General features: G+C 73.4%; 47 protein-coding genes and 1 pseudogene (2 of these 48 running past the window's edge). 16 read left to right on the top strand and 32 right to left on the bottom strand.

Annotated elements, in window-relative coordinates; genetic code table 11:
• Positions 1-220: the 3' portion of a 3-hydroxybutyryl-CoA dehydrogenase gene (locus ACGFZP_RS18155; RefSeq protein WP_392933746.1), read on the top strand. 650 nt of this gene lie to the left of the window's left edge; the window shows 220 of its 870 coding nt (coding positions 651-870); the start codon falls outside the window, past its left edge; the stop codon is at positions 218-220.
• A 112-nt stretch (positions 221-332) separates the two neighbouring features.
• On the opposite strand, the gene ACGFZP_RS18150 is transcribed toward ACGFZP_RS18155, so the two are convergent.
• From ACGFZP_RS18150 to infC, 8 genes are all read right to left on the bottom strand, one after another.
• Positions 333-1,172, bottom strand: a complete 840-nt coding sequence (locus ACGFZP_RS18150; RefSeq protein WP_392933744.1) for a chitosanase — start codon at positions 1,170-1,172, stop codon at positions 333-335.
• Between the two features lie 249 nt (positions 1,173-1,421).
• Positions 1,422-3,923: a phenylalanine--tRNA ligase subunit beta gene (pheT, locus tag ACGFZP_RS18145; protein ID WP_392933741.1), complete on the bottom strand. Its 2,502-nt coding sequence runs from the start codon at positions 3,921-3,923 to the stop codon at positions 1,422-1,424.
• Positions 3,923-5,044 (bottom strand): phenylalanine--tRNA ligase subunit alpha, encoded by a 1,122-nt coding sequence (gene pheS / locus ACGFZP_RS18140; protein WP_392933739.1) that lies wholly within the window; start codon positions 5,042-5,044, stop codon positions 3,923-3,925. Before pheS ends, pheT begins: the two co-directional genes overlap by 1 nt.
• Before the next feature lie 242 nt (positions 5,045-5,286).
• On the bottom strand, positions 5,287-6,390 hold the full coding sequence (locus ACGFZP_RS18135; RefSeq protein ID WP_392933737.1) for an ATP-binding protein: 1,104 nt from the start codon (positions 6,388-6,390) through the stop codon (positions 5,287-5,289).
• Positions 6,391-6,441: 51 nt separating this feature from the next.
• On the bottom strand, positions 6,442-7,317 hold the full coding sequence (locus ACGFZP_RS18130; protein ID WP_392933736.1) for a TrmH family RNA methyltransferase: 876 nt from the start codon (positions 7,315-7,317) through the stop codon (positions 6,442-6,444).
• Positions 7,318-7,514: 197 nt separating this feature from the next.
• Positions 7,515-7,910 carry a 50S ribosomal protein L20 gene (gene rplT / locus ACGFZP_RS18125; protein ID WP_030055649.1) on the bottom strand — a complete coding sequence of 132 codons (396 nt, stop codon included), beginning with the start codon at positions 7,908-7,910 and terminating at the stop codon, positions 7,515-7,517.
• A 109-nt stretch (positions 7,911-8,019) separates the two neighbouring features.
• Complete coding sequence (rpmI, locus tag ACGFZP_RS18120) at positions 8,020-8,214, bottom strand: 50S ribosomal protein L35 (RefSeq protein ID WP_329486877.1); 195 nt, start codon at positions 8,212-8,214, stop codon at positions 8,020-8,022.
• A gap of 140 nt (positions 8,215-8,354) precedes the next feature.
• Complete coding sequence (infC, locus tag ACGFZP_RS18115; RefSeq protein WP_392934659.1) at positions 8,355-9,104, bottom strand: translation initiation factor IF-3; 750 nt, start codon at positions 9,102-9,104, stop codon at positions 8,355-8,357.
• Between the two features lie 485 nt (positions 9,105-9,589).
• Here infC and ACGFZP_RS18110 point away from each other — a divergent pair, with 485 nt between their 5' ends.
• A complete protein-coding gene (locus tag ACGFZP_RS18110; RefSeq protein WP_387949410.1) occupies positions 9,590-9,967 on the top strand; it encodes a DUF1844 domain-containing protein in 378 nt (125 codons plus the stop codon).
• Between the two features lie 91 nt (positions 9,968-10,058).
• Here the strand turns inward: ACGFZP_RS18110 and ACGFZP_RS18105 are convergent, their stop codons facing one another.
• Entirely contained in the window at positions 10,059-10,802 is a 744-nt protein-coding gene (locus ACGFZP_RS18105; RefSeq protein ID WP_392933732.1) for an SseB family protein, read from the bottom strand.
• A gap of 116 nt (positions 10,803-10,918) precedes the next feature.
• Between ACGFZP_RS18105 and ACGFZP_RS18100 the strand changes: the two genes are divergently transcribed.
• Both ACGFZP_RS18100 and ACGFZP_RS18095 read left to right on the top strand, forming a co-directional pair.
• Positions 10,919-12,163 carry an amino acid deaminase/aldolase gene (locus ACGFZP_RS18100; RefSeq protein ID WP_392933731.1) on the top strand — a complete coding sequence of 415 codons (1,245 nt, stop codon included), beginning with the start codon at positions 10,919-10,921 and terminating at the stop codon, positions 12,161-12,163.
• Between the two features lie 270 nt (positions 12,164-12,433).
• Positions 12,434-13,354: a lytic polysaccharide monooxygenase gene (locus ACGFZP_RS18095; protein WP_392933728.1), complete on the top strand. Its 921-nt coding sequence runs from the start codon at positions 12,434-12,436 to the stop codon at positions 13,352-13,354.
• Between the two features lie 138 nt (positions 13,355-13,492).
• Here ACGFZP_RS18095 and ACGFZP_RS18090 read toward each other — a convergent pair whose 3' ends face one another.
• The 4 genes from ACGFZP_RS18090 to ACGFZP_RS18075 all read right to left on the bottom strand — a co-directional run bounded on the left by ACGFZP_RS18090 (position 13,493) and on the right by ACGFZP_RS18075 (position 18,288).
• Positions 13,493-14,593 carry a DUF2510 domain-containing protein gene (locus ACGFZP_RS18090; RefSeq protein WP_392933725.1) on the bottom strand — a complete coding sequence of 367 codons (1,101 nt, stop codon included), beginning with the start codon at positions 14,591-14,593 and terminating at the stop codon, positions 13,493-13,495.
• 98 nt (positions 14,594-14,691) lie between these two features.
• Positions 14,692-15,498 carry a 3-oxoacyl-ACP reductase gene (locus ACGFZP_RS18085; protein ID WP_392933723.1) on the bottom strand — a complete coding sequence of 269 codons (807 nt, stop codon included), beginning with the start codon at positions 15,496-15,498 and terminating at the stop codon, positions 14,692-14,694.
• 22 nt (positions 15,499-15,520) lie between these two features.
• Positions 15,521-16,894 carry an aldehyde dehydrogenase family protein gene (locus ACGFZP_RS18080; protein WP_392933721.1) on the bottom strand — a complete coding sequence of 458 codons (1,374 nt, stop codon included), beginning with the start codon at positions 16,892-16,894 and terminating at the stop codon, positions 15,521-15,523.
• Positions 16,895-16,899: 5 nt separating this feature from the next.
• Positions 16,900-18,288, bottom strand: coding sequence for a glutamine synthetase family protein (locus tag ACGFZP_RS18075; protein WP_392933718.1), 1,389 nt, complete (start codon positions 18,286-18,288; stop codon positions 16,900-16,902).
• A 155-nt stretch (positions 18,289-18,443) separates the two neighbouring features.
• Between ACGFZP_RS18075 and ACGFZP_RS18070 the strand changes: the two genes are divergently transcribed.
• From ACGFZP_RS18070 to ACGFZP_RS18060, 3 genes are all read left to right on the top strand, one after another.
• Positions 18,444-19,178, top strand: a complete 735-nt coding sequence (locus ACGFZP_RS18070) for a gamma-glutamyl-gamma-aminobutyrate hydrolase family protein (protein WP_392933717.1) — start codon at positions 18,444-18,446, stop codon at positions 19,176-19,178.
• A gap of 362 nt (positions 19,179-19,540) precedes the next feature.
• A complete protein-coding gene (locus ACGFZP_RS18065) occupies positions 19,541-20,599 on the top strand; it encodes a cation diffusion facilitator family transporter (protein ID WP_392933714.1) in 1,059 nt (352 codons plus the stop codon).
• A 71-nt stretch (positions 20,600-20,670) separates the two neighbouring features.
• The gene (locus ACGFZP_RS18060) at positions 20,671-21,612 is read left to right on the top strand and encodes a 5'-3' exonuclease H3TH domain-containing protein (protein ID WP_392933713.1); all 942 of its coding nucleotides are present in this window, start codon (positions 20,671-20,673) and stop codon (positions 21,610-21,612) included.
• Positions 21,613-21,673: 61 nt separating this feature from the next.
• On the opposite strand, the gene ACGFZP_RS18055 is transcribed toward ACGFZP_RS18060, so the two are convergent.
• Positions 21,674-24,529, bottom strand: a complete 2,856-nt coding sequence (locus tag ACGFZP_RS18055; RefSeq protein WP_392934658.1) for a DEAD/DEAH box helicase — start codon at positions 24,527-24,529, stop codon at positions 21,674-21,676.
• Between the two features lie 253 nt (positions 24,530-24,782).
• On the opposite strand from ACGFZP_RS18055, the gene ACGFZP_RS18050 reads away from it, so the two are divergent.
• Positions 24,783-25,160 (top strand): hypothetical protein, encoded by a 378-nt coding sequence (locus ACGFZP_RS18050; RefSeq protein ID WP_392933711.1) that lies wholly within the window; start codon positions 24,783-24,785, stop codon positions 25,158-25,160.
• Between the two features lie 28 nt (positions 25,161-25,188).
• A complete protein-coding gene (locus ACGFZP_RS18045) occupies positions 25,189-25,521 on the top strand; it encodes an ArsR/SmtB family transcription factor (protein ID WP_392933708.1) in 333 nt (110 codons plus the stop codon).
• A 22-nt stretch (positions 25,522-25,543) separates the two neighbouring features.
• On the opposite strand, the gene ACGFZP_RS18040 is transcribed toward ACGFZP_RS18045, so the two are convergent.
• Positions 25,544-26,716 carry an aminotransferase class V-fold PLP-dependent enzyme gene (locus ACGFZP_RS18040; protein ID WP_392933707.1) on the bottom strand — a complete coding sequence of 391 codons (1,173 nt, stop codon included), beginning with the start codon at positions 26,714-26,716 and terminating at the stop codon, positions 25,544-25,546.
• Positions 26,717-26,794: 78 nt separating this feature from the next.
• Here ACGFZP_RS18040 and ACGFZP_RS18035 point away from each other — a divergent pair, with 78 nt between their 5' ends.
• The 3 genes from ACGFZP_RS18035 to ACGFZP_RS18025 all read left to right on the top strand — a co-directional run bounded on the left by ACGFZP_RS18035 (position 26,795) and on the right by ACGFZP_RS18025 (position 31,896).
• Complete coding sequence (locus ACGFZP_RS18035; RefSeq protein WP_392933704.1) at positions 26,795-28,861, top strand: prolyl oligopeptidase family serine peptidase; 2,067 nt, start codon at positions 26,795-26,797, stop codon at positions 28,859-28,861.
• 84 nt (positions 28,862-28,945) lie between these two features.
• Complete coding sequence (locus ACGFZP_RS18030; RefSeq protein ID WP_392933701.1) at positions 28,946-29,323, top strand: DUF2568 domain-containing protein; 378 nt, start codon at positions 28,946-28,948, stop codon at positions 29,321-29,323.
• Between the two features lie 206 nt (positions 29,324-29,529).
• The gene (locus ACGFZP_RS18025) at positions 29,530-31,896 is read left to right on the top strand and encodes an immune inhibitor A domain-containing protein (RefSeq protein ID WP_392933698.1); all 2,367 of its coding nucleotides are present in this window, start codon (positions 29,530-29,532) and stop codon (positions 31,894-31,896) included.
• 127 nt (positions 31,897-32,023) lie between these two features.
• Here the strand turns inward: ACGFZP_RS18025 and ACGFZP_RS18020 are convergent, their stop codons facing one another.
• The 7 genes from ACGFZP_RS18020 to ACGFZP_RS17990 form a co-directional block, all read right to left on the bottom strand.
• Entirely contained in the window at positions 32,024-34,387 is a 2,364-nt protein-coding gene (locus ACGFZP_RS18020) for a collagenase (RefSeq protein WP_392933696.1), read from the bottom strand.
• 237 nt (positions 34,388-34,624) lie between these two features.
• A complete protein-coding gene (locus ACGFZP_RS18015) occupies positions 34,625-37,072 on the bottom strand; it encodes a collagenase (protein ID WP_392933693.1) in 2,448 nt (815 codons plus the stop codon).
• A gap of 172 nt (positions 37,073-37,244) precedes the next feature.
• Entirely contained in the window at positions 37,245-38,222 is a 978-nt protein-coding gene (locus ACGFZP_RS18010) for an ABC transporter ATP-binding protein (RefSeq protein ID WP_392933691.1), read from the bottom strand.
• Complete coding sequence (locus ACGFZP_RS18005; RefSeq protein ID WP_392933690.1) at positions 38,219-39,250, bottom strand: ABC transporter ATP-binding protein; 1,032 nt, start codon at positions 39,248-39,250, stop codon at positions 38,219-38,221. Before ACGFZP_RS18005 ends, ACGFZP_RS18010 begins: the two co-directional genes overlap by 4 nt.
• Positions 39,251-39,252: 2 nt before the next feature.
• Complete coding sequence (locus ACGFZP_RS18000; RefSeq protein WP_392933688.1) at positions 39,253-40,239, bottom strand: ABC transporter permease; 987 nt, start codon at positions 40,237-40,239, stop codon at positions 39,253-39,255.
• Positions 40,236-41,195, bottom strand: a complete 960-nt coding sequence (locus ACGFZP_RS17995) for an ABC transporter permease (RefSeq protein ID WP_392933686.1) — start codon at positions 41,193-41,195, stop codon at positions 40,236-40,238. The genes ACGFZP_RS18000 and ACGFZP_RS17995 overlap by 4 nt, the downstream gene beginning before the upstream one ends.
• 13 nt (positions 41,196-41,208) lie before the next feature.
• On the bottom strand, positions 41,209-42,960 hold the full coding sequence (locus tag ACGFZP_RS17990) for an ABC transporter substrate-binding protein (protein ID WP_392933684.1): 1,752 nt from the start codon (positions 42,958-42,960) through the stop codon (positions 41,209-41,211).
• Between the two features lie 286 nt (positions 42,961-43,246).
• Between ACGFZP_RS17990 and ACGFZP_RS17985 the strand changes: the two genes are divergently transcribed.
• Complete coding sequence (locus ACGFZP_RS17985; protein ID WP_392934656.1) at positions 43,247-44,647, top strand: aminopeptidase P family protein; 1,401 nt, start codon at positions 43,247-43,249, stop codon at positions 44,645-44,647.
• 98 nt (positions 44,648-44,745) lie between these two features.
• Here the strand turns inward: ACGFZP_RS17985 and ACGFZP_RS17980 are convergent, their stop codons facing one another.
• Positions 44,746-45,393, bottom strand: coding sequence for a response regulator (locus ACGFZP_RS17980; RefSeq protein WP_392933682.1), 648 nt, complete (start codon positions 45,391-45,393; stop codon positions 44,746-44,748).
• A complete protein-coding gene (locus ACGFZP_RS17975; RefSeq protein ID WP_392933679.1) occupies positions 45,390-46,616 on the bottom strand; it encodes a sensor histidine kinase in 1,227 nt (408 codons plus the stop codon). Before ACGFZP_RS17975 ends, ACGFZP_RS17980 begins: the two co-directional genes overlap by 4 nt.
• A 162-nt stretch (positions 46,617-46,778) precedes the next feature.
• Between ACGFZP_RS17975 and ACGFZP_RS17970 the strand changes: the two genes are divergently transcribed.
• Both ACGFZP_RS17970 and ACGFZP_RS17965 read left to right on the top strand, forming a co-directional pair.
• Positions 46,779-47,855: an ABC transporter permease gene (locus tag ACGFZP_RS17970; protein ID WP_392933677.1), complete on the top strand. Its 1,077-nt coding sequence runs from the start codon at positions 46,779-46,781 to the stop codon at positions 47,853-47,855.
• Entirely contained in the window at positions 47,852-48,532 is a 681-nt protein-coding gene (locus ACGFZP_RS17965) for an ABC transporter ATP-binding protein (RefSeq protein ID WP_392933674.1), read from the top strand. Before ACGFZP_RS17970 ends, ACGFZP_RS17965 begins: the two co-directional genes overlap by 4 nt.
• A gap of 193 nt (positions 48,533-48,725) precedes the next feature.
• Here ACGFZP_RS17965 and ACGFZP_RS17960 read toward each other — a convergent pair whose 3' ends face one another.
• Together ACGFZP_RS17960 and ACGFZP_RS17955 are read right to left on the bottom strand one after the other, a co-directional pair.
• Positions 48,726-49,439, bottom strand: a complete 714-nt coding sequence (locus ACGFZP_RS17960; protein WP_392934654.1) for a GntR family transcriptional regulator — start codon at positions 49,437-49,439, stop codon at positions 48,726-48,728.
• 177 nt (positions 49,440-49,616) lie between these two features.
• Positions 49,617-50,282 (bottom strand): annotated as a pseudogene (locus tag ACGFZP_RS17955) (NAD(P)-dependent oxidoreductase); the annotation flags it as partial.
• 111 nt (positions 50,283-50,393) lie between these two features.
• Between ACGFZP_RS17955 and ACGFZP_RS17950 the strand changes: the two are divergent.
• Positions 50,394-50,972: a TetR/AcrR family transcriptional regulator gene (locus ACGFZP_RS17950; protein ID WP_392933672.1), complete on the top strand. Its 579-nt coding sequence runs from the start codon at positions 50,394-50,396 to the stop codon at positions 50,970-50,972.
• Between the two features lie 125 nt (positions 50,973-51,097).
• On the opposite strand, the gene ACGFZP_RS17945 is transcribed toward ACGFZP_RS17950, so the two are convergent.
• The 6 genes from ACGFZP_RS17945 to ACGFZP_RS17920 all read right to left on the bottom strand — a co-directional run.
• Positions 51,098-52,066: an ornithine cyclodeaminase family protein gene (locus ACGFZP_RS17945; protein WP_392933669.1), complete on the bottom strand. Its 969-nt coding sequence runs from the start codon at positions 52,064-52,066 to the stop codon at positions 51,098-51,100.
• On the bottom strand, positions 52,063-53,091 hold the full coding sequence (locus ACGFZP_RS17940) for a proline racemase family protein (RefSeq protein WP_392933666.1): 1,029 nt from the start codon (positions 53,089-53,091) through the stop codon (positions 52,063-52,065). Before ACGFZP_RS17940 ends, ACGFZP_RS17945 begins: the two co-directional genes overlap by 4 nt.
• A complete protein-coding gene (locus tag ACGFZP_RS17935; RefSeq protein ID WP_392934651.1) occupies positions 53,088-54,464 on the bottom strand; it encodes an aldehyde dehydrogenase family protein in 1,377 nt (458 codons plus the stop codon). Before ACGFZP_RS17935 ends, ACGFZP_RS17940 begins: the two co-directional genes overlap by 4 nt.
• A 22-nt stretch (positions 54,465-54,486) precedes the next feature.
• Entirely contained in the window at positions 54,487-55,491 is a 1,005-nt protein-coding gene (locus ACGFZP_RS17930) for a proline racemase family protein (protein WP_392933663.1), read from the bottom strand.
• Between the two features lie 94 nt (positions 55,492-55,585).
• Positions 55,586-56,449, bottom strand: coding sequence for a dihydrodipicolinate synthase family protein (locus ACGFZP_RS17925; RefSeq protein ID WP_392934648.1), 864 nt, complete (start codon positions 56,447-56,449; stop codon positions 55,586-55,588).
• 169 nt (positions 56,450-56,618) lie between these two features.
• Positions 56,619-57,539: the 3' portion of an NAD(P)/FAD-dependent oxidoreductase gene (locus ACGFZP_RS17920; RefSeq protein ID WP_392933662.1), read on the bottom strand. 495 nt of this gene lie beyond the right edge of the window; only the last 921 of its 1,416 coding nucleotides appear in the window; its start codon lies beyond the right edge, outside the window; its stop codon occupies positions 56,619-56,621.

The following is a 57,539-nucleotide window of genomic DNA, read 5'->3' as shown; positions in this document are numbered from 1 at the left end:
CGACAAGGGCATGGAGGCCGGCTGCGCCCACCCGATGGGCCCGCTGCGGCTGTGCGACCTGATCGGCCTGGACACCATCGTGTCGATCGCCGAGTCGATGTACGACGAGTACAAGGAGCCGCTGTACGCCGCTCCCCCGCTGCTGTCCCGGATGGTCGACGCCGGGCTGCTGGGCCGCAAGTCCGGCCGCGGCTTCTACGACTACACCGCGAGCGCCTGACCGGAGCACGCGCAGGGGTCCGTCCTCCAACACCGCACCGCAGGCGGGAGTTCGACGACGGACCCGAGGGGCGGGGAGGCCGCGGCCTCCCCGCCCCTCGTCGTGCCCGCGCTCAGCTGTTGATGGCGTAGCTGTCGCCGTAGACCTTCCACTTGAGCGGGGGGTTGAGGTCGAAGTTCTTCGCGTTCAGGAAGACCAGCTGCTCGGTGTCGACGCGGCTGGTGTCGGAGTGCGCCTCCTCCAGCCTCATGGCGGCCTTGCGGGCGTCCAGGAAGGCCTTGAGGTAGGTGGCCTCGTCGCCGCCCTGCGCGGGGGACTTGGCCTTCTTCAGGGCGTTCTTGCGGATGGTGCCGAAGCCCGCGGCGTCGAAGCCGCCGCCGTGCATGACGATGGCGTCGTAGTAGGCGAACTGGCCGAGCGCGCGCAGGCCGTCGGCCTTGGCCTGGTTGACGGCGGGGTTGAAGTAGACGCGGTCGCGCTCGTCGTTCTGGGCCTGCAGGAAGACGGAGTCCTTGGCGGCGGTGGCCCAGTCCTTCACGAAGGCACTGCCGAGGCCGCTGTGCGACTCGGTGCCGTTGACCTTCCGCAGAGCGGGCAGGTACTTGGCGAGGATGTTGCCGGGCTTGAGGTCGGTGTAGTGCTCGACCAGGTCGAGCATGTCGCCGGTGCCGGAACAGAAGCCGATGATGCCGGCGGTGTAGCCGCGGCCGTCCTTGATGTCCTCGATGTACTTGTACTGCGCCTTCCAGTCCAGCGAGGAGTTCTCGGCGCTGGACACCAGCTGCATCGCGATGTCCTTCTTGTGCGGGTCGTCCAGGCCGACGGCCTTCACCTGGACGACGGCCGCGGCCGGTGCGGCGTGGGCGGCGCCGGCCGCCGCCACGGTGGCGGGCGCGGCCACCAGGAGGGCGGCGAGGGCTATGCGTACGGTGCGGTGCTGCGGACGGTGCATCTGACGCTCCGTTTCCTTGGCCCGGGCAGGGGGTACCCGGGCTCCGTGGGAGTTAGGAAACTTTCCTAACTAAGAGATAGCGCCCACCGCGGCGCGCCCGCAAGGGTTTTGACCCAAACTCCTCAAGTCGTAATCGCTTCACGTCGCAATCGCTTCAAGCCGCACGGCCGAAGCGCGCACCGCCCGGCACGCCGAAGGGCCCCCGGAGACCGGGTGGTCTCCAGGGGCCCTTCGGTTGCGGCCTGCGGATCAGGCGCCGCGCAGCACCGCGCCGGTGCGGGCGAGGGCCTCGGCCACGGCCGCCTCGCGGGCGGCGCTCGCCTCGTCGGCGGTCAGCGTGCGGTCCGCGGCACGGAAGCGCAGCGCGTACGCCAGCGACTTGCGGCCGGTGCCGACCTGCTCACCGGTGAAGACGTCGAACAGCCGGATGTCCTCCAGCAGTTCGCCCGCGCCGGAGCGCAGCGCCGCCTCCACCTCGGCGGCCGGGACGGCGGCGTCGACGATCAGCGCCACGTCCTGGGTGGCCACCGGGAAGCCGGAGACCGCCGGACCGGAGACCCGCTCGACGCCGTCGGCGGTGAGCAGGTCGAGGTCCATCTGCATCGCGCTGCTGCGCTCCGGAAGGCCCATCGCCTTCACCACGCGCGGGTGCAGCTCGCCGGCGTGGCCGACCACCCGGTCGGTGCCGGCGACCAGCAGCTCGGCGCAGCGGCCCGGGTGCCAGGGCATCAGCTGGCCCTGGCGCACGGTCAGTTCGACACCGGCCGCGCGGGCCACCGTGCGGGCCGCCTCGACGGCGTCCGCCCAGGAGGCCCCGGCGCCCTTGCCCCACCAGCCGGAGGGCAGCCGCTCGCCGGCCAGGGCGACGGCGACCCGGCGCGGCTGGTGCGGCAGGGCGGCGTCGAGGGCGGCGAGCTCCTCGTCGCTGGGACGGTGGTCGACGGCCGGGCGCGGCGCGACGGACAGCTCGTCCTTGGGCAGGAAGACGGTACCCGTCTCGAAGATCGCCAGGTCGGTGTTGCCGCGCCCGACGTTGCGGCGCAGCGCCCCGAGCAGGCCCGGCAGCAGCGTGGTGCGCAGCGCCGGCTCCTCGTCGTTGAGCGGGTTCACCAGCTTGACCGTGCGGCGGCGGCGGTCGTCCTTCTCCAGGCCGAGCGCGTCGAAGGCGGCCTCGCCGACGAACGGGTAGTTGTTGACCTCGACGTAGCCGGCGCCGGCCAGCGCCACGCCGACCCGGCGGTGCATCCGCTGGGCCTCGGTCAGGCCCTTGCCCGGCGGCACGGTGGGCATCCGGGCGGGCACGTTGTCGTAGCCCTCCAGGCGGATGACCTCCTCCGCGAGGTCGTACGGGTCGGTGAGGTCGGGCCGCCAGGTCGGCGGGGTGACCTCCAGGACGTCGGCGCCCGCGACGGAGCAGCCGATCTCCTGCAGGCGGCGGGTGACGGTCTCGCGGCCGTACTCGGCGCCGGCCACCCGGTCGGGCAGGTCCGCGGCGATGGTGATGGTGCGCACCGGGTGCGGGGCGGCGATGTCGGTGACCCCGGCCTCGGCGGTACCGCCGGCGATCAGGACCAGCAGGTCGACGGCGCGCTGCGCGGCGGCGCGGGCGGCCTCCGGGTCGACGCCGCGCTCGAAGCGCTTGGACGCCTCGGAGGGCAGCTTGTGCCGCTTGGCACCGCGGGCGATGGCGACCGGGTCGAAGTGCGCCGCCTCGATGATCACCTCGGTGGTGCCCGGGCCTGCGGCCGGGTCGAGGATCTCGGTGGAGGCGCCGCCCATGACGCCGGCCAGGCCGATCGGTCCGCTGTTGTCGCAGATCAGCAGGTCCTCGGCGGAGAGCTTGCGCTGGACGCCGTCGAGGGTGGTGAGGCGCTCGCCGTTCTCGGCCCGGCGCACGGTGATCGGGCCGTCCACGCGCTGCTTGTCGTAGGCGTGCAGCGGCTGGCCGACCTCCAGCATCACGTAGTTGGTGATGTCGACGGTCAGCGAGATCGGGCGGATGCCGGACTTCTGGAGCCGGCGCTCCAGCCAGATCGGCGACTTGGCGGTGGGGTCGAGGCCGATCACCGTGCGGGCGACGAAGCGGTCGCAGCCGGCCGGGTCGGCGACCTTGACCAGGTAGCCGAAGGAGTTGGCCGGGGGCACGTCCAGCAGCGCCGGGTCGGCCAGCGGCAGCCCGTACGCGGCGGCGGCCTCACGGGCCACGCCGCGCATCGACAGGCAGTAGCCGCGGTCCGGGGTGACGGCGATGTCCAGCACCTCGTCGACGAGCTGGAGCAGCTCGATCGCGTCGGTGCCGGGCTCGTGGTGCTGCTCCAGGACGATGATGCCGTTGTGGTCGTCGCCCATGCCCAGCTCGCGGGCGGAGCAGATCATGCCGGCCGAGGTGTGGCCGTAGGTCTGCCGCGCGGCGATCGGGAACGGGCCGGGCAGCACGGCGCCCGGGAGGACCACGACGACCTTGTCGCCGACGGCGAAGTTGGTCGCGCCGCAGACGATCTCCTGCGGTGCGCCGGTGCCGTTGGCGTCGCCGACGTTGACGAAGCAGTGCCGGATCGGCTTCTTGAAGCCGGACAGCTCCTCGATGGAGAGCACCTGGCCGACGACCAGCGGGCCCTTGAGGTCGGCGCCGATCTGCTCGACGGTCTCGACCTCGAGGCCGGCGCGGACCAGGCGCTCCGCGACGTCGCGGCCGGTCTCGCCGGCCGGCAGGTCGACGTACTCGCGCAGCCAGGAAAGCGGGACGCGCATCAGATCTCCATCCCGAACGGGAGGGTGAAGCGGACGTCACCCTCGACCATGTCGCGCATGTCGGCGACGTTGTGACGGTTCATCAGGATCCGCTCCAGGCCCAGGCCGAAGGCGAACCCGCTGTAGCGGTTCGGGTCGACACCGCAGGCGACCAGCACCCGCGGGTTGACGACGCCGCAGCCGCCGAGCTCGATCCAGCCCTCGGAGGAGCAGGTGCGGCAGGGCTTGTCCGGGTTGCCGACGCTCTCGCCGCGGCAGACGAAGCACTGCAGGTCGATCTCGGCGCTCGGCTCCGTGAACGGGAAGTACGAGGGGCGCCAGCGCAGCTCCAGGCCGTCGCCGATCAGCTTGGACACCAGCTGCTCGATGGTGCCCTTGAGGTCGGCGAAGGTGATGCCCTCGTCCACGGCCAGGCCCTCGACCTGCCGGAAGACCGGGGTGTGGGTGGCGTCCAGCTCGTCCGTGCGGTAGACCCGGCCGGGGCAGACCACGTAGACGGGCGGCTCGCGGTCGAGCATCGTGCGGGCCTGGACCGGGGAGGTCTGGGTGCGCAGCACCACGCCGGAGTCGGCGGAGCCGTCCGGGGCCTGGACGAAGAAGGTGTCCTGCATCGATCGGGCCGGGTGGTCCGGGCCGAGGTTGAGGGCGTCGAAGTTCAGCCACTCGGCCTCGACCTCGGGGCCCTCGGCGACCTCGTAGCCCATGGCCACGAAGGTGTCCTCGATGCGCTCGGCCATCGTGGTCAGCGGGTGGCGGGCGCCGCGCGGGGTGCGGTCGTACGGCAGCGTGACGTCCACCGCCTCCTCGACCAGTACGCGGGCGTCGCGCTCCGCCTCCAGCTCGGCCTGCCGCCGGGCGAGGGCCTGGTTGACGGCGCCCCTGGCCTGGCCGATCAGCTTGCCGGCGGCGGCCTTGGCGTGCGGGGGCAGGGCGCCGATCTCGCGGTTGGCGAGGGAGAGCGCGGAGCGGTCGCCGGTGTGGGCGACCTTGGCCTGCTTCAGCTCGTCCAGGGTGGTGGCGGCGGCGAAGGCTGCGAGGGCCTCGTCGCGGGCCTGCTCCACCACCTCGGGCTTGAGTGCCTCGACCTCGACCGGGTCGTACGACTTGTTGGGTGCCGACATCTCTATCTTCCCGTGCTCCTGCTCGTCCGTGCTCAGGTAAGGGGCTCGCCTCTGCGTCACGCCCGGCGTGGCCGGGGCACGGGCAACCGCTCTCCGTACCGAAGAGGGGGATGTCCGCGGCGCAGCCGCGCAGGGCGTTGCACAACGCCAAAGGTCGAGTGTAGTCGCAGTGCGTAGCGCGACTGTCGTGAAGCCCGTCCGGGAGCGCCCGTGAGCCTGCTCGGCTCCTTGCCCGCGCTCGGTCAGAGCATGAAGTCGGGCACCCCGGCGGGCAGGATAAATCGGAACCGGGCGCCGCCGCCGGGCGCGCGGTCGACGCGGACCGAGCCGCCGTGGGCCTCCACGATGCCCTTGACGATGTAGAGGCCCAGGCCCGTGCCGCCGCGCTTGGAGCCGCGCCAGAAGCGGGTGAAGACGCGCGGCATCGACTCCTCGGGGATGCCTCCGCCTTCGTCGCTCACGGTGATCGCTGTGCCTTCCACAATGCGGGGCGGGGTGCCGGGGCGCTCCCAGACGGGTGCCTCGACGACCTCCTTGGCCGGTGCCACCTCGATCGTGACAGTTCCCTCGCCGTGCCGCACCGCATTTTCCAGCAGGTTGGCGAGCACCTGGTCGACCTTGTCGGGGTCGGCCCACAGCACGGTGAGCGGCTCGCCGATCCGGATGTCGAAGCGGTCCTCGGGGGTGCCGGCGGCGACCTTGCCGTCCACGTGCCGGCGCACGGCGGCGGCCAGGTCGACCACCTGCTTGCGCAGCTCCAGCCGGCCGGCGTCGATCCGGGAGATGTCCAGCAGTTCGGCGATCAGCCGGGTGACCCGGTCGGCGTCGGCGTCGACGGTCTCCAGCATCAGCCGCTTCTGCCCGTCGGTGAACCGCTCCCACTTGGCCAGCAGGGTCGCGGTGAAGCCCTTGACGCTCGTCAGCGGCGAGCGCAGCTCGTGGGCGACGGTCGCGATCAGCTCGGCGTGGCTGCGCTCGGTGCGGCGGCGGGCCTCGGTGCCGCGCAGGGCGATCACCAGCCGCTCCAGCGGGCCCTGCGGGCGGGCCCGGACGTACCGGGCGGAGACCAGCACCTCACGGCCGCCGGGCAGCAGCAGGTTGCGCTCGGGCTGGCTGGTGCGGATCGCCAGGCCGCCGTACGGGTCGGTCAGCTGCCACCAGCGGCGGCCGTCCAGGTCCTCCAGCGGCAGCGCGTCCGCCAGCGGGCTGCCGAGCGCGTCCTGCGGTGCGATGCCGGTCAGCCGGGCGGCCGCGCGGTTGAAGCAGACCACCCGGCCCAGGGCGTCGGCGACCACCAGGCCGTCCGGCAGGTCGTCCGGGTCCAGCTCTGCCCCGCTGACGGCCATGGGTGTCCTCCCCGATTACCCACCGTGTCTTTCCCCCCACCGAGGCAGACCCTAGCGCTCCTGGCCCTGTGCGCGACACCCTCCGGGCGAGCGCTGAGCACGTGCGGAGGCGTAGAGGCAGACGGCGGCGGCCGTGGCGAGGTTGAGGCTCTCGGCGTGTCCGTGGATCGGTACGCGCACCACCTCGTCGGCGAGTGCGCGGGTCTCCTCCGGAAGACCCCACGCCTCGTTGCCGAACACCCATGCGCCGGGCGCGCCCAGGGTGCCCTCGTCCAGCTCCTGGTCGAGGTCGCGCTCCCCCGCGCCGTCCGCGGCCAGGACCCGTACGCCCGCCTCGCGCAGCCGGGCGACGGCCTCCTCGACCGGCACGCCGACGGCGACCGGGAGGTGGAACAGGCTGCCGACCGAGGCCCTGACGGCCTTGGGGTTGTACAGGTCGACCGAGGCGTCGGTCAGCACCACGGCGTCCGCTCCGGCCGCGTCGGCGGTGCGCAGCACGGTGCCGGCGTTCCCGGGGTCGCGGACGTGCGCGAGCACCGCCACCAGCCGGGGGCGGGCCCTGAGCACCTCCTCGAAGGGGGTGTCGATGAAGCGGCAGAGCGCCACGATGCCCTGCGGGGTCACGGTGTCGCAGATCTCGGCGACGACCTCGTCGGTGGCGGTGAGCACCGGCAGCCCCTCGGCGAGGGCGGCGGCGACGATGCCGGCGTGCCGTTCGGCGGCCTCGGGGGTGGCGTACACCTCGACCACGGCGTGCTCGGACGAGCCCGGCAGCTTCCCGAAGGCGACGGCCTCGCGGACGGCCTGCGGGCCCTCGACGAGGAAGCGGCGCTCCTTGGTGCGCTGGTTCCGCTTGGCGAGCCGGCGGGCGGCGATCACCCGGGGCGAGCGCAGGGAGGTCAGCAGGGGGGTGTCGGTGCTCGGCATGTTCTCGTCTCTGGGGCGGGGAGCCGGTGGCGGGGGGCCGGTACAGCGGGCCCGTGCGGCGGGCCGGTCCGGAGGGGCCCGTGCGGTCGGGCCGTGCGGTCGGGCCGGGGGCGCGCGAACGCGGAACGCGCGGAACGCAAAACCGGACCCGCAGGATGGAGCCTGCGGGTCCGGTCAGCTCAGCTGATCCAGGAGGATCAGGCGGCGTCGGCGGCAGCCTTCGGGGCGTTGACGTCGGCCGGCAGCGCCTTCTGGGCGACCTCGACGAGCGACGCGAACGCGCCCGGGTCGTTGACCGCGAGGTCCGCAAGCATCTTGCGGTCGATCTCGACGCTCGCGGCCTTCAGGCCCTGCACGAAGCGGTTGTAGGTGATGCCGTTGGCGCGGGCCGCAGCGTTGATGCGCTGGATCCACAGCTGACGGAAGTCGCCCTTGCGCTTCTTGCGGTCGTTGAAGTTGTAGACCAGAGAGTGGGTGACCTGCTCCTTGGCCTTGCGGTACAGGCGCGAGCGCTGGCCCCGGTAGCCGCTGGCGCGCTCCAGGATGACCCGGCGCTTCTTGTGGGCGTTGACTGCCCGCTTGACGCGTGCCACTTGATTACTCCTTGAGTTGGACCACGGACTACTTCACGTGGTCCGTCATTCGAATGGGTCGGGAAGGATCAGCTGCCCCGTCGACGGCTCGCACCGGACGGGAGGGCGATCACTTGCCGAGAAGCTTCTTGATCTTCTTGGCGTCAGCCGGGGCCACCACGACGGTGCCGGCCAGCTTGCGGGTCAGCGTCGAGGGCTTGTGCTCCAGGAGGTGGCGACGGCCCGCGCGCTCGCGCAGCACCTTGCCAGAGCCACTGATCTTGAAGCGCTTGCTGGCGCCACTGTGCGTCTTCTGCTTCGGCATTTCGCCGTATCTCCTCGTCGGTCCGTCCACGCCCGCACGGCTTGCGCCGCGCGGGCGTGAAGGATGGATCTGTGATGACCGGGCGGGACGCCCCGTCACCCTGGTGGCCGGTCCCCCGGGCCGCCCTGGCCGGTGAAGGCTCAGGCGTCCTGGGAGGCCTCGGCCGGCTGCTCGACCTCGGCGGCGGCCTCGGTGTCCTCGGCGGCCTCGACATCCTCGATGTCGTCGGCCTCGTCGGCCTCCGCCTCGGCCGCGGCGTTCTCGGCCTCGAGCGCCGCGTCCTCGTCCAGCTCGGCGGCGTCGGAGCCGGGGGTCCGGCCCTGTCGCTCGGCCTTGCGGGCGTCGGCGAGCGCGCGGGCCTCGGCCATCGCCTCGGTCTTCTTCTTGTGCGGGCCAAGAACCATGATCATGTTTCGGCCGTCCTGCTTGGCCGAGGACTCCACGAAGCCCAGGTCCTGGACGTCGTTCGCCAGCCGCTGCAGCAGTCGGAAGCCCAGCTCGGGGCGGGACTGCTCACGACCGCGGAACATGATCGTGATCTTGACCTTGTCGCCCTGCTTGAGGAACCGGACGACGTGACCCTTCTTGGTGTCATAGTCGTGCGGGTCGATCTTCGGCCGGAGCTTCATCTCCTTGATGACCGTGTGCGCCTGGTTCTTGCGCGCCTCACGGGCCTTCATGGCCGACTCGTACTTGAACTTGCCGTAGTCCATGAGCTTGCACACCGGCGGCCGGGCGGTCGCCGCGACCTCGACGAGGTCAAGGTCGTACTCCTGCGCAAGCTCCAGCGCCTTGGCAAGCGGCACAATGCCGACCTGCTCGCCGCTGGGACCGACGAGTCGCACCTCGGGGACGCGAATCCGGTCGTTGATGCGGGGCTCGGTGCTGATGGGGCCTCCTCGGTTGCACCTTCTGCGATGCGGCCGTCGGGCGGCGGTCGCACGTAGTGGACTCGACCACTGGGCGGGGCTTCATTCGTGCTGCGCTGCCTGACTTGCTGCTAGGCACTGCATGCACCGCGACACGAAAAAAGCCCCGCTCGGTGCAAGCGGGGCTCCACATATCCGGGGGCGGTACCCGTGAGGGGTACTGCGGCGACTCGGCGCCCTGCGGCGCTTGTCGCGGACCGGGACCCGTCGACGGTGAGGCCGATCAGGTGGGAGACTTTCGCGGTTGCCCTCTCGGGCCTCCTGTGTGAGTGGAGCCTCCACTTGCTGGCCAGGCGCCCTGGGGGCTCCCGGCCGGTCAGTCTCGAAGCATACAGCGTTTCGACTCCCGGCGGTATTCCGCCCCTCGCTCCCCGTGGCCCGGGCCGTCCCCCCGCTCCCTTGTACGCTCCTGGTGTACGTACACCGGCACGACGGAGTGAGTCCCCTTGAGCACCGAGCCCACCCAGAACCCCGCCTCCGACGACGAGGCGCTCGGCTTCGACGACCTCACCCGGGACATCGCCGAGGTCCCGGCCGTCGAGGTGATCACCACCGTCGCGGTGCACCTGATGAGCGCGGCCGCCGTCAAGTGCGGGCTGGCCGAGGGCGGCGAGGCGGACAAGGACCTCGACGAGGCCCGCAAGCTGATCACCGCGCTGGCCGGGCTGGTCACCGCCGGCGCCCCCGAGATCAGCAACTTCCACGCCGCGCCGCTGCGGGACGGCCTGAAGTCGCTCCAGCTGGCCTTCCGCGAGGCCTCCCTCGTCCCGGACGCCCCGGGCGCGGGCCCCGGCGAGAAGTTCACCGGTCCGGTCTACGCCTGAGCCCCGGCTGCCCGGCGAAACCGCCGGACACCGCTGAAGGCGCCCCCTCGTCGGACGAGGGGGCGCCTTCAGCGGTGTCCGGGGCCTGCCGCTACCGCTGGTACAGCGGCTCGCCGGGCAGCCGGGCGCCGGCCGGCAGCACCGCCAGGCTCAGGCCGCGGTCGAGCCGGACCCGCAGCACCGGATCGGCCGCGACGGCCTGCCCGACCCGCTGCGCGGCCGCCTGGACGGCCTGCTGGTCCAGGCCCGGCTCGAACACCACCGCGAGCAGGCCGTCCCCGTCCTCGTAGGGCGCCAGCAGACCGGTCACCACCTGCGGCTCGGCCGCCAGCAGCGCCCGCACCGCCTCGCGCACCTCGGGGTCGCGCACCGGCGGCAGGTACGGACGGTTCTCCGCCAGCGCGCGCAGCCGGGCGCCGGACAGCTGGTAGGCCACCGGGCCGGCCGGGTCGATCAGCAGGGTGTCGGCGCGCTCGGAGAAGGCGACCATCGCGGCCTGCGGCGCGGCCACCGGAGCCGGGCGGGCGTCGGCCCGCCAGCGGGCCATCGCCTCCAGGGAGGTGAAGGCGGGCAGCGCCCGGCGGCCGTCGGGGGCCTCGACCACCGGGACGGCCATGTCGCTGCTCTTGTCGTGCTTGTGGCCGTGCTCGTCGATCTCCACCTCGCCGAGGATCGCGACGATCGGCACCATCAGCCGGGTCGGCGTCAGCGCCGCGAGCACCTCCGGTTCGGCCGTGCGGTCCTCGGACCAGCGCGTGAGCGCCGCGGCGAGCGCCGGGTCGGCGGTGCCGTCGTCCTCGGCGAATCCTGGGTTCGGAATGTTCTTGCGATCCACCCGGCCGACCCTATGCCACCTCACGCCCCCGGCCCGGTCCGGCCGCCCGGGCCCGGCCTGGGCCGGTCGTGTCGCGCCCCTACCCACCGGTAGTGGCTGTGTGGCAGTCTGCGCGCATGGCCACGCCCGAACTCGCCGCCCGCACCGCCGCGTCCGCCCCCGCCGAGGCCTCGCCCGGTGCCGACCGGGCGCGGTACGACCGGGCCACCGCTGGGCTGGACGGCCCGGTGGCCGTGGTCGACCTGGCGGCCTTCGACGCCAACGCCGCGGACCTGGTGCGGCGGGCCGCGGGCAAGCCGGTGCGGGTGGCCAGCAAGTCGGTGCGGTGCCGGGCGCTGCTGGAGCGGGTGCTGGCGATGGACGGCTTCGCCGGGGTGATGAGCTTCACCCTCGCCGAGTCGCTCTGGCTGGCCCGCCACGGGTTCACCGACATCCTGCTCGCGTACCCCTCCGCCGACCGGGCCGCCTTCGCCGAGCTCACCGCCGATCCGGCGCTGGCCGGCGCCGTCACCGTACTGCTGGACGACCCGGCCCAGCTGGACCTGATCGACCGGGCCAGGACCGGCACCGCCGAGATCCGGGTCTGCCTGGAACTGGACACCGCACTGCGGCTGTTCAACGGGCGGGTCCGGGTCGGCGCCCGGCGCTCGCCGCTGCACGCGCCCGAGGACCTGGGCGCCTTCGCCGAACTGGTGCAGCGCCGCCCGGGCTTCCGGGTGGTCGGGCTGATGGCGTACGAGGGGCACATCGCCGGGGTCGGCGACATCGTGCCCGGGCGGCCGGTGCGCTCGCGGATGATCCGGCTGATGCAGGCCAGGGCGCGCGCCGAACTGGCCGGGCGCCGCGCGGCCGCGGTGCGGCGGCTGCGGCAGGTCGCCGACCTGGAGTTCGTCAACGGCGGCGGCACCGGCAGCGTCGAGTCGACCGCGGCCGAGCACGCGGTGACCGAGGTCGCGGCCGGCTCCGGGCTGTACCTCCCGCGGCTGTTCGACCACTACCGCTCGTTCCGGGGCCGCCCGGCCGCGCTGTTCGGCCAGCCGGTGGTGCGCCGGCCCGGCCTCGGCGTGGTGACGGTGCTCGGCGGCGGCTACCCGGCCTCGGGCGCGGCCGGACCGGACCGCTCGCCGGTGCCGTACCTGCCGCAGGGGCTGCGCTACGACCCGGTGGAGGGCGCCGGAGAGGTGCAGACGCCGCTGCTCGGCGCGGCCGCCGACGACCTGCTGATCGGCGACCGGGTCTGGTTCCGGCACGCCAAGGCGGGCGAGCTGTGCGAGCGCTTCCCCGAGCTGCACCTGATCGAGGGCGACCGGGTGGTGCGCAGCGTCCCGACCTACCGGGGCGAGGGGCTGACCTTCCTCTGAGGGCGGCCCGCCGGGGGCGCGTCGGCCGCGGCTTAGCCAGACCTTAAAAGGGCCCGATGGGACACCTAACTCCGGTGTCCCATCGGGCCTTTGTGCTGCGCGTACGGCTACAGTCCGTCAAAAAGTACGCCACCACAGGCTATTGCCAGTTGGTCTAGTCCAATCATACGCTCAGCCGGGGGTCAGAGTGCCGGGCCGGCGGCCCCTCGGGCAGACGTGTCCACTCCCCCACACTCTCGGCCCGGAAGACGGTCAAGGAGTCCCCACCCCATGTCCTTCAAGCGAAGTGCCCTCTCCGTCGGCGTCCTTGGCGCCGCCTTCCTCGCCGTGGCGGCCTCCACCGCCGGTACGGCCAGCGCCCACGGCACCATGACCAACCCGGTGAGCCGGGTCGCGGCCTGCTACGCCGAGGGCCCGGAGACCCCCAAGTCCCAGGTGTGCAAGGACCTCGTCGCGATGAGCGGCACCCAGCCGCTGTACGACTGGAACGAGGTCAACATCGCCAACGCGGACGGCCACCACCAGGCGCTGATCCCGGACGGCAAGCTCTGCTCGGCGAACCGGGACAAGTACAAGGCCCTCGACCTGCCGCGTACCGACTGGCCTGCCACCCCGGTGAGTTCGGGCTCCTTCAACTTCAAGTTCCGCGTCACCGCGCCGCACCAGGGCAACCAGACCGTCTACATCACCAAGCAGAGCTGGGACCCGACCAAGCCGCTGAAGTGGTCCGACCTGGAGGCCACCCCGGTCGCGGTGATCCCGACCAGCCGGACCGCCGCGGACGGCTACTACAGCTACACCGGCACGCTGCCGCAGCGCACCGGCCGCCAGCTGCTCTACATGGTGTGGCAGCGCACCGACAGCCCCGAGGCCTTCTACAGCTGCTCCGACGTCGACTTCGGCAGCGCGGCCGCCGCCGGGCAGCCGGTCCCGGCCCTCGCCGCCGACGCGCCCGTCGCGCCGAGCGAGCAGCAGATCGCCGCGGGCCAGTCCAAGTCCACCGTGTCCCACAACGGGCACGGCGGCAACGCCCTCGAGCCGGCCGGCGCGGTCGTTCCGACCGCCAACGCCGCCGTCGGCACCTCGGCCACCGGCCCGCTGCTGCTGAGCGGCGCCGCCGCGATCAGCGTCGGCTGGGCCGGCATGGTTCTCCGGCGTCGTCGTATCGAGGCTGTTCGACGCGGCGCCTGACCGCCGGAGGCCGGGGCCGGACCGTTCACCGACCCCCGTGCGGTCCGGACCCGGCCGATGCCCCCGCATCGGGTGAAACCATGACGGCGGCCCACCCGGATTCCGGGTGGGCCGCCGTGCGTGAGCAGCGCGGGCCGGTCAGGTGTTGGCGCCGCCGTCGGCGCCGCCCGGGCCGCCACCGCCGGGGAAGGCGGGGAGCTTGCCGGTGTAGTCGGCGATGCCCTTGACGATCGTGTCCATCACGGCGACGTCGGGCGCCTTGTCCGCGATGTCGAAGCCGAGGTGGACGGCGACCAGGTTCTTGCCGTCGGCGGACGGGAAGACCACGGTCTCGACGTAGCCGTCGTTGCCCTTCGCCGCGTCGACCTTCCAGCGGACCAGGTAGCCGTCGCGGCCGTCGACCTTGACCGCCTCGGACTTCAGCTCCTCGTGGGAGTTGATCTCGTTGTAGGACTCCTTGGCGGCCTTCTCGATGTCGGCCTTGGCCGCCGCCTGGACGTCGCTGCCGCCCCCCGCGATCCGGTTGGTGTTGGCGCCGCCGAGCGAGCACTGGTTGGCGCCCTCGGCCGCGCCCTCGCACTTGTACGAGCCGATGCTGAGCGCGGCGTAGCCGTCGCTGGTGGTGCCGCCCTCCCAGCCGGCGGGGACGGGCAGGGTGATCCGGTTGACCAGGTCGGCCGCGGTGCCGCCGCCGGCCTGCTTGCCGTCCCCGGAGCCGCCGTTGCCGCCGCCCTTGCCGTTCCCGTTGCCGCCGCCGTTCCCGTTGCCGCCGTCGCCGAAGTCGGGCAGGCCGCCCCAGGGGCCGTTCTCACCGCGCGGGGCGGACTGCGGCGTGGCCCGGCGCGAGCCCCGGTCCGAGTCGTGGTCCATCGCCAGGTAGGTGACGCCGGAGCCGACGCCCAGCCCGAGCACGGCCGCCACGGCGGCCGCCACGACCGCCGCGGAGGGCTTGCGCCGGGGCTTGGGCGGCTGTGGCACGGCCGTGCCGTAGGCGGCGCCGAAGGGGGGCGGCTCGGGGTAGCGGACCGACGGCCCGCTCCCCAGCACCTCCCCCTCCAGCACCGTCGTCTCGGCGGCCGTCTCCGGCCCCGGAGCCGCCGCCCTGGTCGGCGGGGCGTCCGAGGGTGCGGGCCGGGTGTCGGCCGTCCAGCCCTTGCCGTCCCACCAGCGCTGCGGCCTCGGGTCGCCGCCGGTGTCCTTGGGGTCCGGGTACCACCCGGCGGGGATCTGCTCACTCACGAAAGAGAATCTAAAGGGCGCCGGATAAACGCGATATCAGCGCGGGCCCGAATTCCCGGTGTTTTCCATGAGATTCCGGTGAGAACCCCGGATACGGCCTACAACGGGGTGACGTAGGCCCCCGCGATGCCGCCGTCGACCAGGAACTCGCTCGCCGTGATGAAGGACGAGTCGTCGCTCGCCAGAAAGGCGACGGCGGCCGCGATCTCCTCCGGCCGGGCGAAGCGGCCCAGCGGGATGTGCACCAGCCGGCGCGCCGCCCGCTCCGGGTCCTTGGCGAACAGCTCCCGCAGCAGCGGGGTGTCCACCGGCCCGGGCGACAGGGCGTTGACCCGGATGCCCTCCCGGGCGAACTGCACGCCAAGCTCCCGGGACATCGCCAGCACCCCGCCCTTGGAGGCGGTGTAGGAGATCTGCGAGGTGGCCGCGCCCATCCTGGCCACGAAGCTGGCGGTGTTGATGACCGAGCCGCGTCCGTGCCGCCGCATGTACGGCAGCGCCGCCTTGCAGCACAGGTAGACGGAGGTCAGGTTGACCTCCTGGACCCTGCGCCAGGCCTCGAGGTCGGTGGTCAGGATGGAGTCGTCCTCCGGCGGCGAGATCCCGGCGTTGTTGAACGCCACGTCCACGCTGCCGAAGGTCTCGTAGGCCTCGTCGAACAGCGCCTCGACCATGTACGGGTCGGTGACGTCGGTGTGCACGAAGAGGCCGCCGACCTCGGCGGCGGCCGCCTTGCCGGTCTTCTCGTCGAGGTCGGCGCAGACCACCCGGGCCCCCTCGGAGGCGAGCCGGCGGGCGGCGGCCAGGCCGATGCCGCTGCCCGCGCCGGTGATCACGGCCGTGCGGCCGACCAGCCGCCGGCAGACCGGGGCGTCCTTCGCGGTCCCGGCTGGCTTCTCGGTCATGGGGGCTCCTACTCCTCGGACCCTAGGGCTCGGTGTGGATGAAGACGTTCTTGGTCTCGGTGAAGTGGCGCAGCGCGTCCGGCCCCAGCTCGCGGCCGATGCCGGACTCCCCGAAGCCGCCGAAGGGCGTCCAGTACCGCACCGAGGAGTGCGAGTTGACGGAGAGGTTGCCCGCGGCCACGCCCCGGGCCAGCCGCAGCGCCCGGCCCAGGTCGCGGGTCCAGATCGAGCCGGAGAGCCCGTAGCGGGTGGCGTTGGCGAGCCGCAGGGCGTCCGCCTCGTCCTCGAAGGGCAGCACCACGGCGACCGGGCCGAAGATCTCCTCGGTGACGGCCGGTACGCCCGGGTCGGCGGGTGCGAGGACGGTCGGCGGGTACCAGAAGCCGGGGCCCTCGGGCACCGCGCCGCGGGCGAGCACGGGCAGGTCGGGGGTGACGTAGGAGGCGACCCGGCGGACCTGGGCGGCGGAGATCAGCGGCCCGAGCCGCGTGTCCGGGTCGGCCGGGTCCCCGGTGCGGACGGCCTCGACGGCGGGCAGCAGCAGGGCGAGGAAGTCGTCCACGGCCTCGCGCTGCACCAGGATCCGGCTGCGCGCGCAGCAGTCCTGGCCGCTGTTGTCGAGGAAGGACATCGGGTCGGCCGCGCGGGCGAGGTCGGCGTCGGCGAAGACGATGCTGGGGCTCTTGCCGCCGAGTTCGAGGGTGACCCGCTTGGCGCGGGCGGCGCAGCGGGCGGCGACCTCCTTGCCAGCCACGGTCGACCCGGTGAAGACGACCTTGCGGACGGCCGGGTGGTCGACCAGGGCCCGCCCGGTGGTGGTGCCGGCGCCGGGGACGACCTGGAACAGGCCCTCGGGCAGCCCGGCGGCGAGGGCGAGTTCGGCCAGTCGCAGGGCGGTGAGCGGGGTCGCCTCGGCGGGTTTGAGCAGGACCGCGTTGCCCGCCGCGAGGGCCGGGGCGAAGCCCCAGGCGGCGATCGGCATCGGGAGGTTCCAGGGGGCGATGACGCCGACCACGCCGATCGGCTCGTGGAAGGTGACGTCCAGGCCGCCGGCCACCGGGATCTGCCGGCCGGTCAGCCGCTCCACTCCCCCGGCGGCGTACTCCAGCAGGTCGCGGACGTTGCCGGCCTCCCAGCGGGCGTTGCCGAGGGTGTGGCCGGCCTCGCCAACCTCCAGCGCGGCGAGTTCGGGGATGTGCACCTCGACCTGGTCGGCGAAGCGGCGCAGCAGCCGGGCCCGGTCGCCGGGGGCGAGGGCGGCCCAGCCCTGCTGGGCCTTGAGCGCGCGCTGGACGGCGGCGTCGAGCCGCTCGGGGGTGGTGTCGGGGACGGTGGCGAGGACGGCCCCGGTGGTGGGGTCGAGGACGTCGGTGGTGCCGGCGGCGGGCTCGGGCATGGTGCTCACATCCGCTCGAAGGACCGGTAGCGCTCCCAGTCGGTGATGGCGCCGTCGTAGGCGGCCTGTTCGACCCGCGCCATATTGAGGTAGTGCTCGACCACGTCGGTGCCGAAGGCGGCGCGGGCGAGGTCGCTCCGCTCCCAGAGGTCGGCGGCCTCGCGCAGGGTGGCGGGCACCCGGGCGTACTCGTCGACGGCGTAGGCGTTGCCGAGGCAGGGGGCGGGCAGGTCGAGCTTCTGCTGGAGACCGTGCAGCCCGGCGGCGATCATGCCGGACACGGCGAGGTACGGGTTGACGTCGCCGCCGGGCACGCGGTTCTCCATCCGCAGGCCGGGGCCGTGGCCGACCACGCGGTAGGCGCAGGTGCGGTTGTCGCGGCCCCAGGCGACGGCGGTCGGGGCGAAGGAGCCGGGCCGGTAGCGCTTGTAGGAGTTGATGTTCGGCGCGTAGAGCAGGCTGAACTCGCGCAGCGCGACGAGCTGTCCGGCGAGGAAGTGGCGCATGGTGTCGGTCATTCGCCCGTCGCGGCCGGCGAAGGCGGGGGCGCCCACGGCGTCGCGCAGCGACAGGTGGATGTGGCAGCTGTTGCCCTCGCGCTCGTCGTACTTGGCCATGAAGGTGAGCGCGCAGCCCTGTTGGGCGGCGATCTCCTTGGCGCCGGTCTTGTAGACGCTGTGCTGGTCGCAGGTGGTGAGGGCGTCGGCGTAGCGGAACGCGATCTCGTGCTGGCCGAGGTTGCACTCGCCCTTGGCGGACTCCACGACGAGTCCGGCGCCGGCCATCTCGTTGCGGATCCGGGCGAGCAGCGGCTCGACCCGGGCGGTGCCGAGCAGGGAGTAGTCGACGTTGTACTGGTTCGCCGGGGTGAGGCCGCGGTAGCCGCCGAGCCAGGCCTGTTCGTAGGTGTCGCGGAAGACCAGGAACTCCAGCTCGGTGCCGATGTCGGCGGTGAGGCCGTACTCCGCGAGGCGTTCGATCTGGCGGCGCAGCAGCTGCCGGGGGGCGGCGGCGACGGGGCGCCCGCCGTGCCGGGCGAGGTCGGCGGTGACCTGGGCGGTGCCGGGCTGCCAGGGGGTGAGCCGCAGGGTGGCGAGGTCGGGGCGCATGGCGAAGTCGCCGTACCCGGTCTCCCAGGAGGAGAGGGCGTAGCCGTCGACGGTGTTGAGGTCGATGTCGACGGCGAGCAGGTAGTCGCAGGCCTCGGCGCCGTTCTCGGCGACCTCGTCGAGGAAGAACCGGGCGGCGAAGCGCTTGCCCTGGAGCCGGCCCTGCATGTCGGTGAAGGCGAGGGCGACGGTGTGGATCTCGCCGGTGTCGACCAGGGTGCGCAGCTGGTCCAGGGTGAGCGGCGGGCGCGGCGGCGCGGTGGCACCGGGGGTGTGGTCGGGCATGGCGGAACCCTCCTACTCGATCACTCAGCGAGATCAACCGGTCACAGCGAACCGTACGGCCTGGCCCGGACGGCGCGGAAGAGGGCGGGCGGGTGTGGCGCGCCGATATGCGTGATTGACGAGGGAACGGGCGGTGCGGGAGGAGAATGCCCGCCATGGATCGCAGGCCTTTCATCGGCGTCAGCACCTACGTGGTGGACGCGAGTTGGAGCGACTGGCGGGACCGCCGGGTGGCGCTGGTGCCCGAGCGGTACACCGCATACGTACGGGATGCGGGCGGGATCGCGGTGCTGCTGCCGCCGGACGCCGCGGAACGCGCACCGGAGGTGCTCGCCCGGCTGGACGCCCTGGTCATCGCGGGCGGGCCGGACATCGACCCGGCGTACTACGGGCAGCCGCCGCACCCCCGCACCGAGGTGGACTCACCGGAGCGGGACCACTGGGAGTCGGCGCTGATCCGGGCGGCGCTGGCGGCGGGGATCCCGCTGCTGGGCATCTGCCGGGGCATGCAGGTGCTGAACGTGGTCTGCGGCGGCTCGCTGGTGCAGCACCTGCCGGACGTGGTGAGCCCGGACGTGCACGGCGGCTCGCCCGGCAGGTACGGGGAGCACACCGTGCGGCCGGTGCCCGGGACGCTGCTCGGCGGGCTGCTGCCGGAGACCGAGCTGACCGTGCCGACCTTCCACCACCAGGCGGTGGACCGGCTGGGCGCCGGCCTGCGGGTGGGCGCGTACGCGCCGGACGGCACCGTCGAGTCGGTGGAGGGGCCGGGCTTCACGCTGGGCGTGCAGTGGCACCCGGAGCAGGGCGAGGACCTGCGGGTGATGCAGGCGCTGGTGCGGGCGGCGACGGCGGCCCGGTCGGTGCCGCTGGAGGCGGTGGCCGGCTAGGACCGGACGGGGCCGGACGGGGCCCAGGACGCGCCGGACAACTCCCTTCGGGTGGAGCAGGGTTGTCCGGCGCGGCGCCTGCCGGGCCCGGAGTGGACGAGCGGAGGTCCGACAGGCGGACGGGTCGGGCCCAGGGGCTCGGGGGTGACCTGACCGGGGGCGGCGGCGTTGAGGAGGTGGCGCCCGACGGGGGGCGTCCCGCCTGCTCACCACGGGCGTGCTCCGGTCGGGCGAGGCGGGCCAGGCGGCAACGACAACGGTCACCAGTACAGCCTTTGGATCTTTGTCCGATCTGCGGTTCACTTCGGGTGCAGGGCGGTTGCGCCCCTTACTCCACCCCGTGCGTCCAGGAGAGGACTTCGATGGCCGGGCACGAGCACTCCCACGATGATCATGCGCATGACCACTGGCATGCCCACGGCGGCCGCGGTCACGGCGGGCACGGTCACGGCGGGCACTCGCACGGGGTGGCCGCCGACGCCGACCGCCGCTGGCTGCTGAGCGCGCTCGCGCTGATCGTGGTGTTCATGGCCGGCGAGGTCGTGGTGGGCTTCGCCGCCGAATCGCTGGCACTGATCTCGGACGCCGCGCACATGCTCACCGACGCCGCCTCGATCGTGCTGGCACTGGTCGCGATGCGGCTGGCCGCCCGGCCGGCGAGGGGCGGCTACACCTACGGGCTCAAGCGGGCCGAGATCCTCTCCGCCCAGGCCAACGGCGTGACGCTGCTGGTGCTCTCCGCCTGGCTCGGCTACGAGGCGGTCGCCCGGCTGATCGACCCGCCGGACGTGGCCGGCTCGCTGGTCCTGGTCACCGCGCTGGTCGGGATCGTGGTCAACCTGGCCGCCGCCTGGTGCATGTCCAAGGCGAACCGCAGCTCGCTGAACGTCGAGGGCGCCTTCCAGCACGTGCTGACCGACCTGTACGCGTTCATCGCCACCGCCGTCGCCGGTGCGGTGATGCTGGTCACCGGCTTCTCCCGGGCCGACGCGATCGCCTCGCTGATCGTGGTCGCGCTGATGCTGAAGGCCGGCATCGGCCTGGTCCGGGACTCCGGGCGGATCTTCCTGGAGGCCGCGCCGGCCGGGATCGACCCGGACTCGGTGGCGGACCGGATGGTCGCCCAGCCGCTGGTGGAGGAGATCCACGACCTGCACATCTGGGAGATCACCTCCAACCAGCCCGCCCTGTCCGCGCACATCCTGGTCACCCCGGGCGGCGACTGCCACGCGGTGCGCCGCGGACTCCAGCGCCGACTGGCCGACGAGTACGGGATCACCCACAGCACCCTCCAGGTGGACCACGTCGGCGAGGACGAGGCGGGCGGGCTGCTGCAGATCACCGCGCCGACGGACACCGGCCCCGAGCACTGCGCCGACTCGCACGGCCCGGTCCACCGCGCCGGCCCGCACAAGCACTGACCCGCCGCGGACGGCGACCGGGCCCGGGCCCGGCACGGGCGGGGAGCGGCGCGGCGTCGGTCCGGTACGGCATGATCGGGGGCGTGACCGCACCCGTGACCGCACCGCGACTGATGCTGCTCGACTCCGCCAGCCTCTACTTCCGGGCCTACTACGGTGTGCCGGACACCCTGCGCTCGCCGCAGGGTGAACCGGTCAACGCCGTCCGGGGCCTGCTGGACTTCATCACCCGGCTGGTCCAGGACCACCGCCCGGACCAGCTGGTCGCCTGTATGGACGCCGACTGGCGCCCGCAGTGGCGGGTCGACCTGGTGCCCTCCTACAAGACGCACCGGGTCGCCGAGGCGGCCGAGGACGGCGAGGAGGAGGTGCCTGACACGCTCGCCCCGCAGGTCCCGGTGATCGAGCAGGTGCTGGACGCGCTCGGCATCGCCCGGGTCGGCTCCCCCGGCTACGAGGCCGACGACGTGATCGGCACCCTGACCGCCCGCGCCACCGGGCCGGTGCAGATCGTCACCGGCGACCGCGACCTGTTCCAGCTGGTCGACGACGCCCGCGGGATCACCGTCCTCTACCCGGTCAAGGGCATGGGGAACCTCCAGGTCACCGATGACGCCGTGCTGCTGGAGAAGTACGGCGTGCCCGGCTCCCGGTACGCCGACATGGCGGCGCTGCGCGGGGACCCGAGCGACGGCCTGCCGGGCGTCAAGGGCATCGGTGAGAAGACGGCCGCCCAGCTGATCAACGAGTACGGCGACCTGGCCGCGATCCGGGCCGCCGCCCTGGACATCGGCTCCAAGCTGACGCCGGCCCGGCGCCGCAACATCGTCGAGGGCGGCGCCTACCTGGACGTCGCGCCGACGGTGGTGCGGGTCGCCGAGGACGCACCGCTGCCGGACTTCGACCCGGCGCTGCCGCACGAGCCGCTGGACCCGATGTCGCTGGAGGAGCTCTCCGCCCGCTGGGGCCTCGGCACCTCCCTGGAGCGGGTCCTGGCCGTCCTGGCGCGCTGAGCCTCGGCGCGCGAAAGGGGCCCGTCGAGCTGACGGGCCCCTTTCCTGTCGCGCGCCTGCGTCAGCCCACCGAGGAGTAGGCGATGATGCCGCGGCGCAGGCCGTCCACCGCCTTGCGGGCGGTCCGGCGCAGCTCGGCGTCCTCGCCGGCGGCGTCCTGGATCTGGCCGAGGACGTCGATCAGCTGCTTCGTCCAGCGGACGAAGTCGCCGGCCGGCATGTCGGCGTCGCGCAGCACCTGGTCCAGGCTGTGGCCCAGCGCCCAGCGGTAGGCCGGCCAGGCGAAGCCGAGGTCCGGCTCGCGCTGGCCGACGCCCTCGGCGGTGTTGATCCGGTGCTGCTCCTCCAGGGCGTCCAGGTGGCCCCAGATCCGGACCATCTTGCCGAGCGCCTCCTTGGCGCCGCCCTCCGGGACGCGGGGGGCGGCGGCGTCGTCGGACTGCCGGGCCTCGTAGACCAGCGCCGAGGCGCAGGCCGCCAGCTCGGCGGCGCCCAGCCCGCTCCAGACGCCCTCGCGGATGCACTCGGAGGCGAGCAGGTCCAGCTCGCCGTAGAGCCGGCCCAACCGCTTGCCGTCGTCGGTGACGGTGTCGCCCTGGAGGTAGCCGAGGTCGGTGAGCAGCCCGCAGACCCGGTCGAAGGTGCGGGCGATGGTGTGCGTGCGGGAGCGCATCCGGCGCTCCAGCAGCTCGGTGTCGCGGTGCAGCCGGTGGTAGCGCTCGGCCCAGCGGGCGTGGTCCTCGCGCTCGTCGCAGCCGTGGCACGGGTGCTGGCGCAGCTCGGCCCGCAGCCGGCTGATCTCCGGGTCGTCGGCGGCGGCCGCGCGGCCCTTGCGGAACCGCTCGGGCTCCAGGTGGCCGGCCTTGGTCCGCAGCGCGGAGGCGAGGTCGCGCCGGGACTGCGGGCTGCGCGGGTTGAAGGACTTGGGGATGCGCACCCGCTCGACGGCGGCGACCGGATGCGGGAAGTCGATCATGGCGAGCCGCTTCACCTGCCGCTCGGAGGTGAGCACCACCGGGCGCGGGCCGTCGGCGAAGTCCGGGTGGCGCGGGTTGCCGCGCGGGGAGCGGCTGACCGGCGGCAGGCCCGGGTCGAGGACGAGGGCGAGGCCGGCGAACTTGCCGGTGGGGACGTGGATGACGTCGCCCGGCTTGAGCTGCTCGATGGACTCGACGGCCTCGGCCCGGCGCTGGCTGCTGCCCTCGCGGGCGAGGTCGTTCTCCCGGTCCTTGAGGCGGCGGCGCAGGTCCATGTACGCGTCGAAGTCCCCGAGGTGGCAGGTCATGGACTCGCGGTAGCCGTCCAGTCCCTCCTCGTTGCGCTGGACCTGGCGGGCGATCCCGACCACCGAGCGGTCCGCCTGGAACTGCGCGAAGGACGTCTCCAGGAGCTCGCGGGAGCGGTGCCGGCCGAACTGGGAGACCAGGTTGACGGCCATGTTGTAGGACGGCCGGAACGAGGACTTCAGCGGGTAGGTGCGGGTGCCGGCCAGGCCGGCCAGGGCCTCCGGGTCGAGGCCGCGCTGCCACAGCACGACGGCGTGGCCCTCGACGTCGATGCCGCGCCGCCCGGCCCGGCCGGTGAGCTGGGTGTACTCGCCGGGGGTGATGTCGGCGTGGGTCTCGCCGTTCCACTTGACCAGCTTCTCCATGACCACCGAGCGGGCGGGCATGTTGATGCCCAGCGCCAGGGTCTCGGTCGCGAAGACGGCCTTGACCAGGCCCTTCACGAAGAGCTCCTCGACCACCTCCTTGAACCGCGGCAGCATGCCGGCGTGGTGGGCGGCGATGCCGCGCTCCAGCCCGTCCAGCCACTCGAAGTAGCCGAGGACGTGCAGGTCCTCGTCGGGGATGTCGGCGCAGCGCTCCTCGACGATGGCGCGGACCCGGCCCCGGTCGCCGTCCTTGTTGAGCCGCAGGCCCGAGCTGAGGCACTGCTGCACGGCGGCCTCGCAGCCGGCCCGGCTGAAGATGAAGGTGATGGCGGGAAGCAGGCCCTCGGAGTCCAGGCGGTCAATGACGTCGACCCGGCCCGGGGTCCAGACCTTGCCGGGCCGCCCGTTGGGCATGCTCCGTCCGCGGCCGCGGCCGAACTTGTCGCGGGGGTTGCGGTCGAGCTCGGAGCGGGCGAGGCGGACCAGCTCGGGGTTGACCGCCTTGGCCGGGTTGCGCGGGGCGTCCTTGGGCCGGCCGTCGCGGTCCGGGTTGGCGAACAGGTCGTACATCCGGTTGCCGGCCATCACGTGCTGCCACAGCGGCACCGGGCGGACCTCGGAGACGATCACCTTGGTGCCGCCGCGCACGGTGTCCAGCCAGTCGCCGAACTCCTCGGCGTTGGAGACGGTGGCGGAGAGCGAGACCAGGGTGACGGACTCGGGGAGGTGGATGATGACCTCCTCCCAGACGGCGCCGCGGAAGCGGTCGGCGAGGTAGTGCACCTCGTCCATGACCACGTAGCCGAGGCCGTTGAGGGTGCTGGAGCCCGCGTAGAGCATGTTGCGCAGCACCTCGGTGGTCATCACCACCACGGGGGCGTCGCCGTTGACGCTGTTGTCACCGGTGAGCAGGCCGACCTTGTCGGCGCCGTAGCGCTTGACCAGGTCTCCGTACTTCTGGTTGGAGAGGGCCTTGATCGGCGTCGTGTAGAAGCACTTGCGCCCGCCCTGGAGCGCGAGGTGGACCGCGAACTCGCCCACGATGGTCTTGCCGGAGCCGGTGGGGGCGGCGACCAGGACGCCCGAGCCGCCTTCCAGGGCCTGGCAGGCCTCCAGCTGGAAGTCGTCCAGCGGGAAGTCGTACAGCTGCTGGAAGCCGTACAGGGCGGTGGCCTGCTCCTTGGCCCTGCGGCGGAAGGCCGCGTACGCCTCGGCGGGGCTCAGCTCCTGGTCTTCGGACTGCTCGGGCTGAGGGGTGTTCATCGCCGTCCGGGTGTGGTTGGTGTGATCTCGCATCTCAGCGAGAGGTTACCCGGGAGGACCGACATCGATAGCACCGTTTTTCGTGCGAAGAGATGCGACGAGATCAGTTCTCTCTCAGATCCATAGTTGCAAACATCTTCAAGTGATCACGATGGCACCGGCTTCGAACTTCTCCGGTCATCCCCGGTGGACCGCCCGCGACCCTCCCTACATTCGGAGCCCAACAGCCACCACGCACGGGAGGAGCAAGACGATGGCGAACCTGGAGACGTCCCTCAAGGAGGCCATGGGCATCGACGGCGCGATCGGCGTCGCCCTGGTCGACTACGGCAGCGGCATGGCGCTCGGCACCCTCGGCGGGGACACCGGCGAGCTGGACCTCAACGTCGCCGCCGCCGGCAACACCGACCTGGTCCGGGCCAAGATGCGGACCATGGAGATGCTCAGCCTCCACGACAACGAGATCGAGGACATCCTGGTCAGCCTGACCAGCCAGTACCACCTGGTCCGCCCGCTCACCACGCAGAACGGCCGCGGCCTGTTCCTCTTCCTGGCGCTCAACCGCGGCCGCTCCAACCTCGCCATGGCCCGCCACCAGCTCAAGCGGATCGAACTCGCACTGGAGATCTGACCGGCCTGCCACCAGGGAGGGGAGAGTCGTGGCGGTAGCGCTGTACCAGGCGAAGGCCGAGTTCTTCCGGATGCTCGGCCACCCCGTCCGGATCCGGGTGCTGGAGCTGCTGCAGGCCGGGCCGACGCCCGTGCGCGACCTGCTGGGGGAGCTGGAGGTCGAACCGTCCAGCCTCTCCCAGCAGCTCGCGGTGCTGCGCCGGTCCGGGATCGTCACCGCCACCCGCGAAGGCGGCACGGTGGTGTACGCCCTGGCCGGCGGGGACGTCGCCGACCTGCTGCGGGCGGCCCGGCGGATCCTGACCGTGCTCCTCGCCGACCAGCACCTGCTGCTCGCCGAGCTGCGGGCGGCCGCCGACTGACCGGCCCCGCCGGGCCCGTCCGTCAGCCGCGCAGCATCTCCCCCAGGGCCGCCGCCAGCCGCTCGTACTCCTCGGGCCGGTTGTACAGCTGCGCGCTGACCCGCAGCACGCCGCCGCCCGCCCAGGGGCGCACCGCGATCCGCACCGCCGCCCGCTCCCACAGCCAGGCCATCACCGCGCGGGCGTCCGCATCGACCTCGCCCCGCCCCGGCGGCAGCCGCAGCGCGCGCATCGGCACGCCCGCCTGGCCCGGCAGCGGCCGGAGCCCGGCGCGTTCGGCCAGCACCCGCTGCCCGTGTTCGGCGAGCCGGTCGTTGTGCGCGCGCACCCGCTCGGCGCCGAGCCCGTGCAGCACCTCGAAGCCGGCCGGGGCGGCCAGCCACGCCGTGTAGTCGACCGTGCCGCGCCACTCGACGGCGGCCGGGAAGCCCCCGGCGTGCTCCCAGGACACGGCGAGCGGGCGGACCCTGCCGGCCCACTCGGGGCGGACCGCGAGCAGGCCGGTGGCCCGCGGGGCGAAGGCCCACTTGTGCAGGTTGCCGACCCAGAAGTCGGCCGCCTCGTCGATCGGGTCGGTGAAGGTGCCGGGGGCGTGGGCGCCGTCCACCACGGTGGTCACCCCGCGCCCGCGCAGGGCGGCGAGCAGCTCGGGGGCGGCGATCCGGCGGGCGCCGACCGAGGTGATCTGGTCCAGGACGGCCAGCACGGTGCGGTCGTCCACCCCGGCCAGGACGGCCTCGCGGACGGCGTCCTCGTCCGGGGCGTCCAGCGGCAGCCGGACGACGTGCACCTCGGCCCCGGCCTCCGCCGCACGCCGGCGCACCGCCAGCTCGACCGCGCCGTACCCGTGGTCGGTGAGCAGGATCCGGTCCCCGGCCGCCAGCGGGACGGAGTCCAGCACGATGGCGATGCCCTCGGTGACGTTGCCGACCAGCACCGACCGGTCCGGATCCGCGCCGAGCTCGGCGGCGAGCCTGACCCGGGCCGCCGCCACCCGGGCGGGCAGGTCGGCGAAGAAGCCGTCCGGGTCGCGCTCCATCTCCCTGCGCAGTCGCTCCTGGACCCGCTGCACCGGAACGGGGACGGCACCGAAGGAGCCGTGGTTGAGGTGCGCCGTCTCCCCGTCCAGCGTGAACAGACCGTCCGTGTCCGGCAGGGGGGCCGGGGGCTCGACAGTCCGCAGGGCCTCGGTCACGATTCCTCCGTCATGATGTGTGACATTTCACATGACATAATACTGGTGAGCCGACCGCCTCGCGGAGACCATCGGGCGGTGACCATCACCGACCCCTTTCTCTCCCTCAGCGCCCGCACCGGCCGCTTCACCTACGGCGCCCCGCGCGCGTTCGTCCTCGCCGGGGACGGCAGCCGGCTGCTCCTGCTGCGCTCGACCGGCTCCGAGGACCCGGTCGACCGGCTCCGGCTGCTCGACCTGGCCACCCGCCAGGAGCGCCTGGTCGCCGACCCCGCCGCGCTCGCCCCGGAGCGCACCGGCGACCGGGACGACCTGCCGGCCGTCGAGCGCCGCCTGCGCGAGCGTATCCGGCTCACCGCGGCCGGCATAGGCTCGTTCGCCGCCACCGCCGACTGCGCGACCGCCGTCTTCGCCCTGGACGGCCGGCTGTTCCGCACCGACACCGCCACCGGTGCCACCACCGAACTCCCCACCGCCGGAGCGGCCTTCGACCCGCGCCCGGCCCCGGACGGCCGGCGGGTCGCCTACGTCGCCGGAGACGCGCTGTACGTCCACCCCGACCCCCGCCCGCTCAGCCCCGCCGACGGCGCCCGCTGGGGCGTCGCCGAGTTCGCCGCCGCCGAGGAGCTGGGCCGCTCCCGGGGCCACTGGTGGCGCCCCGACGGCGGTGCGCTGCTGGCCGCCCGGGTGGACGAGTCCGCCCTCCCCCGGCGCTACTTCGCCGACCCGGCCCGGCCGGCCGAGCGGTCCGAGGACTTCGCCTACCCGCAGGCCGGCGGGCCCAACGCCGAGGTGCGGCTCTGGATCCTCGGCCTCGACGGCACCCGGGTCCAACTGCACTGGGACACCGAGGCGTTCCCCTACCTCTGCGCCGCCGAATGGGCCTCCGACGAGGAGATCCTGCTCACCGTCGCCGACCGCCTGCAGCAGAACGTGCTGCTGCTCGGCGCCGACCCGGCCACCGGCGTGTGCACCGAACTCTCCCGCACCACCGACGAGTTCTGGGTGGACGACCTGCCCGGCACCCCGGCCCGGCTGGACGGCGGCCGGCTCCTCACCGTCCTCGACACCCCCGAGGCCCGCGGCCTGGCGGTGGACGGCAAGCCGCTCGACACCACCGGGCTGCAGATCCGCCGGGTGGTCGGCCGGCTGCGCGGGCGGCTGCTCTGCGAGACCGGCGAGGGCGACCCGGCCGACCAGCACGTCCACCTGATCGACCCGGACGGCGGCGCGCCCGAGCGGCTCAGCACCGGCCCCGGCGTCCACTCGGCCCTCGCCGCCGGCGAGACCCTGCTGCTCACCTCCGCCGGCCCGGACGGGGTCCGCCGCCGGGTGCTGTTCCAGGGCGAGGAGATCGAGCTCGCCGACCACGCCGCCGCGCTGCCCTACAAGGTCACCCCGCAGCTCGCCCGGGTCACCGAACTCGCCCTGCCCACCGCCGTCGTGTACCCGCGCGAGCACCGGGTTGGCGAGCGGCTGCCCGTCCTGCTGGACGTCTACGGCGGGCCCGGCTTCCAGGCCGTGGCCAACGAGCCGCGCCGCTGGCAGCTCCGCCAGTGGTGGGCCGACCAGGGCTTCGCCGTGGTCACCACCGACAACCGGGGCACCCCCTTCGTCTCCCCCGACTTCACCCGGGCGATCTTCCGCCGGTTCTCCCAGGTGGCGCTGGACGACCAGGTGGCCGCCCTGCACGCGCTCGCCGCCACCCACCCCGACCTCGACCTCACCCGGGTCGCCGTGCGCGGCTGGTCCTACGGCGGCTACTTCGCGGCGCTCGCCGTCCTGCGCCGCCCGGACGTCTTCCACGCCGCCTGCGCGGGCGCGGCACCGACCGACTTCCGCCAGTACGACACCGCGTACACCGAGCGCTACCTCGGCCTGCCGCAGGACAACCCCGAGGGCTACGCGGCCGACTGTCTGGTCGACGACGCGCCCGGCCTCTCCCGGCCGCTGCTGCTGATCCACGGCCTGGCCGACGACAACGTCCACCCCTCGCACACCCTGCTGCTCTCCCAGGCGCTCACCCGGGCCGGCCGGGCGCACCGCGTGCTGCCGCTGCCGGGCATCACCCACATGACCCCGAACGGGGTGAACGAACAGCTCACGGCCGCCGAACTCGCCTTCCTGCGCGAGACCCTGGGGTGATCCGTTGAGTTCACCGGTACCGCCTGCCACACTCCGGGTGCGGTGCCCGCACGGGCGCCGCACCCGACGGGGGAGGCAGGACGGATGAGGATCGCCAGACCGGGACCGGTCTCCGCACGGAAGTGGACCCCGCTGACCGTCGCCAACGGCGCGCTGGCCTTCGCCCTGGAGCTGGGGCTGCTCGCGGCGCTCGCCCTCTGGGGCTTCGGGACGGGCTCGGGGCCGGTGGCCAGGACGCTGCTGGGCGTCGGCGCACCGGCGCTGGCGGTCCTGGTCTGGGGGCTGTTCCTGGCGGCGGGCGGACCGAGGGTGCGGCTGCCGGTGGCCGCCGAGATCGCGCTCAAGCTGCTGGTGCTGGCCCTCGGCGCGCTGGCCCTGGACGCCGCCGGGCACCCGGCGGCCGGCCTGGTGTTCGGCGGCCTCGCGCTGCTCAGCGTCGCCGTGGAGTACACCGCGAGGTGACGGACCGGCCTCCGGAAGGGGCGTCGTGCGGACCCACCGCACGGCGCCCCTTCCGCATGCGCCCACCGGGCGGCCATCGGTTTGCCCACCGGTGTACCCACTGCCGTGCCCACTGATGCGCCAACACTCTTCCATGTGACCCATGACATGTGAAATATTACCTGCGCCCATCCGGTCACCCCCATCTCCCCGAAAGGACCGGTCAGTTGCGCAGACTGTCCGCGGTACTCGCGGCAGCGCTCACCACGAGCGCGATAGCGGCCACCCTCCTCGGCACCCCCGCCCAGGCCGCACCCCCCTCCCCCGCCGCCACCATCGCGGCCCAGAGCGCGGAGGAGGGCGGCGCCGAAGCCCCGCCCGGCCCGCTCGCCCCCCAGGAGCGCGAGCGCCAGTCGCTGCGCACCAAGGCCCTGGAGCAGCTCAACAAGGGCGCGGTCGCCAAGACCTCCGACAAGCGGGCGCCCGCCAAGGTGAAGGTCGGCAACGACTACGTCCAGCTCGCGCAGCAGCGCAAGGACAAGGTCTTCGTCATCCTCGCCCAGTTCGGCGACGAGGTGGACAACTCCACCCTCTACAACGGCCAGCCCCGCTACGGCGGCACTCCCGGCCCGCGCGCCAACACCATCCCCAAGCCCGACAAGAGCGACAACCACACGCTCTGGAGCAAGGACTTCAGCCGGGACTACTACCAGCAGCTGTTCTTCGACGACCGGCCCGGCGCCGTGTCGATGCGCAACTACTACCGCACCCAGTCCTCCGGCCGGTACGACGTCGAGGGCACCGTCAGCAACTGGGTGACCCTGCCGTACAACGAGGCCCGGTACGGCAGCAACAAGGGCCCGCAGGGCTCCGGCGCCTGGACCCAGGGGCAGGAGTTCATCCGGGACGCGGTCAAGGCCTGGTACGACGGCGAGGTCGCCAAGGGCCGCTCCGCCGCGGACGTCAAGGCCGAGCTGGCCCAGTACGACGTCTACGACCGCTACGACCACGACAAGGACGGCGAGTTCAACCAGCCGGACGGCTACCTGGACAACGTCGTCGTCGTGCACGCCGGTATCGACGAGACGTGGGGCGGTGGCGCCCAGGGCGCCGACGCCCTGTGGGCGCACCGCAGCTGGGCCTTCCCGGACGCGTCCGGGCAGACCGGTCCGGCCGGCAACAAGATCGGCGGCGCGCCGGTCGGCGACACCGGCCTGTACGTCTACGACTACGTCCAGGGCGGCGAGAACAGCGGCGTCGGCCTGTTCGCCCACGAGTTCGGCCACAACCTCGGCCTGCCCGACCTGTACAGCACCAGCGGCGGCGACAACAGCGTCAACTTCTGGTCGCTGATGTCCTCCGGCTCGTACCTGGGCAAGGAGAAGAACACCACCGGCGCCTACCCGGGCGACCTCGACGCCTGGAGCAAGCTGCAGTTCGGCTGGCTCAACTACGACGAGGCGCAGGCCGCGACCCGCTCCAGCCACGCGCTCGGGGTCAGCAGCTACAACACCGACCAGGCCCAGGCTGTCCTGGTCCACCTGCCGGACAGCACCACCACGACCGACCTCGCCGACCCGTTCCAGGGCGGCCGGCAGTGGTGGAGCGACACCGGCGACAACCTGGACAACGCGCTGGCCCGCACCGTCGACCTGCGGTCGGTGAGCGGCCCGGCCGCGCTCGACGCCGCCGCCTGGTACGACATCGAGCAGGACTACGACTTCCTGACCGTCGAGGCCTCCACCGACGAGGGCAAGACCTGGAAGGCCCTCGGCGGCACCGTCGACGGCGCCCCGATCGGCACCACCGCCGCCAACACGCCCGGCTTCAGCGGCACTTCGGGCACGTACCGGAAGGTGCACATCCCGCTGGACGGCTACGCCGGCCAGCAGGTGCGGCTGCGGTTCCACGTCACCTCCGACAACAACACCCACGGCCGGGGCGTGCTCGTCGACGCCGTCCGGATCACCGCCGGCGACACCGAGCTGTTCGCCGACGGCGCCGAGAACGGCGCGGGCGACTGGACGGCCACCGGCTTCTCGGTCATCACCGGCCGCGCCGCCGTCAAGCAGCACCCGCGGGCCTACATCGTCGAGAACCGCCGCTACACCGGCTACGGCGCCTTCCTCAAGACCGGCCCGTACAACTTCGGGTACTCGGGCGTCGAGGGCAAGCAGAACATCGTCGACAACTACCCGTACCAGGAGGGCGTGCTCATCTGGCTCTGGGACACCGCGTACGGCGACAACAACACCAAGGACCACCTGGGCGGCGGCCTGATCCTGCCGATCGACGCCCACCCGGCGCCGATCCGCTTCAAGGACGGCACCCTGGTCAACGGCCGCGCGCAGACCTTCGACGCGACCTTCTCGCTCAAGCCCACCACGGCGTTCACCCTGCACAAGGCGGGCGTCGCGGTGAAGGTCCCGTCCGAGCCCGCCGTCCCGGCCTTCAACGACCGCACCGGCGTGTACAGCGACCCGGCCACCCCGCAGCTCGGGGTGAAGGTGCCCGACACCAACACCAAGATCGAGGTGGTCCGCGAGACCCGCGGCGGCCAGCTCACCACCGTCAGGGTCGGCCCGGCCTCCTGACCCCGGCAGCAGCAGAAGGCCTCGGTCCCCGCTCAGGAGCGGGGGCCGAGGCCTTCTGCCTTGGTCCCGGTCGGGCGCGGCCCTCGTGAGGTTCCCCGCCGCGCCCGACCGGGGGTCGGTGGGAGGACTACCGCCGCAGCGGGCCCTCACAGGTGTAGTCGGCGGTGCCGGCCTGGCCGGAGGGCCAGACGTCGACCTTGCCGAACCAGCAGTTCATGTCGGCCAGGTTGTTGGCCGCCGCGCCGCCGCGACCGAGCAGGAAGTAGTCGACGGTGCCGGCCATGTCCCCCCGGACCCGGCCCGCATCGGCCGCGTTGGTGAGGTTGGCCGTGATGCGGCCCGTGCAGGTGAAGCGCATCTTGTTGTTCCAGTCGCCGTTGTCCTTGCAGGTCGGCGAGTTGGACGTGGCCGCGGCCAGCGCGGCCTGCACCTCGGAGGCGTAGGCGTACTGGAGCGAGCCGTTCGGGGCGTAGCGGGTCACCGGGACGAGCAGCTTCTCCGCCAGCGGGATCTCCGCGTCCAGGAAGGCCGAGTACTCGCGCTGCAGCGCCGCGTCCCGGCCCAGGCGGTCGCGCCAGGCGTCGTAGCCGGCACGGTCGTCGGCCCGCATGAGGCGGTACATCTCGGCCAGCTGGTCGGGGTGCTTCTCGCCCAGCAGGTTGAAGAAGGTCGCCGCGTACGGGTAGACCGTGAAGCCCCGCGAGGCCCAGGTGGCCTGGAGGATCTGGGCGATGGTCAGACGGGCGGCGCCGTACCCCTCCACCGAGGCGATCTGGTTGACCATCATCTTGCGTGCCTTGACGCCCCCGTCACGGGTGGAGCCGGCGAAGTACTCGGCGGTTCCCTCGTTCATGGCGAAGGTGGAGTCGTCGGTCCAGCGGGCGGAGTTGGCGGGGCCGGGGATGGCCCAGCGGGCGTTGAGGTAGTGGGTGTACTCGTGCCGGAACAGCTCCTCCAGGCTGAAGTACGACTCCTCGCTGGTGCGCTGGTAGGTGTAGAAGGTGGAACGGCCCTCCACGAACATGCCGCCGTTGTTGACGTCACCGATCCCGAAGAGCAGGTTCTGCAGGTTGATGTAGCTGGACTTGGTGCCGTACAGCTGGATTTCCAGGGTGGGGTTGGGGTCGTCGGCCACCGGCCGGTCGGTCCCGATCACCCGGAAGAACTGGGCCTTGACCTGCTTGGTCGCGTAGTACAGCTGGTCGGCGGTGGCCCGGTCGAGCGGGGTGTGGATGATCAGGCCGCCGTTGTCGTAGCTGTACGTGTTCGGCAGGATCTCCTTCTGGACGTCGGCCCGGCAGACGTTGTACTGGCCGCAGGTCCCCATCTCGTTGAGCCACACGCCGAGGCTGGCCCAGGGCTTGCTGAGCCGGCCGAAGACATCGGTGACCTGCGTGAAGGTCTGGCCCGCCTGGTCGCGCAGCCCGGACTTGAGCGCGTCGATGGTGCTGAACCGGCCGTACTCCAGCATCGCGTCGCCGGCCGCCCACTCGCTGCCGGTGCCCTTGAGGTGCCGGTAGCCCGCGTACGCCCGGAAGGCCTCGCGGTAGCCGGTGTCGGCGGCCACGGCGGCCCGGAACAGCCCCTGCGGGTCGTCCCCCTCGTTGTAGACGCCCTGGAAGTTGAGCTGCAGGGCGCTCTGGACGGCCCAGTTCCAGCCGTAGTCGCCGACCGCGGCGCTGCCGGGGGCGAACATCCCGAGGACCCGCTTGACCAGGGGGATGCGGCCGAGCCGGAGGGTCGGCATGGTGCCGGTCTGCAGCAGCTCGCCCATCGCGCTGCCCGCGGCGGTGGTCGGCTCGAACACCCTGGGGTTGGCGGTGTAGCGGGCGATCGCCCGGTCGAGGGCCGCCGTGGTCACGGCGTCGCGGATGTCGATCACGTCGTGGTGGTAGAAGTCGAACAGCACCGCGACGTGCAGGAAGTACCAGAGTTCCCTCTGGTTCAGGTTGTCGGCGCTGTCGAAGGACGGCGCCAGATCGCTGATCCGGTCGGCCACCGCCCGGACGTGGGCGCCGGTCATCACCTTGGCGAACCGCGCGTCCCAGCTGGTCAGCAGCGGCAGCAGGCACTCCTGGTACGGGTGCCGGCGGTCGGCGAGGAAGTCGGCCAGCTCACCCGGGGTGAGTGCGCTGAACCGCTCGACGGTGCAGGGTGCGGCCTGGTCCGCGGCGGCGGCGACCGGCGCCGTGCCGGCCGGCGCCGCGGCCTGCGGCGCGGCGGTGGTCGGCTGGAGGGCCGCGGCGCCGGGCCAGCCGCCGGGACCGGCCGAGAAGGCGCCGGCCGGCGCGGCGGCCTGGTGGGCCACCTCGCCGTCGGGGCCGTACGCGGCCTGGCCGAAGGCCCCGCCCGGGGTGGCGGCGGAGGCGGCGCCGGCGGCAGCGGCGGCGGGGTTGCCGGCCGCCTGCGCGCTCTGGACGAGCGGCGCGGCCAGGGTTGCGGCGAGTGCGATCGAGAGCATGGTGGTGCGCATGCGTCGCGTGGAAGACACCAATGACTCCTGCGAGTGTGGGGTGATGGGCAGTTGGTGTCGTGCAGGAACCCCGTACCGACCCGTGGGGATTGTGGAGGCGGGCGGGCACGAGGGACCGGGCCCGGGCGCGGCGGGGAGAGGTGCGCGCCCGGGCGGGGCCGGCCGGGTGGAAGGAACGGCCGGATCAGGCCCGTACGGGCCCACCGCGGAAGCGGTTGAACGGCAGGCCCGTACGGGGGTCTTGGGGAGCGGGGTCTACCGCCGCAGCGGGCCCTCGCAGGTGTAGTCGGCGGTGCCCGCCGTGCCCGAGGGCCAGACGTCGACCTTGCCGAAGGTGCAGTTCATGTCGTTGAAGTTGTTGGCGACGTCCTTGGTCCTGGTGAGGATGAAGTAGTCGACCGTGCCGGACATGTCCTTGAAGACCTTGTCCTGGCTGCCCGCGTCGGACAGGTTGGCGGTGATCCGGCCGGTGCAGACGAAGCGCATCGGCTTGTTGTCCCAGTCGCCGTTGTCCTTGCAGTTCGGCGTGTTGGAGGTGGCCAGCGCGAAGGCGGACTGCACCTCGGAGGCGTACGCGTACTTCAGCGAGCCGTTCGGCGTGAAGGCCGTCTGCGGCACGTACAGGCTGTTCACCGCGGCGATCTGGGCGTCCAGGAAGGCGCTGTACTGCGCCTGGAGCGCGGCGTCCGCGCCGACCCGGTTGCGCCAGGCGTCGAAGCCGGCCGGGTCGTCGGCCCGCTGGTAGCCGTACATCTCGCGGATCAGCGAGGGGTGCTGCTGCCACAGGAACTCGAAGAACGTGCCGGCGTAGTTGTAGAAGTGGAACGCCGGGGTGTCCGTGTACGTGGCGTGGATCAGCTCGTTGACGGTCATCCGCGGCAGGCCCTTGGCCTCGTCGGCGGCGAGCTTGGCGACCAGCGACCTCCGCACCAGGATGCCCTGGTCGCGGGTGGCGCCGTCGAAGAACTCGGCCGTGCCCTCGTCCATCGCGGTGGTCTTGTCGCCCGCGTACCAGCGCGGCTCGCTGAAGTAACCGGGCGTCGCCCAGCGGCCGTTGAGGTAGTGCACGTACTCGTGCCGGAACAGCTCCTCCAGCGTGAGCTGGGAGTCCTGCGGCACCCTGCGCTGGTAGGTGTAGAAGGTGGCGCCGCGCTCGATGTACATGCCGCCGTTGGCGGTGGAGTAGCCGGTGAGCACCGGCTGGTACACCTCGTAGTCGGCGCGCGAGGCGTAGAGGTGGATGTGCAGCGTGGAGTTGACGTCCCCGGCCAGCGGCACATCGGTGCCCAGCACCCGGAAGTACTGGCTCTTCACCTGCTTGCTGGCGTAGTACATCTGGTCGACGGTGGCCTTGTCGAGGGCCGTGCGGACCTCGATCGCGCCGTTGTCGTAGCGGTAGGTGTTGGGGAAGATCCGCGCCTCGAGCTGGTCGGTGCAGACGCCGTACTGCGCGCAGACGTTGTAGTAGGCGGCCCAGCCGATGAGCTTCACCCACGGGTCGGAGAACTCGCCGAAGGCCGTCTTCGCCGCGTCGAGCAGCGGGCCGAGCTCGACGGTGACGCCGTCCCGGAGCTGGGCTATCTGGCCGAAGCGGCCGGCCTCGGCCATCGCGTCGCGGGCCACCCAGGCGTTCTTGGTACCCTTGAGGTGGCCGTAGGAGGCGAAGGCCCGGAAGGACGTGCGGTAGCCGCCGTCCGCAGCCACGGCCGCCGTGAACGCCGGGTCCTGGTCGCGGATGCCCAGGTAGTTCAGGTTGAGCGCGGCGAGCGCGGCCTTGCCCCACAGGACGTTGTCGGCGACGGTGGTGCCCGGGGCGAGGACGGCCAGGATCCGGCTCGCCACCTGGAGGTTGTGCTGGCGCAGGCCGAAGCTGCCGGCCGTGATGGCCAGCTCCCGGATCGTCGCCGCGGCGCGGTCGGTGACGTCGAAGGCGTGGGCGCTGCCGGTGTACGCCTCGATCGCCCGCTGGATCGCCGCCAGGGTGGGCGCGTCGGTGACGTCGATCTCGCCGCGGCTGTAGTCGTGGTAGACGGTGGCGTGCAGGAAGGTCCACAGCTCGTACAGGTGCGAGGCGCCGGTGCCGTCGTCCGCGGCCGCGAGCCGGGTGATCCGGTCGGCGACCGCAGCCACGTGGGCGTCGTCCATGGTGGTGGCGAAGCGGGCGTCCCAGGTCCACAGGAGGGAGGTCAGACAGCCGTCGGCGCTCACCGCCGGGTCGGTCAGGAAGTCGGCCAGCTGCGCCGGCCCGAGGCCGGTCATGCCGTCGAGCGTGCAGGGCACCCCGGCGGCCGTGGTGGCCGGCGCGGCGGCGGTGGCGGTGGCCGGGCCGTCCGCCGTCGGGGCGGGCGCCCCGACGTGGTCGGGCAGCAGGCCGGGGACGAGCGCGTCGCCGAGCGAACCGCCGCCGGGCGCGGGGGCGGCGGTGCCGGCCCTGGCGACGGCGTCGCCCAGGCGGTCCACCTCGTCGTAGCCGGTCCGGGCGCCGTCGAAGGTCCCGGCGGCGGACGGCGAGCCGGTGGACGGCGTACCCGTGGACGGCGCGCCGGCGGACTGGGCGCCGACGGACTGGGTGCCGAGGGACTGGGTGCCGACGGCCGGCTGCGCGGCACCGAACGCCTGCGCGCTCTGGACGAGCGGCAGCGTGAGGGTGGCGGCCATCGCGGCCGCGAGCAGAACTCTTCGGCCGGTACGGGAAGTTGACACCAGTGCTCCTGGGATGTGGAGGTGTGGGGGGTGGAGCGGTGTACCTGTGCACACGCGAAAGGGCGCGGTGTGGGGTGCGACCTCTGGCGGGTGTTGCGCCCGTCGGGCACACCTGGGGCTGTACCGCCGGGCGTGGGGTGCCGGCGGTACAGCGGCAGGCGGGCCCGAAGGACTAGGCCTCCGGGAAGTGGCAGGCCGCCTCCCGGGTGCCCGGCCCGGCGATCTGCAGCAGCGGCCGCTCGGTGCGGCAGACGTCCTGCACCTTCGGGCAGCGCGGGTGGAAGCTGCACCCGCTCGGCGGGTTCGCCGGACTCGGCGGGTCGCCGAGCAGCACGATCCGCTCCCTGGCCCGCTCCGCCGCCGGGTCGGGCAGCGGCACGGCGGAGAGCAGCGCCCGGGTGTAGGGGTGGGCCGGGTTGCCGTAGACCTCCGCCTTGTCGCCGATCTCGACGATCCGGCCGAGGTACATCACCGCGACCCGGTCGCAGACCCGCTTGACCACCGAGAGGTCGTGGGCGATGAAGATGTACGCCAGGCCGAGCTCCTTCTGCAGGCGCTCCATCAGGTTGACCACCTGGGCCTGGATGGAGACGTCCAGCGCGGAGACCGGCTCGTCGGCGACCACCAGCCGCGGGGAGGTGGCCAGCGAGCGGGCGATGCCGATCCGCTGCGCCTGGCCGCCGGAGAACTCGTGCGGGTAGCGGTCCAGGTGCTCGGGGATCAGCCCGACCAGCTCCATCAGCTCCGCCGCCCGCTTGCGCGCGTCGGCCGCGCCGGTGCCCTGGACCAGCAGCGGCTCGGAGATGATCCGGGCCACCGTCTGCCGGGGGTTGAGCGAGGAGTACGGGTCCTGGAACACCATCTGCAGGTCCCGGCGGTGCGGGCGCAGCTGGGCCTGGGTCAGGCCGCCGATCTCGGTGCCGTCGAAGTCGACGGTGCCGGAGGTCGGGTCGATCAGCCGGACGACCATGCGCCCGGTGGTGGACTTGCCGCAGCCGGACTCGCCGACCAGGCCGAGGGTCTCGCCGGCGCCGACGTCGAAGCTGACGCCGTCGACGGCCCGGACGGGCGCGCCGGGCCGGCCGGTGCGGGACCGCCGTCCGGGGAAGGTCTTGACCAGGTCCCGGACGGACAGCAGGGGCTCGGTCATCCGAGGGCTCCTTCCGCCACCAGCGGCAGATGGCAGGCGGCCTGGTGGCCGGTGGAGAGCGGCCCGAACTGCGGGCGCTCGGCGAGGCAGCGGGCGTGCTCCGGTGCGGTGGCGGCGGTGGTGCGGGCGCAGCGCGGGGCGAAGGAGCAGCCCGGGGAGGGGTTGATCAGCGACGGCGGGCTGCCGGGGATGGCCCGCAGCGGGGCGTCGTCGGTGTCGTCGAGGCGGGGCAGCGAGTCGAGCAGCCCGCGGGTGTACGGGTGCGCGGGTGCGCCGAACAGCCTTTCCACGGGGGCCTGTTCGGCGGCGCGACCGCCGTACATGACCATCACCTCGTGGGCGACCCGGGCGACCACGCCGAGGTCGTGGGTGATCATCACGACGCCGAGGCCGCGGTCCTGTTGGATCTTGGCGATCAGGTCGAGGATCTGGGCCTGGACGGTGACGTCGAGAGCGGTGGTGGGCTCGTCGGCGATCAGCAGGTCCGGCTCGCAGGCGAGGGCCATGGCGATCATCACGCGCTGGCGCATGCCGCCGGAGAACTGGTGCGGGTACTCGTCCACCCGGCGGGCGGGTTCGGGGATGCCGACCTCGCCGAGCATCTCGATCGCGCGCTGGCGGCCCGCCTTGCGGGAGGCCTTGAAGTGGATCCGGTAGTGCTCGGCGATCTGCTCGCCGACGGTGTAGAAGGGGTGCAGGCTGGAGAGCGGGTCCTGGAAGATCATGGCGATCCGCCGGCCCCGGACGGTGCCGAGCTCCCGCTCGCCCAGGCCGTTGAGCTCCTGGCCGTTCAGCCTGATCGAGCCGGTGACGCTGGCGCCGCGGTGCAGGCCCATGACGGCCAGCGAGGTGACGGACTTGCCGCTGCCGGACTCGCCGACCAGGCCGAGGGTGCGGCCGGCCTCGACGGCGAAGCTGATGCCGTCGACGGCCTGGACGGTGCCGCGCGGGGTGTTGAACGCGACCCTGAGGTCGTCGACCTCCAGAAGAGCGCCGTGCCCTCCGATGAGCTCGCTTCGCTCGCCCATGGTCAGTACCTCACTCTCGGGTCGACGTATGCGTAGAGCACGTCGACCAGCAGGTTCGCGGCGACGATGAAGAAGGCCGCGAGCAGGGTGACGCCGAGGATGACGGGCTGGTCGGAGCGGAGCAGGCCGTCGTAGAAGAGCCGTCCGATGCCGGGCAGGCCGAAGATGGACTCGGTGATGACGGCGCCGGCCAGCAGGCCGCCGAGGTCCATGCCGAAGATGGTGAGGATCGGCGTCATGCCGGAGCGCAGCCCGTGCTTGACGGTGACGGTCCGGGACGGCAGCCCCTTGGCCCGGGCCGTGCGGATGTACGGCTCGGCCATCGCCTCGATCATCGAGTTGCGGCTCTGCCGGGCGTACATGGCCGCGTACAGCAGGGCCAGGGCGGTCCAGGGCAGCAGCAGGTTGGACGCCCAGGCGACCGGGCCGTCGGTGAAGTCGTGGTACGCGGGGTAGGGCAGCAGGCCGGCGGTCCGGACGACGCCCCAGATCAGCATGATCGAGGTGAAGTAGACCGGCAGCGAGGCGGTGCCGACCGAGAGCACCATCAGCGTGCGGTCGGTGAGGCTGCCCTTGCGCAGCGCCGAGGTGACGCCGGCGCCGAGGCCGAGCAGCAGCCAGAGCACGGACGCGCCGAGGGCGAGCGACACGGAGACCGGCAGGCGGTCGACGAGCAGGTCCCAGACCGGCAGCGAGTACTCGTAGGAGTAGCCGAGGCAGGGGAAGCCGCAGTGGACGGCGCTCAGGCCGCTGCCGTAGTCGCGGCCGGCCACGATGCCGGAGAGGTAGGAGCCGAACTGCTCCCAGATCGGCGCGTCGAGGCCCATCGCGGCCTTGACCTCGGCGAGCCGCTCGGGGCTGCAGGTCTTGCCGCAGGCGGCCGCGGCCGGGTCGTTCGGCAGCAGGTAGAAGATGGTGAAGGTGATGGCGCAGATGGCCAGCAGGATGCCGGCCACGCCGAGCAGTCTGCGGCCGAGGAAGAGGATCACGACCGGCCTCCCCGGGGGTCGAGGATGTCCCGCAGCGCGTCGCCGAGCAGGGTGAAGGCGAGCACGGCGATGAAGAGGAAGGCCGTCGGGATCAGGAAGTACGTCGGGTCGATCTCGTAGTGCACGATGGACTCGGCGATCATCTGGCCCCAGGAGGCCGTGGGCGGGCGGACGCCTACGCCGAGGTAGGACAGGGCCGCCTCGGTGGCGATCATGCCGGGGATCAGCAGCGTGGTGTACGCGATGATCGGGCCGGAGACGTTCGGCAGGATCTCCCGGGTGAGGATGCGCCAGGAGCGCGCGCCGCCGACCTTGGCGGCCTCGACGTACTCGCGGTGCTTGAGCGAGAGGGTCTGGCCGCGGACCACCCGGGCGATGCCGGGCCAGCCGAACACGCCGATCACCAGGGTCATCAGCAGGATCCGGTTGACGTCCTTGGCCACCGACATCATCGCGATCATGAAGATCAGCGACGGGAACGACATCGTGAGGTCCATCAGCCGGGACAGCACGGTGTCGACGCGGCCGCCGAAGTAGCCGGACGCGATGCCGGCCAGGGTGCCGGAGACCACGACCACGGCGGTGGCGGTGAAGGCGATGATCAGCGACACCTGGCCGCCGTGCAGGACCCGGGCGAACAGGTCGCGGCCGGTGACCGGCTCGACGCCGAGCCAGTGCCGGGCGCCGATGCCGCCGAAGTCGCCGATGGGCACGCCGCCCAGGTACGGGTCGATGGCCCGCTTGTCGAACTCCTCGGGGGACCAGCCGCCGAGCGCGCTCAGCGGACCGGCCAGGGCCGCCATCAGCACCAGGACGCCGACGGTGATCAGGCCGAACCGGGCCGAACCGCGGGCCCAGAGCTGGTCCCAGACCAACCGCCAGGGCCCGCGCCCGGCCTTCTCGGGGCCCGCCGCCGCGACGGGCGCGGCGGCGGGCTCAGTGGAAGTACTACTCATGGCGAAAGATCCCTCAGCCCTGGCTCTTCGAGGGGTCCTTGAGGCCGATCACGGCCATGTCGATCATGCCGGCGTAGCCGGAGTTGCCGAACGCGCCGGCCACGTTGGTGCCGGCCAGCAACGGGCGGCGCTGCCACATCAGCGGGACGGCCGGGGCCTTCTTCATCAGGTCCTCGTCCAGCTGCGCCCAGGCCTTGTTGGCCTCGTTGACGTCCGTCATGGCCGCGATCTGGTCCATCCGGTCCATCGTGGCCTGGTCGCGGAACTGGCTGTAGTTGCCCTGGTTGCCCTTCTCCTTGATGGTCCGGCCGTCGAACAGGAACGGGAAGAAGGTCGCGGCGGACGGGTAGTCCGGGCACCAGCCGTTGATGGTCAGCTCAGGGGCGTTCTTGGTGTCGCCGAGGGTGTCGGTGAAGGCCGACGGGTCGACGGTGTTGACGGTGACCTGGATGCCGGCCTTGCTCAGCGACTGCTGGATGGCCTCGCCGCGGGTCTTGTCACCGAGCGAGACGGTGAGCGAGAGCTTGAGGTCGGACTTGCCGGCCGCCTTCAGCATGGCCTTGGCCTTCTCCGGGTCGCCGGCGGCGGGGATCTTCAGCGGGTCGGCCTTGGTGCCGCCGTTCAGCGACGGCGGCAGGAAGGAGGTGGCGACGTCGGCCATCGCGGGGCCGCCGAACGCGGTGACCTGGGCCTCCTTGTCGACGGCGTACATCATCGCCTCGCGGACCTTCGGGTCGTCGAAGGGCGCCTTGGAGGTGTTCAGGTAGAGGCTGTCGGTACAGCCGGTGCGCTCGGCCACCATGCGGGCCTTGACGTCCGCCTTGGGCAGCACCTTCGGCACGGACTCGGGGCGCATCCACGGCATCTCGATGGCGGAGGCGTCGGCGCCGTCGCTGGCGATGATGCGGTCGTCGACCTGGCCGCCCTTGAGGCCCTGGGTCACCACGATCTTGTCGGGGTAGGCCTTGCGGACCGGGTCGCCGGCGGGGTCCCAGTTGGTGTTGCGGACCAGCACCAGCTGCTTGCCGCGGTCGTAGGTCTCGATCTTGTACGGGCCGGAGGAGAACGGCCGGATGTCGTACTGGGTGCCCTTCTCCTGGGCCTGCGGCACCGGGGAGAACGTCGGCAGGGTCGCGGTGTAGGCGAACTCGGCGACCGGGCGCTTGAGGCGGAAGACGATGGTCTTGTCGTCCGGCGTCTCGATGCTCGACAGGTGCTCGCCGGTCAGCGGGCCCTTGTAGTTCTCGCCGCCGGCCAGGTACTGGGCGGCGTAGTCGGGGCCGCCGGTGAGGTCGGGGGAGAACGAGCGCTCGACGTTGTACTTGATGTCGGCGGACTTGATCGGGCTGCCGTCCTCGTACTTGAGCCCGTCCTTCAGGGTGAAGGTCCAGGTCTTCCCGCCGTCCGACGGGCGGCCGGTGTCCGTGGCGAGGTCCGGTACGATCTCGCTTCCGGCGGCGCCCGGCTCGGCCTTGAAGGTGACCAGGGTGCGGTAGATCAGGCGGGTGCCGAAGTCCATGTGCGGCAGCGTCCAGTTGCGGGCCGGGTCGAGGTGCGCGAAGTCCTGGTTGGTCAGCACGGTGAGGGTGCCGCCCTTGACCGGCGTGCCGCCGATGATCGTCCCGGTCTCGGCGCCCGGGCCCTTGGTGGCGCTCGGCGCGGCGTCCCCGCCGGTGTCGCTCTTGTCGTTGCTGCAGGCCCCGAGGCCGAGGGTCAGTGTGGCTGCGATGGCCGCCGCGAGGGCGGCGTGGGTGCGCCTGGTCATGTGCAACTCCGCAATGGGGGGGCCGGAGGTGAAGGCCCGTGACTCGCCCCGGGGCAGGTCCGGGGCCAGACCGGGAGGGCGACTTCAGGGGTCTAGCCGCTCCACGGTGTGACCCGTAACATAGTAATGTGAAATTGCACTGCACAAGAGGTGGCGGCTCCCGTTACCGACCTGTGTCCGTGCAGCACCCCCAGCCCCTTTAGGAGTACCTCCGGTGACCCTCCGTCAGACCGGTCTCAACACCGGCAGCCACGACCTCCCCGTCTCCCCCGCCCTGGACGCCTTCATGGGCACCGCCTGGGCGCCCACCCCGCTCCCCGCCGAGCAGCGCGTTCCCGGGTACGCCGTCATGCCGCGCCGCCGGGCCCGGCTGTCCGCCGCCTTCCCCGGCGAGCGGCTGATCGTCCCGGCCGGGGAGCTCAAGGTCCGCAGCAACGACGAGGACTACCGCTTCCGCCCGCACAGCGCGTACGCCTGGCTGACCGGCCTCACCGGCGAGGACCAGGTCGGACACATCCTCGTCCTGGAGCCCTCCGGCCCGGAGGGCCACGAGCCGGTGCTCTACCTGCGCCCGCGCTCCCCGCGCGGCGGCCCCAACCGGGGCTCGGAGTTCTACCGCGACCGCCGCTACGGCGAGTTCTGGGTCGGGCGCCGCCCCGACCTCGCCGAGGCCTCCCGGCTCACCGGCGTGCGCACCGAGCACCTCGACGACCTGGAGAAGCTGCTCACCGGCCCGCAGCCCGCCACCCGGGTGCTGGCCGGCGTCGACCCCGCGCTGGACGCCGTCACCGAGCGGCCCGGCTCGCCCGCCCTGGCCGCGGGCGACGGCCGGCTCGCCTCCGTCCTGTCCGAGCTGCGCCTGGTCAAGGACTCCTGGGAGGTCGAGCAGCTCCAGCTCTCCGTCGACCACACCGTGCTGGGCTTCCAGGACGTCGTCCGCGCGCTGCCCACCGCCCTGCAGCACACCCGCGGCGAGCGCTGGATCGAGGGCGTCTTCAACCTGCGCGCCCGCGCCGAGGGCAACGGCACCGGCTACGACACCATCGCCGCGTCCGGCGCCCACGCCTGCGTCCTGCACTGGATCCGCAACGACGGCGCGCTCGACCCGAACGCGCTGCTGCTGCTCGACGCCGGCGTGGAGACCGACACCCTCTACACCGCCGACATCACCCGCACCCTCCCGCTCAGCGGCACCTTCTCCCCCGTCCAGCGCCAGGCGTACGAGCTGGTCCTCGCCGCCCAGGACGCCGGCATCGCCGCGCTCCGGCCCGGCGCCAGCTTCCGCGACTTCCACCGCGCCGCCATGCGGGTCATCGCCGAGGGCCTCGCCGACTGGGGCGTCCTGCGCATCCCCGCCGAGCAGGCCCTCCAGGAGGACAGCGGCATCTTCCGCCGCTACACCCTCTGCAGCACCGGCCACATGCTCGGCCTCGACGTGCACGACTGCGCCAAGGCCCGCGCCGAGACCTACCTGGACGGCGTCCTGGAGGAGGGCCAGGTCCTCACCGTGGAGCCGGGCCTCTACCTCCAGCCCGACGACGAGACCCTCCCCGCCGAGCTGCGCGGCCTCGGCATCCGCATCGAGGACGACCTGGTGATCACCGCCGACGGCGCCCACCTGATGTCCGGCGCGCTCCCCCGCACGGCCGACGGCGTGGAGTCCTGGATGGCGAACCTGCTGTCCTGACGCCGGCCCGCCGAAGGGGTGCACGGGCGCGGGCGCGCCGCGCGGTCAGCGGCGCGCCCGCGCCCGGGGCCCGCCGAGGAACTCCGCCGACGGGCCCCTCAGGCCCCGCGGCGGATCAGCCCCCGCCCGCGCGCCTCGCGCACCGCCGCGGTCCGCGAGTCCACCCCCAACTTCACGTAGATGTGCACCAGATGGGACTTCACGGTGGCCTGGCTGAGGTGCAGGTGCTGGCTGATCTGCCGGTTCGTCAGCCCGTCCGCCACCAGCCCGAGCACCTCCGTCTCCCGCGCGCTCAGCGCCGCCGCGGGCGTCCGCATCCGTTGCAGCAGCCGGTCCGCGACGGTGGCCGCCAGGGCCGTCCGCCCCGCCGCCGCCGACCGGACGGCCCGTGCCAGCTCCTCCGGCGGCGCGTCCTTCAGCAGGTACCCGGTGGCGCCCGCCTCCAACGCCGGCACGGTGTCGGCGTCCGTGTCGTAGGTGGTGACGATGAGCACCCGGGGCGCCCCGGGCCGGGCGGTGATCGCCGCGGTGGCCTGCGCACCGTTCATCGCGGAGCCCGGCCCGAACTGCAGGTCCATCAGCACCACGTCCACCGCCAGCTCGCCGGCCAGCTCGACGGCGCGCTCCGCCGTGGCCGCCTCGGCGACGATGGCGAGGTCCGGCTCGGCCTCCAGCACCGCCCGCAGCCCGGCCCGGACCACCGGGTGGTCGTCGGCGAGCAGCAGGCGGATCACCCGGTCGGTCACGGCCGCTCCCCGGCGGCGACCGGCAGCAGCACGGCGAGCGCCGTGCCCTCCCCCGGGGCGGACTCCACGGTGAAGGTGCCGCCGAGCGCCCGGGCCCTCGCCCGCATCGACGGCAGGCCGAAGCCCCCGTCGGCCGCCGGCCCGCCGTCCGCCGCCGTCCTCGCTCCCGCGCCGGCCCCCGCCGGATCGAACCCGGCCCCGTCGTCGAACACGTCGAGTGCCACCTCCCCCTCCATGTAGCTGAGCGTCACCTCGGCGCGCGAGGCGTGCGCGTGCCGCACGGTGTTGCCGAGCGCCGACTGCGCGATCCGCAGCAGCGCCACCTCCTGCGGCACCGGCAGCCCCACCGGATCCCCGGAGACGTGCAGATGGACCGGCAGGCCGCTGTGCGCGGTCGTGGTGGCGCACAGCCGCCCCAGCGCGACCGGCAGCGAGGCGTCGTCCAGGCCCGGCGGGGTGAGCGCGCGAACGAAGCGGCGCGCCTCCTCGAGGTTGTCCTGGGCCGCCTGCCGGGCCTGTTCGACGTAGCCGCCGGCGGCCTCGGTGCGCTCCGGCAGGGCCCGCTGGGCGGCGCGCAGCAGCAGCTGGATGCTGGAGAGGCTCTGCGCGAGCGTGTCGTGGATCTCCCGGGCCAGCCGCTCCCGCTCGGCCAGCACCCCCGCCGCGTGGTGGGCGGCGGCCGCGTCGGCGCGGGCGGCGGTCAACTCGTCGATGAGCCGGCGCCGCTCCTCGCTCTCCCGGTAGAGCGCCTGGTAGCCGAGCACGGTGGCGGTGGCGACGGCGGCCCCGAGCGCCGGGCCGATGGCGGCCGCCGCGCTGAGGGTGTGCTGGTGCCAGGAGTAGGCGGTGATCGCCGCCACGGCGGTGCCGGCGACGGCGGCGGGCCCGGTCCGGCGGCCGAGCAGGTGCAGCTCCAGGAAGTACAGCGGGAAGGCCAGCCAGACCCCGTCCGGGGTGGTGACCAGCAGCCCCGCCCAGGCGGCCCCGAGCAGTCCGAGCCAGAGCGCGGCGGCCCGCCGCGACCGGCGGACGGCCGCCAGGAACGGGCCCGCCGCGTAGACGGCGGCCATCGCGAGCGCGGCGGAGGCGACCGCCGCCGGATCGCCGCCGCGGCCGGCCGCGGCGCGGGCCACGGCGAGCCCGAGCAGGCCCGCCACCAGCAGGTGCAGGCAGACCTGGAGTACGCGGGCGACGGGGGTGGTGCGGGGTTGTTCGGTCGCCATCCGTCCAGCCTAGGAGCAGCCCCGCCGCCCGGCATCAATCAAAAGGTTGAACTCCGCCTCCGCCCTTGGACGCCGAGGATCCAATCCCCGGTGCGATGCCCGCGCCGCCCCGCCCCGGCCACTGTGGGGAGCGTCGTACTGGGACCGGAGAAAGGGCTCGTCGTGTTCGTCGCCTGGAGGGATCTGGGGTTCGCCAAGGGGCGGTTCGCCCTGATGGGGAGCGTCATCGTACTGATCACCGTGCTGGTCGGCCTGTTGTCCGGCCTGACCGCCGGCCTCGGGCGGCAGAACATCTCGGCGATCACCGGGCTGCCCGCCGACCACCTGGCCTTCTCCCGGCCGGCCGACGGCCAGAAGCTCTCCTTCACCGACTCCCAGGTCACACCCGAGCAGTGGCAGGGCTGGGCCCGGGAGCCGGGCGTCACGGCGGCGCAGCCGCTCGGCATCGCCACCACCAAGGCGGCGGCCGGGCAGCGCACCGCCGCGCTCGCCGCCTTCGGGGTCCCGGAGGGCTCCGCCCTCGCCCCGCCGGGCGCGCAGCCCGGCTCCGGCCGGGTCGTCCTGTCGCAGGCCGCCGCCGACCAGCTGGGCGGCCTGCGGCCGGGCGCCGAGCTGACCCTGGCGGGCCGCCCGCTGCGGGTCGCGGCGGTGGCCGGCGACGCCTCGTACAGCCACACCCCGGTCGTCTGGACCGGCCTCGACGACTGGCAGCAGCTCGCCCCGGGCGGCGCCGGGCACGCCACGGTGATCGCCCTCGGCACCGCCTCCGGCGCGGACCTCGCCGCCGCCGACTCCCGGTACGGCACGGAGACCCGCGACCGCGACGGCGCACTCGCCGCGATCGGCTCCTACACCTCGGAGAACGGCTCGCTACAGCTGATGCGCGGGTTCCTGTTCGCCATCTCGGCCCTGGTGATCGGCGCCTTCTTCACCGTCTGGACGATCCAGCGCAGCGGCGACGTCGCCGTGCTCAAGGCGCTCGGCGCCTCCACCGGCTACCTGCTGAAGGACGCGCTCGGCCAGGCCGTCCTGCTGCTGGTGCTCGGTACGGCCGCGGGTACCGCGATCGCGCTCGCCGCCGGGGCGGTGATCGGCCCGGCCGTGCCGTTCGTCCTGGACGCCCCGACCCTGCTGTTCCCGGCCGCCGTGATGATCGCGCTCGGCGCGGTCGGCGCGGCCCTGTCCATCCGGCGGATCACCTCCGTCGACCCGCTGACCGCCCTGGGGAGCGCCCGATGAGCCTGCACCTCGACCGCATCACCCTCACCTACCCGGACGGCGACGGCCGGCTCACCGCCCTGGACGAGGTCTCGCTCACCGTCCCCAAGGGCTCGCTCACCGCGGTGGTCGGCCCGTCCGGCTCCGGCAAGTCCAGCCTGCTGGCCGTCGCCGCGACGCTGATCGCCCCGGACCGCGGCCGGGTGGTGGTCGACGGCGTCGACACCACCGGGCTGGGCCGCGCCGGGCTCACCGCGCTGCGCCGCCACCGGATCGGCGTCGTCTTCCAGCAGGCCAACCTGCTGCCCTCGCTGACCGCGGCCGAACAGCTCCAGGTGATGGCCCACCTGGACGGCCGCTCCCCGCGCGCCGCCCTGCCCCGGGCCCTTGAACTCCTCGCCGCCGTCGGTCTGCGCGACCAGGCCGGCCGCCGGCCGCACCAGCTCTCCGGCGGTCAGCGCCAGCGTGTCAACATCGCCCGCGCCCTGATGAACGATCCGACCGTCCTGCTCGTCGACGAGCCGACCAGCGCCCTCGACCACGAACGCGGGTCGGCCGTGATCGACCTGATCACCGATCTCACCCACCGCCGTGCCACGGCTACCGTGCTGGTCACCCACGACCGCACCCATCTGAGGGCCGTCGACCAGGTCGCGGAGGTCCACGACGGCCGGCTGACCGTCCCCGCGGCGGCCTGAGCTGCTTCTTGGCGGTGAGCACGTCGGCCACCGAGAGCGTCACCGACGCCCCGATCGACTCGGGCCGGTTCTTCCACTGCTGCGGCGGACATGGAAGTCCTCCTGGCTGCCGATGCCGAGAGCATCACCGTGGAGCCCGGGCGCCGATGACCGCCCGATCATCGGCGTTCATCCGAACGAGTGCCGCAGGCCGTCAGCGCGTCCGCAGCCGAAGCCCCGGCGGGGCCGCCTCCGGCGACTCCTCCCGGCCGGCCGCCCAGAGCGAGCGGACGTGGCCGAGATGGCGGGACATGCACTCCTCGGCGGCGGCGGCGTCGCCGGAGATCATCAGGTCGAGCAGCTCCAGGTGCTCCTCGGCGGAGGAGACCAGCTCGCCGCGCTGGTCGAGCCGGTTGAGGCCGTAGAGCCGGGAGCGCTTGCGCAGGTCGCCGACGACCTCGACCAGGCGGGCGTTCCCGGCCAGGCCCAGCAGGTCGAGGTGGAACTGGCGGTCGGCCTCCAGATAGCCGATCAGGTCGTGCTTGCGGGCCGCCGCGACGATCGCCTCGGCCTGCGGGCGCAGGGCCTCCAGCTGCTCGGCGGCGGCGGAGCGGGTGACCCGGCCGATGGTGGGGACCTCGATCAGGGCACGGATCTCGGTGAAGTCGTCGAGGTCGCGCTCGGTCAGCTCGGTGACCCGGAAGCCCTTGTTGCGGACGGCCTCGACCAGGCCCTCGCGGGCGAGGTCGAGCATGGCCTCGCGAACGGGGGTGGCGGAGACCCCGAAGTCGGCGGCGAGGGCGGGCGCGGAGTAGACGACACCGGGGCGCAGCTCGCCGGAGATGAGGGCGGCGCGCAGCGCGTGGGCGACCTGGTCGCGCAGCCGCTCCTGGACGGAGATCAGGGTGCGGGGTTTGAGGTCGGCCATGGTGTTCCTCCGGTGGTTGCTGAACACCAGCGTACAATGTCACGTTACGTTGAGTGTGCAACAGTCCGGGATTCGGGTGATCCCTGAGCATCCCGGAAGAACGTGTCACCCCATGGTGGCAGCGGCCGCCGGCCGTGACAACGGCCGGCGGCCCCCCACTCCTTACGGCCTGCCGAACGTCGAGGCGGCATAGGGCGGGAAGTCCCGCGCGGAGATGCCGTTGGCCTCGGCGACCGCGGCGGCGTGCAGGTGGCCGACCAGCGAGCTCCAGAACCGGTCCATCCGGATCTGGTGGTACAGCGCCGCCAGCCCCGGGTCGTCGCCCCGGTAGTCGGCGCCGGTCAGCACCTCCAGGGTGGCCCGGTGCCGCCGGTACGGCTCGACCGGCCCGCTGTAGAAGGTGGCGGACTCGGGGGCGCCGATCCCCGAGGGCGGCACCTGGACGCCGCCGGTGAGCTGGGCGGCCCCGCGCCCGGCCAGCCAGCGGGCGAGTTCGCGGGCCCGCTCCGGGGTGCCCGAGCCGAGGTTGACGATCACCCGGCCGGCGAGCGCCGGCGCCGCGGACTCCAGCACGGCGCGCACCGCGTCGTGGTCGGCGAGGCTGAGGACGACCAGCTCGTTGGCGGCCACCGCCGCCTCAGCGCTCGGCGCCAGGACGGCCCCGCGGGCCACCAGCTCCCCGGCCCGGGCGGCGGTGCGGTTCCAGACCGTCACGGGGTGGCCGGCGTCCAGGTAGGCGGCGGCCATCGCCCGCCCCATCGGACCGAGGCCGATCACGGTCACCGGGACGGCGGGCGCCGCGGCCGCGGCCGCCTGGCCCTCGGCCGTCGGGCTCCTGGGCATGGAAGCTCCCCCTCCACTAGAACGATCGCTCTATCCAGCACCTGGAAGCTAACACACTCCGGAACGAACGCTCTATTCAGAAGATCGGCCGGACGGGCCTAGACTCGCCGGGTGAAGACGACCACCACCGGCACCCGCGAGCGGATCGTCCGGGCCACCTCCCGGCTGCTGCGGCGCCAGGGGTACGAGGGCACCGGGATCAAGCAGATCTCGCGCGAGGCGGAGGCCACCCTCGGCTCCGTCTACCACTTCTTCCCGGGCGGCAAGCAGGAGCTGGCGGCCGAGGCGATCCGGCACGGCGACCAGGAGTTCGCCGAGCTGCTGCGGCAGGGGCTGGCCGCGGTCGACGACCCGGCCGACGCGGTCGTGGTCTGCACCCGGCTGCTGGCCGAGGGGCTTCGCGAGTCCGGGTGGCAGGACGGCTGCCCGATCACCACCACCGCGCTGGAGACGGTCGGGCGCGCGCCCGCGATCGAGGAGGCCGTCGCGGAGGCCTTCGCCCACTGGCGCGCCGTCGTGGAGGCGAAACTGCGCGCGGCCGGGATCGGCGGGGACGACGCCCGCGAGCTCGCCGCCACCGCCATCAACACCCTGGAGGGCGCGGAGCTCGCCGCCCAGGTGGCCCGCAGCGAGGAGCCGCTGCACCTGGCCGGCCGGCACCTGGCCCGTCTGATCAACACCTACCGCTGACCCGACTCCGCAGCACCCGGCACCCGGCACTCCGCGGCGACGTGCACGCAGAAGCGGCCGGTGCGGCGGGGGATCCCTCCCCGCCGCACCGGCCGCAGCCTTTCCGTCGCCCTGCTCCCGCCCGGTCAGCCGCCCTGGCGGTGGACCTCCGCCGCGACGGCGAGGTCCTGCCAGGCCATCCCGACGCTCTTGAAGAAGCGCGGGCGGTCGGCCGGCACCGGGACTTCGCCGCGCACCAGCTCGGCCAGGTTCCACAGCGTGTCCGCGCCGGTGACGCCCGCCGCCAGCAGGTCGCCCGCCTCGCGCAGGGCGGCGGCGCGCGCCTCCACGTACAGCGCGGCGCGGCGGACCAGCACGGTGTCCACCTCGCGCGCCTGCGGCTCGTGGGAGCCCACAGCCGCGACCACCGCGTGGTCGGGCACCAGGGCGCCGTCGAACAGCGGGGTGCGGGCCGTGGTGCAGCAGACCACCAGGTCGGCGTGGGCCACCGCGGACGCCGTACCGACGACGGCCTCCAGCCCGCGCCGGCGGGCGTACGCGGCCAGCGCCTCGGCGGGCTCCGCGCGCCGGGCGACCACCGTCACCCGGGTCAGCGGGCGCACCCCGAGCAGCGCGTCCAGGTGCCCGTACGCCTGCGGTCCCGCGCCGAACAGGACGAGGTGCGCCGCATCGGGCGCGGCCAGCCGGCGCAGCGCGACGGCGGTGACGGCGGGCGTGCGCAGCGCGGTCAGCGCCGCACCGTCGAGCAGTGCGAGGGGCTGCAGCGTCGGGCCGTCCAGCAGCAGGTAGCTGCCGGTGATCCGGGGCAGTCCGACGGCCGGGTTGGCGGGCACCACCCCGGCGATCTTGACGCCCGCGTACCGGGCCGAGGCGGCCGGCATCAGCAGCAGCTCGCCGGCGGGCACCGGCACGGCCGAGCGGGCCGGCCCGGCCTCCGGGTCCAGCCCGTCCAGCAGCACCTGCTCGATGGCGTCCGCCGCCTGCGCGGGGGTCAGGTCGACGGCGCCCGGCGCGACGCGCGGGAGCGGCTCAGCGGCCGCGCCGGACAGGAGGGGGGCGGCCGCGGGGTCCGCGGCCGCGCGGGGGTCGGTCACAGCAGGAACCCCGCACCCAGCTCGTCCTGCGCGTCCAGCAGGAAGCGGTGCTCACCGGTGCGGTACGCCGTGCCGGTGACCTCGGTGACCACGCCGCCGGCCAGCGGGTCGCCGCCCGAGGGCACCCGGCCGGTGAACTCCGTCCCGATCACCGATTCGTGCCGCAGCTCCTCGCCGGGTGCCAGCCGCCCCTCGGCGGTGAGCACCGCGAGGCGGGCGGAGGTGCCGGAGCCGCACGGGGAGCGGTCGATCTGGCCGTCGGCGAAGACGGTGACGTTGCGCTGGTGCGGGCCGGACGGCGTGTCGGGCAGCTCGTCGTACAGGATGACCCCGTACACGCCGGACAGCCGCGGATCCTCGGTGTTGCGCACGGCGGGCGAGCCGGCCAGCGCCGCACGGATCTCCCGACCGGCCTCCGTCAGTTCGGGCAGCTGCGCGGTGGCCACCGACAGGCCCAGCGCCGCCGCCGGAACCGAGGCGTAGCAGGCGCCGGAGTGCGCGACGGCGACCTCCACGACCCCGCGGGACGTCTCCACCGGGAGCTTCAGCGCACTGACCACGGTCGGCACGTTGCGGAAGGTCACCCCGGTGGTCCGCCCGCCCGCGCGGTGGACGGTGGCGGTGACCCGCCCGGAGGGGACGTCGATCCGCACCCGGGCGACACCGTCGTCCGGGGCCGCGACCAGACCGGAGTCCACCGCCCAGGCGCCGAGCGCGATGGTGCCGTGCCCACAGGCGGTGGAGTAGCCGTCCTTGTGCCAGAACAGCACGCCGAGGTGGGCCTCGTCGTCGTCCGGCGGCACCAGGAAGCCCCCGTACATCCCGGCGTGGCCGCGCGGTTCGCGGGTCAGCAGCCGCCGGACGTCGTCCAGCGCGCTCGGCCGCGGGGCCGTCGCCTCGCCGCCCGCGCCGAGCGCGATGGCCCGCCGCTCGGCGACGCTGTCCCCGGGGATCACCGGCGCGCCGGTCAGGACGATCCGGAACGGCTCGCCGGCCGCGTGGTAGTCGACCGTCTCGACGATCACGACGCGCCCCCGGCCGGAAGCAGCGTCACCGTCCGGCTGGTGGTGTAGAAGTCCAGTGCGGCGGCGCCCTGTTCGCGGTCGCCGTGGCTGGCGCCCTTGGCCCCGCCGAACGGCAGGTGGAAGTCGACGCCGCTGGACGGGGCGTTGACCCGGATCATGCCCGCGTCCAGCCGGTCGGCGGCGGCCAGCGCCGCGTCCAGGTCGCGGGTGTGCACCGAGGCCGACAGCGTGTACGGGGTGTCGTTGGCGAGCGCGATCGCCTCGTCCAGGTCGGCCGCCGCGTGCAGCACGGCGATCGGGCCGAAGAACTCCTCGCGCCGCAGCGGGTGGTCGTCCGGCACGTCGGCGACCAGGGTCGGGGCGAGGTACCAGCCGGTCCGCTCCGGTGCGCCGCCGCCGGTCAGCACCTCGGCCCCGGCGTCACGGGCCGAGGCCACGGCCGCGACGATCTCGTCCCGGGTCGCGGAGTTGATGACCGGCCCGCACGACGTGTCGTCGACCTGCTCCAGGGCCTTCACCAGGGCGGCCCGCAGCGGCTCGTACGCCGCGCCGACGGCGATCACCCGGCTGGTGGCGGTGCACTTCTGCCCGGCGTACCCGGCGATCGCGGCGGCCAGGTGAGCGGCGGCCTGCGCCATGTCGGCGTCCGGAAGGACCAGTGCCGCGTTCAGCCCGCCGAGTTCGGCCTGGACCGGGATGCCGCGCTCGGTGGCGGTCCGGACGACCTGCCGGCCCACCCCGGTGGATCCGGTGAACGAGACGACGTCGGCGCTGCCGACCAGCTCGCCGCCCTCCGCGCCGCCGCCCGGCAGCACGGTGAAGACGTCCGTCGGCAGACCGGCCTCCGCGATCAGCCCGGCCAGCCGCAGCGCGCAGCCGATCGCCTCCGAGGACGGCTTGAGCACCACGGAGTTGCCGACGGCCAGCGCCGGGGCGGCCTTCCAGGTGGGGATCGCCAACGGGAAGTTCCACGGCGTGACCAGCCCGGCCACCCCGTACGGGCGGCGGCGGGTGAGCAGCAGCCCCGGCCCGGCGGCGGTCTCGTGCACGGCGCCGGACGCCGCGAACGGCGCCTGCGCGTAGTAGCGCCAGATCGCGGCGGTGCGGGCGACCTCGCCCCGCGCCTCGGCGAGCGGCTTGCCGACCTCGCGGACGACCAGCGCCGCCAGTTCCTCGGCGTTCGCCTCGACCAGCTCGGCGATCCGGGTGAGCGCGGCGGAGCGGGCACCGGCACCGGCGGCGAGCCACCCGGCCTGCGCGGTCCGGGCCCGGCCGACGGTGGCCCGCACCGCTTCGACACCGGGTGCGTCGACCTCGGCCACGAGGTCCTCGGGATCGGCGGGGTTGTACGAAAGGATCGTCACAGCAGGCAGCCCTTCAGGGTGTTCAGGCGGTTCAGAGCAGGAACCCGGCCGGGAACGGGTCGCTCGGGTCGAGGAAGTACTGGGCGGTGCCGGTGATCCAGGCCCGTCCGGTGACGGTGGGCACCACTGCGGGGTGCCCGGCCACCTCGGTCTCCTCGACCAGGCGACCGGTGAAGGTCGTCCCGATGAAGGAGTCGTTGCGGAAGTCCCGGCCGATCGGCAGCTCACCCCGCGCGTGCAGCTGGGCCATCCGCGCGGAGGTGCCGGTGCCGCAGGGCGAGCGGTCGAACCAGCCGGGGTGGATGGCCATCGCGTGCCGGGAGTGCTCGGCGGTGGAGCCGGGAGCGAGCAGCTGGACGTGGTGGCAGCTGTGGATGGACGGGTTGTCGGGGTGCACCGGCCGGTCCGGGCCCGAGTTGATCGCGTCCATCAGGGCCAGGCCCGCGTCCAGGATCTCCTGCTTGCGCTCGCGCTCGAACGGCAGCCCGAACTCGGCGAGCGGCAGGATGGCGTAGAAGTTGCCGCCGTAGGCGAGGTCGTAGCCGACCGTGCCGTATCCGGGCACCTCGATCTTGCGGTCCAGCGCGACGCTGTACGAGGCCACGTTGCGGATCGTGACGGCCTTGGCCGCACCGTCCTCGACCTGCACCTCGGCGACGACCAGTCCGGCGGGGGTGTCCAGCCGGATGGTGGTGACCGGCTCCACCACCGGGACCATGCCGGTCTCCACCAGGACGGTGGCGACGCCGATGGTGCCGTGCCCGCACATCGGCAGGAGGCCGGACACCTCGATGTAGAGCACGCCGAAGTCCGCGTCCGGCCGGGTCGGCGGCTGCAGGATCGCGCCGCTCATCGCGGCGTGGCCGCGGGGCTCGTACATCAGCAGGGTGCGGAAGTGGTCCAGGTGCTGCTGGAAGTGCACCCGGCGCTCGGCCATCGTGGCGCCGGGGATGACCCCGAACCCTCCGGTGATGACCCGGGTGGGCATGCCCTCGGTGTGCGAGTCGACGGCGTGGAACACGTGGCGGCTGCGCATGTGGGTGTGACTCCCGTCGGGTGGGGGGTGTGGTGGGGCCGGGCCGGCTGCCCCCGCAGCCGGCCGATCCCGGGCTTGTCGAGCCGCGCGCGTACTACGCGAGGCCCTCGGCGAGCGCCTTCTCGGTGGCCGCGCGGACGGCCGTCTCGATCTCCGGGGACAGCGGCAGGCGCGGCGGCCGGGTCGGGCCGCCGGGGCGGCCGGCGATGTCCTGGGAGAGCTTGATGGCCTGGACGAACTCGGTCTTGGAGTCCCAGCGCAGCAGCGGGTGCAGCGCCTTGTAGAGCGGCAGCGCGACGTCCAGGTCGCGGGCGACCGCGGCGCGGTAGAGCGCGACGGTGGCCTCCGGCAGGGCGTTCGGGTAGCCGGCGATCCAGCCGACGGCGCCGGCCACGGCCAGCTCCAGCAGCACGTCGTCGGCGCCGATCAGCAGGTCCAGCCCGGGGGCCAGCTCGGCGATCTCGTACGCCCGGCGGACGTCGCCGCTGAACTCCTTGACCGCCACGATCGATCCCTCGGCGTGCAGCTTCGCGAGCAGCGACGGGACCAGGTCGACCTTGGTGTCGTACGGGTTGTTGTACGCCACGATCGGCACGCCGGCCTTGGCGACCTCGGCGTAGTGGGCGCGGACGATGGCCTCGTCGGCGCGGTAGGCGTTCGGCGGCAGCAGCAGGACGGAGCCGGCGCCGGCCTCGGCCGCGTGCTCGGCCCAGCGGCGGGACTCGGCGCTGCCGTAGGCGGCCACGCCGGGCATGACGCGGGCGCCGTCGCCGGCCGCCTCGACGGCGACCGTGACGATCCGGCGGCGCTCCTCGTCGGTGAGGGTCTGGTACTCCCCCAGCGAGCCGTTGGGGACGACGCCGTCGCAGCCGGAGTCGATCAGCCAGCGGACGTGGTCGGCGTAGGCGTCGTAGTCGACGGAGAGGTCCGAGCGCAGCGGGATCGTGGTGGCGACCATGACGCCGCGCCAAGGACGAGTGGTGTCGTACGGGGTGTTGGACACGAGGGACTCCTTGGTGAGGTGTGACATTTTATTAGAGGGCGCGGGCGAGGGCAAGTACCTACGCCCGCAGGTTCGAAAGCCGTTTCCCGACCGGGTGCGATCCGGCCGGGAAACGGGGTCCAGGTCAGTCCGGTGCGCCTGCGGCGAGCTGCGAGAGCGGCACCGGACAGGCCAGCGGACGCCGGTCGGCGGTCGGTTCCCCGCCGCCGGCCAGCGCGGCCACGGCCGGACCGCACATCCGGCCCTGGCACCAGCCCATCCCGGCCCGGGTGAGCAGCTTGACCGTCCGGGCGTCGCCGGCGCCCAGCTCCTCCACGGCCTCCGTGATCCGGGCCGCGGGGACCTCCTCGCAGCGGCAGACGTCGGTGTCCGGGCGCAGCCACCCCGTCCAGCCGGGGCCGGGGCGGTGGGCGGCGGCCATCAGGTCCGCGAAGGCCCGCAGCCGGGAGCGGCGGCGCAGCAGGGCGGCGTGCGGGAGCCGGTCGGCCACGGCGTGCGCGGCCAGCTCCCCCTCGGTGATCGCCAGGTCGGCGCCGCCGACGCCGCAGGTCTCGCCCGCCGCCCAGAGGCCGGGGACGGTGGTGCGCATCCGGGCGTCGACCTTCAGCGCGACCGCGCCGTCGGCGACGGCCCGGGTGTCGGCGCCCAGCTCGACGGCCAGCTCGATCTGCGGCAGCAGTCCGTGCCCGACGGCGACGGCGTCGCAGGCGATCCGCCGCTCGGTGCCGGCCACCGGCCGCCAGTCGGCGTCCAACCGGGCCACCGTGACGGCGGTGACCCGGTCGGTGCCGTGCGCCTCCACGACGGCGCTGCGGCGACGCAGCCGGACGCCGTGGCGCAGCAGGGCGGTGCCGTGGCCGGCACCTTCGACGAGCTTGGCCGGGACGGCGGCCAGCACGCCGGGGCGCCGGGCGTAGCCGAGGTAGTCGGTGGCCTCGACCACCGCGGGCACCTCGGCACCGGCGGTGACCAGGGAGGATGCGGCCGCCAGCAGCAGCGGTCCGCTGCCGGCCACCACGATCCGTCGGCCGGGCAGGACCAGGCC

The sequence above is a fragment of the Kitasatospora sp. NPDC048239 genome, assembly GCF_043202015.1.
Taxonomy (GTDB): domain Bacteria; phylum Actinomycetota; class Actinomycetes; order Streptomycetales; family Streptomycetaceae; genus Kitasatospora.
The sequence above is the reverse complement of the archived record's forward strand: the minus strand, read 5'-3'. Positions and strand labels throughout refer to the sequence as shown.

Bases quoted from the DNA above. Each gene is read 5' to 3' on its own strand.
- ACGFZP_RS18150 (WP_392933744.1), bottom strand. From the start codon at position 1,172: ATGCACCGTCCGCAGCACCGCACCGTACGCATAGCCCTCGCCGCCCTC.
- pheT (WP_392933741.1), bottom strand. From the start codon at position 3,923: ATGCGCGTCCCGCTTTCCTGGCTGCGCGAGTACGTCGACCTGCCGGCC.
- pheS (WP_392933739.1), bottom strand. From the start codon at position 5,044: ATGTCGGCACCCAACAAGTCGTACGACCCGGTCGAGGTCGAGGCACTC.
- ACGFZP_RS18135 (WP_392933737.1), bottom strand. From the start codon at position 6,390: ATGGCCGTCAGCGGGGCAGAGCTGGACCCGGACGACCTGCCGGACGGC.
- ACGFZP_RS18130 (WP_392933736.1), bottom strand. From the start codon at position 7,317: ATGCCGAGCACCGACACCCCCCTGCTGACCTCCCTGCGCTCGCCCCGG.
- rpmI (WP_329486877.1), bottom strand. From the start codon at position 8,214: ATGCCGAAGCAGAAGACGCACAGTGGCGCCAGCAAGCGCTTCAAGATC.
- ACGFZP_RS18100 (WP_392933731.1), top strand. From the start codon at position 10,919: ATGGCCACGCCCGAACTCGCCGCCCGCACCGCCGCGTCCGCCCCCGCC.
- ACGFZP_RS18095 (WP_392933728.1), top strand. From the start codon at position 12,434: ATGTCCTTCAAGCGAAGTGCCCTCTCCGTCGGCGTCCTTGGCGCCGCC.
- ACGFZP_RS18085 (WP_392933723.1), bottom strand. From the start codon at position 15,498: ATGACCGAGAAGCCAGCCGGGACCGCGAAGGACGCCCCGGTCTGCCGG.
- ACGFZP_RS18080 (WP_392933721.1), bottom strand. From the start codon at position 16,894: ATGCCCGAGCCCGCCGCCGGCACCACCGACGTCCTCGACCCCACCACC.
- ACGFZP_RS18075 (WP_392933718.1), bottom strand. From the start codon at position 18,288: ATGCCCGACCACACCCCCGGTGCCACCGCGCCGCCGCGCCCGCCGCTC.
- ACGFZP_RS18070 (WP_392933717.1), top strand. From the start codon at position 18,444: ATGGATCGCAGGCCTTTCATCGGCGTCAGCACCTACGTGGTGGACGCG.
- ACGFZP_RS18065 (WP_392933714.1), top strand. From the start codon at position 19,541: ATGGCCGGGCACGAGCACTCCCACGATGATCATGCGCATGACCACTGG.
- ACGFZP_RS18060 (WP_392933713.1), top strand. From the start codon at position 20,671: ATGATCGGGGGCGTGACCGCACCCGTGACCGCACCGCGACTGATGCTG.
- ACGFZP_RS18055 (WP_392934658.1), bottom strand. From the start codon at position 24,529: ATGAACACCCCTCAGCCCGAGCAGTCCGAAGACCAGGAGCTGAGCCCC.
- ACGFZP_RS18050 (WP_392933711.1), top strand. From the start codon at position 24,783: ATGGCGAACCTGGAGACGTCCCTCAAGGAGGCCATGGGCATCGACGGC.
- ACGFZP_RS18030 (WP_392933701.1), top strand. From the start codon at position 28,946: ATGAGGATCGCCAGACCGGGACCGGTCTCCGCACGGAAGTGGACCCCG.
- ACGFZP_RS18010 (WP_392933691.1), bottom strand. From the start codon at position 38,222: ATGACCGAGCCCCTGCTGTCCGTCCGGGACCTGGTCAAGACCTTCCCC.
- ACGFZP_RS18005 (WP_392933690.1), bottom strand. From the start codon at position 39,250: ATGGGCGAGCGAAGCGAGCTCATCGGAGGGCACGGCGCTCTTCTGGAG.
- ACGFZP_RS17995 (WP_392933686.1), bottom strand. From the start codon at position 41,195: ATGAGTAGTACTTCCACTGAGCCCGCCGCCGCGCCCGTCGCGGCGGCG.
- ACGFZP_RS17990 (WP_392933684.1), bottom strand. From the start codon at position 42,960: ATGACCAGGCGCACCCACGCCGCCCTCGCGGCGGCCATCGCAGCCACA.
- ACGFZP_RS17985 (WP_392934656.1), top strand. From the start codon at position 43,247: ATGGGCACCGCCTGGGCGCCCACCCCGCTCCCCGCCGAGCAGCGCGTT.
- ACGFZP_RS17975 (WP_392933679.1), bottom strand. From the start codon at position 46,616: ATGGCGACCGAACAACCCCGCACCACCCCCGTCGCCCGCGTACTCCAG.
- ACGFZP_RS17965 (WP_392933674.1), top strand. From the start codon at position 47,852: ATGAGCCTGCACCTCGACCGCATCACCCTCACCTACCCGGACGGCGAC.
- ACGFZP_RS17960 (WP_392934654.1), bottom strand. From the start codon at position 49,439: ATGGCCGACCTCAAACCCCGCACCCTGATCTCCGTCCAGGAGCGGCTG.
- ACGFZP_RS17930 (WP_392933663.1), bottom strand. From the start codon at position 55,491: ATGCGCAGCCGCCACGTGTTCCACGCCGTCGACTCGCACACCGAGGGC.
- ACGFZP_RS17925 (WP_392934648.1), bottom strand. From the start codon at position 56,449: ATGGTCGCCACCACGATCCCGCTGCGCTCGGACCTCTCCGTCGACTAC.